At 71.1% G+C, this 49,495-nt stretch carries 39 protein-coding genes and 1 pseudogene; 11 read left to right on the top strand and 29 right to left on the bottom strand.

The genetic code is table 11. From position 1 onward, the window contains the following. Positions 1-184 precede the first annotated feature (184 nt). From EIM47_RS15385 to EIM47_RS15375, 3 genes are read left to right on the top strand one after another with little or no spacing between them, the layout of a single operon-like run. Positions 185-1,045, top strand: a complete 861-nt coding sequence (locus EIM47_RS15385) for a CheR family methyltransferase (RefSeq protein ID WP_125077401.1) — start codon at positions 185-187, stop codon at positions 1,043-1,045. Then, on the top strand, positions 1,042-1,635 hold the full coding sequence (gene cheD, locus EIM47_RS15380; protein WP_026010371.1) for a chemoreceptor glutamine deamidase CheD: 594 nt from the start codon (positions 1,042-1,044) through the stop codon (positions 1,633-1,635). The genes EIM47_RS15385 and cheD overlap by 4 nt, the downstream gene beginning before the upstream one ends. Beyond that, positions 1,635-2,702 (top strand): chemotaxis response regulator protein-glutamate methylesterase, encoded by a 1,068-nt coding sequence (locus EIM47_RS15375; RefSeq protein ID WP_028915802.1) that lies wholly within the window; start codon positions 1,635-1,637, stop codon positions 2,700-2,702. Before cheD ends, EIM47_RS15375 begins: the two co-directional genes overlap by 1 nt. An 8-nt stretch (positions 2,703-2,710) precedes the next feature. On the opposite strand, the gene EIM47_RS15370 is transcribed toward EIM47_RS15375, so the two are convergent. The 4 genes from EIM47_RS15370 to EIM47_RS15355 all read right to left on the bottom strand — a co-directional run bounded on the left by EIM47_RS15370 (position 2,711) and on the right by EIM47_RS15355 (position 10,225). Beyond that, complete coding sequence (locus tag EIM47_RS15370) at positions 2,711-3,622, bottom strand: 5'-nucleotidase (RefSeq protein ID WP_026010372.1); 912 nt, start codon at positions 3,620-3,622, stop codon at positions 2,711-2,713. A gap of 58 nt (positions 3,623-3,680) precedes the next feature. Then, a complete protein-coding gene (locus EIM47_RS15365; protein ID WP_019397929.1) occupies positions 3,681-4,160 on the bottom strand; it encodes a hypothetical protein in 480 nt (159 codons plus the stop codon). A gap of 100 nt (positions 4,161-4,260) precedes the next feature. Next, a complete protein-coding gene (locus EIM47_RS15360; protein WP_019397930.1) occupies positions 4,261-5,034 on the bottom strand; it encodes an NAD kinase in 774 nt (257 codons plus the stop codon). A gap of 148 nt (positions 5,035-5,182) precedes the next feature. Next, a complete protein-coding gene (locus tag EIM47_RS15355; RefSeq protein ID WP_125077400.1) occupies positions 5,183-10,225 on the bottom strand; it encodes an NAD-glutamate dehydrogenase domain-containing protein in 5,043 nt (1,680 codons plus the stop codon). Between the two features lie 122 nt (positions 10,226-10,347). Between EIM47_RS15355 and EIM47_RS15350 the strand changes: the two genes are divergently transcribed. From EIM47_RS15350 to EIM47_RS15340, 3 genes are read left to right on the top strand one after another with little or no spacing between them, the layout of a single operon-like run. Further along, positions 10,348-10,983, top strand: coding sequence for a TetR/AcrR family transcriptional regulator (locus EIM47_RS15350; protein ID WP_028915800.1), 636 nt, complete (start codon positions 10,348-10,350; stop codon positions 10,981-10,983). A gap of 31 nt (positions 10,984-11,014) precedes the next feature. Further along, positions 11,015-12,223: an efflux RND transporter periplasmic adaptor subunit gene (locus EIM47_RS15345; protein WP_019397933.1), complete on the top strand. Its 1,209-nt coding sequence runs from the start codon at positions 11,015-11,017 to the stop codon at positions 12,221-12,223. A 12-nt stretch (positions 12,224-12,235) separates the two neighbouring features. Next, positions 12,236-15,379: a multidrug efflux RND transporter permease subunit gene (locus tag EIM47_RS15340; RefSeq protein WP_019397934.1), complete on the top strand. Its 3,144-nt coding sequence runs from the start codon at positions 12,236-12,238 to the stop codon at positions 15,377-15,379. Between the two features lie 292 nt (positions 15,380-15,671). On the opposite strand, the gene EIM47_RS15335 is transcribed toward EIM47_RS15340, so the two are convergent. Beyond that, a complete protein-coding gene (locus tag EIM47_RS15335) occupies positions 15,672-16,283 on the bottom strand; it encodes a superoxide dismutase (protein WP_019397935.1) in 612 nt (203 codons plus the stop codon). A 203-nt stretch (positions 16,284-16,486) separates the two neighbouring features. Between EIM47_RS15335 and EIM47_RS15330 the strand changes: the two genes are divergently transcribed. Both EIM47_RS15330 and EIM47_RS15325 read left to right on the top strand, forming a co-directional pair. Next, positions 16,487-16,936, top strand: coding sequence for a ribonuclease domain-containing protein (locus EIM47_RS15330; RefSeq protein ID WP_125077399.1), 450 nt, complete (start codon positions 16,487-16,489; stop codon positions 16,934-16,936). Next, positions 16,933-17,373 carry a barstar family protein gene (locus tag EIM47_RS15325; protein WP_019397937.1) on the top strand — a complete coding sequence of 147 codons (441 nt, stop codon included), beginning with the start codon at positions 16,933-16,935 and terminating at the stop codon, positions 17,371-17,373. Before EIM47_RS15330 ends, EIM47_RS15325 begins: the two co-directional genes overlap by 4 nt. Positions 17,374-17,432: 59 nt before the next feature. Here the strand turns inward: EIM47_RS15325 and EIM47_RS15320 are convergent, their stop codons facing one another. Continuing rightward, entirely contained in the window at positions 17,433-19,310 is a 1,878-nt protein-coding gene (locus EIM47_RS15320; protein ID WP_125077398.1) for an ATP-binding cassette domain-containing protein, read from the bottom strand. Positions 19,311-19,347: 37 nt separating this feature from the next. Between EIM47_RS15320 and dbpA the strand changes: the two genes are divergently transcribed. After that, the gene (dbpA, locus tag EIM47_RS15315) at positions 19,348-20,724 is read left to right on the top strand and encodes an ATP-dependent RNA helicase DbpA (RefSeq protein WP_125077397.1); all 1,377 of its coding nucleotides are present in this window, start codon (positions 19,348-19,350) and stop codon (positions 20,722-20,724) included. Positions 20,725-20,832: 108 nt separating this feature from the next. Here the strand turns inward: dbpA and EIM47_RS15310 are convergent, their stop codons facing one another. The 7 genes from EIM47_RS15310 to EIM47_RS15280 all read right to left on the bottom strand — a co-directional run bounded on the left by EIM47_RS15310 (position 20,833) and on the right by EIM47_RS15280 (position 26,696). After that, positions 20,833-21,381: an adenine phosphoribosyltransferase gene (locus EIM47_RS15310; protein ID WP_125077396.1), complete on the bottom strand. Its 549-nt coding sequence runs from the start codon at positions 21,379-21,381 to the stop codon at positions 20,833-20,835. Between the two features lie 45 nt (positions 21,382-21,426). Further along, positions 21,427-22,980, bottom strand: coding sequence for a YdiU family protein (locus EIM47_RS15305; RefSeq protein ID WP_028915584.1), 1,554 nt, complete (start codon positions 22,978-22,980; stop codon positions 21,427-21,429). Between the two features lie 21 nt (positions 22,981-23,001). Further along, positions 23,002-23,685 carry a glutathione S-transferase gene (locus tag EIM47_RS15300; RefSeq protein WP_026010233.1) on the bottom strand — a complete coding sequence of 228 codons (684 nt, stop codon included), beginning with the start codon at positions 23,683-23,685 and terminating at the stop codon, positions 23,002-23,004. Between the two features lie 152 nt (positions 23,686-23,837). After that, entirely contained in the window at positions 23,838-24,047 is a 210-nt protein-coding gene (locus EIM47_RS15295) for a cold-shock protein (RefSeq protein WP_013535118.1), read from the bottom strand. A 220-nt stretch (positions 24,048-24,267) separates the two neighbouring features. Further along, the gene (locus EIM47_RS15290) at positions 24,268-25,281 is read right to left on the bottom strand and encodes an LLM class flavin-dependent oxidoreductase (protein ID WP_019397333.1); all 1,014 of its coding nucleotides are present in this window, start codon (positions 25,279-25,281) and stop codon (positions 24,268-24,270) included. A gap of 2 nt (positions 25,282-25,283) precedes the next feature. Then, positions 25,284-25,793: a DUF1249 domain-containing protein gene (locus EIM47_RS15285; RefSeq protein WP_019397334.1), complete on the bottom strand. Its 510-nt coding sequence runs from the start codon at positions 25,791-25,793 to the stop codon at positions 25,284-25,286. A gap of 81 nt (positions 25,794-25,874) precedes the next feature. Further along, on the bottom strand, positions 25,875-26,696 hold the full coding sequence (locus tag EIM47_RS15280) for a pyruvate, water dikinase regulatory protein (RefSeq protein ID WP_125077395.1): 822 nt from the start codon (positions 26,694-26,696) through the stop codon (positions 25,875-25,877). A 139-nt stretch (positions 26,697-26,835) separates the two neighbouring features. Here EIM47_RS15280 and ppsA point away from each other — a divergent pair, with 139 nt between their 5' ends. Further along, positions 26,836-29,214, top strand: coding sequence for a phosphoenolpyruvate synthase (ppsA, locus tag EIM47_RS15275; RefSeq protein WP_125077394.1), 2,379 nt, complete (start codon positions 26,836-26,838; stop codon positions 29,212-29,214). Between the two features lie 110 nt (positions 29,215-29,324). Here the strand turns inward: ppsA and EIM47_RS15845 are convergent, their stop codons facing one another. The 3 genes from EIM47_RS15845 to orn form a co-directional block, all read right to left on the bottom strand. Then, entirely contained in the window at positions 29,325-33,074 is a 3,750-nt protein-coding gene (locus EIM47_RS15845) for a patatin-like phospholipase family protein (protein WP_205948735.1), read from the bottom strand. A gap of 63 nt (positions 33,075-33,137) precedes the next feature. Further along, entirely contained in the window at positions 33,138-34,034 is an 897-nt protein-coding gene (locus tag EIM47_RS15265) for an SH3 domain-containing protein (protein WP_125077393.1), read from the bottom strand. Positions 34,035-34,353: 319 nt separating this feature from the next. Then, positions 34,354-34,917 carry an oligoribonuclease gene (gene orn, locus EIM47_RS15260; RefSeq protein WP_028915587.1) on the bottom strand — a complete coding sequence of 188 codons (564 nt, stop codon included), beginning with the start codon at positions 34,915-34,917 and terminating at the stop codon, positions 34,354-34,356. Positions 34,918-35,014: 97 nt separating this feature from the next. On the opposite strand from orn, the gene EIM47_RS15255 reads away from it, so the two are divergent. Further along, on the top strand, positions 35,015-35,479 hold the full coding sequence (locus EIM47_RS15255) for a DUF2721 domain-containing protein (RefSeq protein ID WP_125077392.1): 465 nt from the start codon (positions 35,015-35,017) through the stop codon (positions 35,477-35,479). 7 nt (positions 35,480-35,486) lie between these two features. Here the strand turns inward: EIM47_RS15255 and tadA are convergent, their stop codons facing one another. The 13 genes and pseudogenes from tadA to EIM47_RS15195 form a co-directional block, all read right to left on the bottom strand. After that, entirely contained in the window at positions 35,487-35,969 is a 483-nt protein-coding gene (gene tadA, locus EIM47_RS16045) for a tRNA adenosine(34) deaminase TadA (protein WP_028915589.1), read from the bottom strand. Positions 35,970-36,071: 102 nt separating this feature from the next. Further along, a pseudogene (locus EIM47_RS16040) lies at positions 36,072-36,401 on the bottom strand (GNAT family N-acetyltransferase); the annotation flags it as partial. Positions 36,402-36,674: 273 nt separating this feature from the next. Continuing rightward, entirely contained in the window at positions 36,675-37,286 is a 612-nt protein-coding gene (locus tag EIM47_RS15245) for an AprI/Inh family metalloprotease inhibitor (protein WP_125077403.1), read from the bottom strand. 97 nt (positions 37,287-37,383) lie between these two features. Beyond that, entirely contained in the window at positions 37,384-38,061 is a 678-nt protein-coding gene (locus tag EIM47_RS15240; RefSeq protein WP_019397343.1) for a type 1 glutamine amidotransferase domain-containing protein, read from the bottom strand. 59 nt (positions 38,062-38,120) lie between these two features. Then, entirely contained in the window at positions 38,121-39,107 is a 987-nt protein-coding gene (locus EIM47_RS15235) for an aldo/keto reductase (RefSeq protein ID WP_125077390.1), read from the bottom strand. Positions 39,108-39,454: 347 nt separating this feature from the next. After that, positions 39,455-39,796, bottom strand: a complete 342-nt coding sequence (locus EIM47_RS15230; RefSeq protein ID WP_026010237.1) for a zinc ribbon domain-containing protein YjdM — start codon at positions 39,794-39,796, stop codon at positions 39,455-39,457. A gap of 43 nt (positions 39,797-39,839) precedes the next feature. After that, on the bottom strand, positions 39,840-40,748 hold the full coding sequence (locus tag EIM47_RS15225; protein ID WP_240626257.1) for a lipocalin family protein: 909 nt from the start codon (positions 40,746-40,748) through the stop codon (positions 39,840-39,842). A gap of 34 nt (positions 40,749-40,782) precedes the next feature. Then, on the bottom strand, positions 40,783-40,956 hold the full coding sequence (locus tag EIM47_RS15220; protein ID WP_019397347.1) for a DUF1328 domain-containing protein: 174 nt from the start codon (positions 40,954-40,956) through the stop codon (positions 40,783-40,785). Positions 40,957-41,058: 102 nt separating this feature from the next. Beyond that, the gene (locus EIM47_RS15215; RefSeq protein ID WP_125077389.1) at positions 41,059-42,228 is read right to left on the bottom strand and encodes an SDR family oxidoreductase; all 1,170 of its coding nucleotides are present in this window, start codon (positions 42,226-42,228) and stop codon (positions 41,059-41,061) included. Positions 42,229-42,407: 179 nt separating this feature from the next. After that, entirely contained in the window at positions 42,408-45,143 is a 2,736-nt protein-coding gene (locus tag EIM47_RS15210; protein WP_125077388.1) for a TonB-dependent receptor, read from the bottom strand. A 483-nt stretch (positions 45,144-45,626) separates the two neighbouring features. Continuing rightward, a complete protein-coding gene (locus EIM47_RS15205) occupies positions 45,627-46,067 on the bottom strand; it encodes a hypothetical protein (protein WP_164514629.1) in 441 nt (146 codons plus the stop codon). A 75-nt stretch (positions 46,068-46,142) separates the two neighbouring features. Continuing rightward, positions 46,143-46,889, bottom strand: coding sequence for a glycoside hydrolase family 11 protein (locus tag EIM47_RS15200; protein ID WP_240626256.1), 747 nt, complete (start codon positions 46,887-46,889; stop codon positions 46,143-46,145). A 268-nt stretch (positions 46,890-47,157) separates the two neighbouring features. Further along, complete coding sequence (locus tag EIM47_RS15195) at positions 47,158-49,242, bottom strand: alpha-L-arabinofuranosidase (protein ID WP_125077385.1); 2,085 nt, start codon at positions 49,240-49,242, stop codon at positions 47,158-47,160. Positions 49,243-49,495 lie beyond the last annotated feature (253 nt).

The raw sequence follows: 49,495 nt of genomic DNA, 5'->3' as shown, positions 1-49,495 counted from the left end.
CGCCGGCCTGGCCCAGGCCATCGCGGTGTTCAGGCTGGAGGATGCCCACCCCGCCACGCCGGAGGCCGCCTGAACAACCGGGACGAACGTCCGGAAAGCCCCCCGCCCCTGGCGGGGGGCTTCATTCCAGGCGCCCCCGGTCGATAAAGGCAACAGCGGCACAGTGCCGGTTCCCCCGAACGACATGAGCGCCAACCACTTGCCCCATCCCCCCGAGGAACAGCGCGATTTCGTCTTCACCGATCGCGACTTCCAACGCGTCCGCCGCATGATCCACGCCCGTGCCGGCATTGCCCTGGCCCCGGCCAAGCGCGACATGGTCTACGGCCGCCTTTCGCGGCGCCTGCGGGCGCTGGGCCTGGAGCAGTTCGGCACCTACCTGGACATGCTCGAGTCCGACCCGTCCGGGGACGAGTGGCAGTCCTTCACCAATGCCCTGACCACCAACCTCACCGCCTTCTTCCGCGAGCCGCACCACTTCGAGCACCTGCACGGCCAGCTGCAGGCGCTGGCCGCCGCCGGCGGCCCGGTCCGGCTCTGGTCGTGCGCCGCCTCCACCGGCGAGGAGCCCTACTCCATGGCGATCACCGCCTGCGAGGCCTTCGGCAGCATGACCCCGCCGGTGCGCATCCTTGCCACCGACATCGACACCCAGGTACTGGCCACCGCCCAGCGCGGCGTGTACCCGCTCGAGCGCATCGCCAACCTCGACGCCGATACCCGCCGCCGCTACTTCCAGCGCGGCACTGGCCCCAACGAGGGCCGCTGCCGGGTCCACCCGGCCCTGCAGGCGCTGGTCGAGTTCCGCCCCCTGAACCTGCTGGCGCCCCGCTACGACGTTGGTGGCAGCTTCGCCGCGATCTTCTGCCGCAACGTGATGATCTATTTCGACAAGGAGACCCAGCGCGGGGTGCTCTCGCGCCTGGTCGCCCACATGGATGCCGACAGCCTGCTCTATACCGGGCACTCGGAGAACTACCTGCACGCGGCCGACCTGATCCAGCCCTGCGGCCGCACCCTCTACCGCCGCACGGTGCGTGCATGAGCGTCGCCCTGGAATCCGATGGAGTGATGCGCTACCGGGACCCGCAGTTCCAGGTCCCGGCCGCCAAGCTGCTGCCCACCCAGTACCTGGTGGTGGACGACGGCACCGCGCTGGTGACCGTGCTCGGCTCCTGCGTGGCCGCCTGCATCCGCGATCCCCTGCTGAATCTGGGCGGCATGAACCACTTCCTGCTGCCGGACGGCAATACCGGCGACGGCGCCCCGGCGCGCTACGGCAGCTACGCCATGGAAGTGCTGATCAACGAACTGCTCAAGCGCGGCGCCAACCGCAAGCGCCTGGAAGCCAAGGTATTCGGCGGGGCCAACGTGCTCAAGGGCTTCACCAGCAACCCGGTCGGCACCCGCAACGCCGACTTCGTGCTGTCCTACCTGGACGCCGAGCGCATCCCGGTGGTGGCCGAGGACCTGCGCGGCATCCACCCGCGCAAGGTCTGGTTCTTCCCGCAGACCGGCAAGGTCATCGTCAACCGCCTGCCGCACGCGCACGGCGCCGAGGTCGTGGCGGCCGAAACCGCGGTCCGTTCGCGCCTGTCGCGCACCCCGGTCAGCGGCGGCGTGGAGCTGTTCTGATGGCCATCCGCGTACTGGTGGTGGACGATTCGGCGGTCGTGCGCCAGGTCCTGTCCGAACTGCTGGCCGCCGACCCGGAGATCGAGGTCGTCGGCACCGCCGCCGACCCGTACCTGGCGCGCGAGAAGATCAAGCGCCTCAACCCCGACGTCATCACCCTGGACGTCGAGATGCCGCGCATGGACGGACTGGCGTTCCTGGAGAACCTGATGCGGCTGCGGCCGATGCCGGTGGTGATGGTCTCCTCGCTCACCGAGCGCGGCGCCGACGTCACCCTGCAGGCGCTGGCCCTGGGCGCGGTGGACTTCGTCAGCAAGCCGAAACTGGGCGTGGCCCGCGGCCTGGAGGAATACGCCACCGAGATCGCCGCCAAGGTCAAGGGCGCGGCGCGTGCGCGGGTGCAGGCACTGGTGCGCCCGGCACAGCGCCTGGGGCCGGCGGCGCCGGCGCCGGCAGCGATGGCCGCGCGCTTCCGCACCACCGACCGCCTGATCGCGATTGGCGCCTCGGCCGGCGGCACCGAGGCGATCCGCGCGGTGCTGGAGCAGATGCCCCCGGACGCGCCGGCGATCGTGCTCACCCAGCACATCCCCGGCGGCTTCAGCCGCGCCTTCGTCGAGCGCCTGGACCGGCATTCGCCCATGCTGGTGCGCGAGGCCAGCGATGGTGAACTGGTGCTGCCCGGCCACGCCTACCTGCCGCCGGGCGACCACCACCTGCGCATCATCCGCGACGGCGCCCGCTGGCGGTGCCGGATCGACCACGGCCCGCCGGTCAACCGCCACCGCCCGGCGGTGGACGTGCTGTTCCGCTCGGTGGCGCAGAGCGCCGGCCCGAACGCGGTGGGCGCGATCCTCACCGGCATGGGCGACGACGGCGCCCGCGGCCTGCTGGAAATGCGCGAGGCCGGCGCCCCGACCCTGGTCCAGGACGAGGCCACCAGCGTGGTCTGGGGCATGCCCGGCGCCGCGGTGAAGCTCGGAGCGGCGGATGAGATCCTGCCGCTGGAGCGCATCCCCGCGCGCCTGCTGGAACTGGCCGGCAGCCACGCCCACGCCGGCGCCTGAGCCGGAGGCTAGCCTTCGACGTTGGCCACGCCGTGCGGCACGTGGCCGGCGGCCACGTGCATGCGGGCGCTGTCGATGTTGTGGCGCGAGTCGTCGAAGAAGATGTCGGCGCCGAACGCGGCCAGGAACGGCCCCTTGTCGCGCCCGCCCAGGAACAGCGCCTCGTCCAGGCGCACGCCCCACTCGCGCAGGGTGCGGATCACCCGCTCGTGCGCCGGCGCCGAGCGCGCGGTGACCAGCGCGGTGCGGATCGGCGCGTCCTCGCCCGGCGGGAACGCCGCCTGCAGCTCGTGCAACGCCGCCAGGAAGCCGCGGAACGGGCCGCCGGACAGCGGCTCGCGCGCGCGTTGCCGCTCGTGCAGGCCGAACGCCTCCACGCCCTGCTCGCGCGAGATGCGCTCGCTCTCGTCGCCGAAGATCACCGCGTCGCCGTCGAAGGCGATGCGCAGCTGGTCGCGCGAGGCGTTGGCCGCGCGTGCCGGCAGGATGGTCGCCGCGGCCACCCCGTGCTCCAGCGAGCGCCGCACCGACTCCGGGTTGGCCGACAGGAACAGGTTGGTGCCGAACGGCGCCACGTACGGCCAGGTCGGCTCGCCGGCGGTGAACACCGCGCGCACGATGCCCAGGCCGTAGTGCTGGATCGAGTTGAAGATCCGCAGCCCGGTGTCGGCGGAGTTGCGCGACAGCAGGATCACTTCCACCTGCGGCGCTCCCTCCGGCAGGCGCCGGTTGAGCGCCAGCAGCTTGCGCACCACCGGGAAGGCCACGCCCGGCTCGAGGATCTCGTCCTCCAGCCGGCGCTGGTATTCGGCGTAGGCCTCCAGGCCCTCGCGCTCGAACAGCGCGTGGCCCTCCTCCAGGTCGAACAGTGCCCGCGAGGTCACCGCCACGGTGAGTACGCGCGGGGCGTTGTCCTGGATATGGCGCTCGGGCAGGGTCATGCCCGGATTATGGCATCGCCGCGCCAACGCCGCCGGCTCAGGGCATGGCGCCGACCCGGAACTGCACCGGCGGGCCGCGCCAGCCATCGGCCGTGACCGCACGCAGCTCCAGCAGCAGGCGCAACGGCTGCTGCTCGGCCGGCGGGCCGTCGACCCAGGTCAGCTGGTGCTCGGTGCGGCGGCCGCGGATCGACGACGCCACCACCGGGCCCTGCGGCACCAGGCCTTCCGGCGCCTCGCCGCGCACGACCCGGTACTCGAAGCCGATGTCCTCCAGGTCGTAGTCGCCACGCGGCCAGCGCAGCTTCACGGTGAGGAAGCCGAGCTGGTCGCACACCGCGCCGCCGCCCAGGCCGCGGGTGAAGGAGACTTCCTCCACTTCCGGCGCCGGCAGGTCGGCGGTGTCCACCAGGCTGCTCCTGGCGACGTGGAACGGCTTGAGGTTGGTGTCGAATGCACAGGCTGCCAGCGCCTGCACCGGCAGCGCGCAAAGCAAGATCAGATACTGCAACTTCACGGGACCCCTCCCCTTCCGTTGAAGTTTCTCCGTCCTGGTTGTCATTCCCCGGCGGTGGCGCTCCCTCGGCCACCGCCACCGCGCGAACGCGGATCTGTCGTCATACCACGAATTGTTCGCTCAGGATACGTTCCTCCAGGTTGTGCTCCGGATCGAACAGCAGCGTCACGGTCCGGTCGCGCGACTCGCGGATCACCACCTCGACCACGTCGCGGGTCTCGTGCGAATCGGCGGTCACGCTCACCGGGCGCTTGTACGGATCGAGCACCTCGAACCGCACCTCGGTCTCGGCCTTGAGGATGGCGCCGCGCCAGCGCCGCGGGCGGAACGCCGCGATCGGCGTCAGTGCGATGGTCTGCGAGCCCAGCGGCAGGATCGGACCGTGCGCGGAGAAATTGTACGCAGTGCTGCCGGCGGGAGTGGCCACCATCACGCCGTCGCAGATCAGCTCGTCCAGCCGCTGCTGGCCGTTGAGGTCGATGCGGATGTGCGCCGCCTGCCGCGTCTGCCGCAGCAGCGAGACCTCGTTGTACGCCAGCGAGCCGACCGTGCTGCCGGATTCGGTCTGCGCCACCATCTCCAGCGGACGCAGGATCGCCGGCTCGGCCGCCGCCAGGCGCTCGAGCAGGCCCTCGGCGCGGTAGTGGTTCATCAGGAACCCGACCGTGCCCAGCTTCATCCCGTACACCGGCTTGCCCAGGCCGCCGTGGCGGTGGAGCGTCTGCAGCATGAAGCCATCGCCCCCCAGCGAGCAGATCACGTCGGCTTCCTGCACCGGGCAGGTGCCGTGCCGCTCGACCAGCGCGGCCAGCGCCTCCTGGGCGCCGGGCGCGGCGCTGGCGAGGAAGGCAATGCGGGGGTTGGGGGGGATCATCGGTAGCTCCGTCCGTTGGCCATCCATGCCAGGGGAGGATAACCGGCCTGCGCCTCCGCTGCGCCCGCGGTTGCCGCGGAAAGCAAACCGCGCAAGCTCCGCGGCGGGCGGCGACGCGAGGCCGCGCGCCCGCCACGGGCCGGGTGGCTCAGCCGGCGGCGGCCAGCTGGCCCAGCTTCTGCACGGCCACCGACAGGGTCGGATAGTCCAGCGTCTTCTGCGTCGACAGCTCCTCGAGCATGCCCAGGGTGAAGCGCAGCGAGGCGTCGTCGCGCTCCAGCCACTGCCGCACCTTGCCATCCGGATCGGACGCCGGCTGGGCCACGGCCTGGCCGGCGAGCACCCGGTGGTGCGCCGCCAGCGCATCGCGCATCACGCCGCGGGCCACCGCGTGCCAGCGCCCGTCCACGGCCAGGGCGTCGATCTGCTCGAACAGCCACGGCAGGCGCAGCGCCTCGCCCAGGCGGAAGTGCACGCGCGACACCTCCACCGGCTTGAGCCTGCGCTCGGCGGCCAGCTCGATGATGTCGAACGCCGGCTCCAGGTACGGCAGCTCGGCCAGCTGCTGCGCCAGCGCCGGGGGCATGCCCTTGTCCTTCCACTCCTGCAGCGCGGCCTCGTAGGCCGGGCGCTGCGAGGCCGGCAGCACCCCGGAGGCGGAGCGGATGTCGTTGAACGCGTCGTGGTAGCGCGCCACCGCCGCGGCGATGCTCGGCATCGGGCCGGGACGGTTGAGCAGCCAGCGCACGAACGAGCGCTGCAGGTTCCAGATCACCTGCAGGGCGTCGATCTGCGCGGCCTCCGGCAGCTTGCCGTCGAGCGCGTCGATCTGGTTCCACAGGCTGCGCGCGTCCAGCACCTCGCGGCTGATGGTGTAGGCCTTGGCCACGTCGGCCGCGCTGCGGCCGGTGTCCTCCTGCATGCGCAGCAGGAACGTCGCGCCCATCCGGTTGATGGTCTGGTTGGTCACCGCGGTGGCGATGATCTCGCGCTTCAGGCGGTGCTTCTCCATCAGCGGCGCGTACTTCTTCTGCAGCGGCTCGGGGAAGTAGCGCTGCAGCTCCTTGGACAGGTACGGGTCCTCGGGGATGTCCGAGTCCAGCATCTGCTGGAACGCGACCAGCTTGGCGTAGGACAGCAGCACCGCCAGCTCCGGGCGGGTCATGCCCTGGCCGCGGGCCTTGCGCGCCGCCAGCTCCGCGTCCGAGGGCAGGAACTCGATCTGGCGGTCGAGCAGGCCCTGCGCCTCGAGGGTGCGGATGAAGTGCTGCTTGGAGCCCAGGCGCCTGGCGCTCATCCGCTCCATCAGGCTGATGGCCTGGTTCTGGCGGTAGTTGTCGAACAGCACCAGGCGCGCGACCTCGTCGGTCATCGACGCCAGCAGCTTGTTGCGCGCAGCCATGGTCAGCGAGCCGTCGCGCACCGCGGCGTTGAGCAGGATCTTGATGTTCACCTCGTGGTCGGAGGTGTCCACGCCGGCGGAGTTGTCGATGAAGTCGGTGTTCAACAGCACGCCGTTCTGCGCCGCCTCGATGCGGCCCAGCTGGGTCATGCCCAGGTTGCCGCCCTCGCCCACCACCTTGCAGCGCAGCTCGTTGCCGTTGACGCGGATGGCGTTGTTGGCGCGGTCGCCGACGTCGGAGTGCTGCTCGCTGGAGGCCTTGACGTAGGTGCCGATGCCGCCGTTCCACAGCAGGTCCACCGGCGCGCGCAGGATCGCCTGCATCAGCTCCGCCGGCGACAGCGAGCGTACGTCGTCGGCCAGGCCCAGCGCGGCGCGCACCTGCGGGCTGATCTGGATCGATTTGGCGCTGCGCGGGTACACGCCGCCGCCCTTGCTGATCAGCTTGGCGTCGTAGTCGGCCCAGCTGGAGCGCGGCAGCTTGAACAGGCGCTCGCGCTCGGCGAAGGAGCGCGCCGGATCCGGGTCCGGGTCCAGGAAGATGTGGCGGTGGTCGAACGCGGCGACCAGGCGGATGTGCCGGGACAGCAGCATGCCGTTGCCGAACACGTCACCGGACATGTCGCCGATGCCGACGCAGGTGAAGTCCTCGCCCTGGCAATCACGGCCCAGGGCGCGGAAGTGGCGCTTGACCGACTCCCAGGCGCCGCGCGCGGTGATGCCCATGCCCTTGTGGTCGTAGCCGGCCGAGCCGCCGGAGGCGAACGCGTCGCCCAGCCAGAAGCCGTGGGCGATGGCCAGGCCATTGGCGATGTCGGAGAAGGTCGCCGTGCCCTTGTCGGCGGCCACCACCAGGTACGGGTCGTCCTGGTCGTGGCGGACCACGTCGCGCGGCGGCACGATCCTGCCGTCGACGATGTTGTCGGTGATGTCCAGCAGGCCCTGGATGAACAGCTTGTAGCAGGCCACGCCCTCGGCGAACCAGGCGTCGCGGTCGACCGCCGGGTCGGGCAGGCGCTTGGCGTAGAAGCCGCCCTTGGCGCCGACCGGCACGATCACCGTGTTCTTGACCATCTGCGCCTTGACCAGGCCCAGGACCTCGGTGCGGAAGTCCTCGCGGCGGTCGGACCAGCGCAGACCGCCGCGCGCCACCGGGCCGAAGCGCAGGTGCACGCCTTCCACGCGCGGGCCGTACACGAAGATCTCGCGGTACGGGCGCGGCTTGGGCAGCTCGGGGATCAGCGCCGGGTCGAACTTGAAGCTGATGGTCTCGGCCGGCTGGCCGTCGGCGTTGCGCTGGTAGTAGCTGGTGCGCAGGGTGGCGTCGATGACGTCGATGAAGCTGCGCAGGATGCGGTCGTCATCGAGGCTGTCGACGCGATCCAGCAGCCTCAGCAGCGCCTCGCGCACCGCCGCCGCGCGCGCGGCACGGTCGCCGGCGAACGCATCCACCACCTCCTGCAGCACGCGCACCGTGGCCTCGTCGCCGCGCGCCAGCGGGCGCAGGCCGTCGGCCAGGCGCTGCTGCGCGGCGCGCAGCTGGGCCGGGGTCGGGTTGCCCGGCTCGAAGCGGGCCTGGAACAGCTCCACCAGCAGGCGCGCCAGCAGCGGGTAGCGGCCCAGGGTCTGCTCGACCGAGCCCTGCGAGAACGGCACGCCGGTCTGCAGCAGGTACTTCCAGTAGCCGCGCAGCAGCGCGACCTGGCGCCAGTCGAGCCCGGCCGCCAGCACCAGGCGGTTGAAGCCGTCGTTCTCGGCGCGGCCGGACCAGATCGCGGCGAAGGCCTGCTCGAACTCGCGCGCCAGCGCGCCGGCCTGGGCGGCGTCGGCCTGGGCCTCGACCTCGAAGTCCTGGATGTAGATCGGCTGGCTGCCGCCGCCGGGCAGGCAGGCCTGCAGCCGGTACGGGTGCTCGGAGATGACCCGCAGGCCCATGTTCTCCATCAGCGGCAGCACGTCCGACAGCGGGATGTCGTCGTGCTGCCGGTACAGCTTCAGGCGCAGGCCGGCACCGCCCTCGCGCGGGGCCGAGTGCAGGCTCAGTCGCAGGTCCTCCGGGCCGGCGAGCGCGGCCAGCTGTTCGACGTCGTTGGCCGCCAGCTCGGGCGAGACGTCCTCGATGTAGCCGGCCGGCAGGGCGCGGCCGTAGCTGGCCGCCAGGCGCAGGCCCTCGACCTCGCCGTGGCGGGCGATCAGCAGCTCGCGCAGGTCGTCCTGCCAGTTGCGCAGCAGGTGCGCCAGGCGGCGCTCCAGTTCGGCGATGTCCAGGTCCACCACCTCGCCGGCCTTGGGCCGCACGATCAGGTGCAGCTGGGCCAGCGGCGACTCGCCCAGGACCACGCTGGAATCCACGTGCTCGCCGTGCAGCGCCTCGCGCAGCATGGCCTCGATGCGCAGGCGCACGTCGGTGTTGAAGCGCTCGCGCGGGATGTACACCAGCGCGGAGAAGAAGCGGCCGTAGCGGTCGCGGCGCAGGAACAGGCGGCTGCGCACCCGCTCCTGCAGGCTCAGCACGCCGGTGGCGGTGCGGAACAGCTCCTCCGGGCTGGCCTGGAACAGCTCCTCGCGCGGCAGGGTCTCGAGGATGTGGCGCAGGGCCTTGCCGCTGTGGCTGTTCGGCGCCAGGCCGGACTTGCGCATCACGTACTCGTGGCGCTCGCGCACCAGCGGGATCTCCCACGGGCGGCGGTTGTAGGCGCTGGAGGTGTACAGGCCGAGGAAACGCTGCTCGCCGACGATGCGGCCGCCGGCGTCGAACTCCAGCACGCCGATGTAGTCCATGTAGCCCTTGCGGTGCAGGCGCGAGCGGGCGTTGGTCTTGGTCAGGATCAGCGGCTCGACCGCGGCGCCGGACTCGCTGAGGCCGTGCGCGGCCAGGGTGCGCACCGGGCGCGGCGCGGAGCTGTCGCGGCCGCGCATCAGGCCCAGTCCGGTGCCCTCCACCGGGGCCAGCACGTCCTCGCCGCCCTGGCGCAGCACGCGGTACTCGCGGTAGCCGAACAGGATGAAGTGGTCGTTGGCGGCCCAGCGCAGGAACTCCTGCGCCTCGCGGCGGTTGGCGTCGTCCACCGGCATGCGCCGGGTGGCCAGGTCGTCGGCCAGGGTCTGCATGCGGTCGCGCATCAGGCCCCAGTCGGCCACCACCGCGCGCACTTCGGCCAGCACCTGGGCCACGCGCTGCTCGATCGCGCCCATGGCTTCCGGCGGCTGGCGGTCGATCTCCAGCAGCATCAGCGACTCGGGCTTGCCCTCGCCCACCTTGACCAGCTTGCCGGCGCGGTCGCGCTCGATCCGCACCAGCGGATGGCCCAGCACGTGCACCGACACGCCCATGTCGGCCAGGGCCATGCTCACCGAGTCGACCAGGAACGGCATGTCGTCGTTGACGATCTGCAGCACGGTGTACGGCGATTCCCAGCCATTGGCCTTCCGGGTCGGGTTGAACACCCGCACGTTGGCGGTGCCCGGCTTGCGCTTGCGCGCGAACTCGAGCATGTCGGCGCCGATCGCGGCCCAGCCCTGCGGGTCGTGCTGTGGGAACTCGTCCTCCTCCATGCGGCGGTAGAACGCCGCCAGGAACTCGCGCAGTTCTGCCTGGCGCGCGGCCGGCACCAGCTTGCGCGAGGCGGCGAACACCGGTTCCAGCGAGAACGCGGGCGCCTGGGCCGCTGCCGTGGCGGCGGGCTGCGCCGGCTTGGTGGCCTTGGCGGCCTTCGCGGGCGCGGCAACGGACTTGCGGTTCGGGGATTTGGCAGGTTTGGCAGCCTTGGACGAAGGCTTGGGTGTCATGGCGGATGCGCCGTGGTTGAAAGGTGGCGCGATTGTATCCCTTGCAACCGACAAAGCCGTGACGCACAGCGGCAAAAACGGCGCTTTTCATTTAATGAACTGGACGGTATAGTCCACTCCGCATGCACGCCGCCACACCATCCGCCGCCGCCGGAGGCCCGCCCGACGACGCCCGCCACCAGCGGGTGCGCGATGCCGTGCGCGCCCTGGTGGCCGAACACGGCGTGAACGTGAGCATGGACGCGATCGCCGCGCGCGCCGGCTGCTCCAAGCAGACCCTGTACGCGCGCTACGGTTCCAAGCAGGCGCTGATGCACCAGGTGGCGCGCGAGGGCATGGCCGCGACCGGCCTGCCGCAGGCGCCCACCGCCGCCACCCTGCGCCGGGCCTTGCTCGACTTCGCCGAGGCCCACCTGGCCCACCTCTCCGAGCCGCGCACCCTGGGCACCGCCCGGCTGGTGACCGCCCAGGCCCAGGAGTTCCCGGAGGAAGTCGCCGCCATGTACCAGAACTACGCCGGGGCCCTGCTCGACCGCCTCGGCGGCTGGCTGCAGCAGGCCATGCGCCGGGGATTGCTGAGACATGACGATCCGCACTGCGCGGCCGAGCTGTTGCTGGGCATGATCGTCGGCCTGGATTTCGACCGGCAGCGCCATCTCGTGCCCCACCGCGACACCCCCGAGGCGCGCGCCCAGTGGGCCGCGTTCGCCGTCGACAGTTTCCTGCGCGCCTTCGCGCCGCCCCCATTCCGAACCTGAAACACTCCACCCCATACTCCGGAGCCATCCAATGACGATGTACCGCCCCCTGCTCCTGGCCTGCAGCCTGCTGGCCCTGGCCGCATGCTCGCAAGAACAGGCCGTCGCGCCGCCACCGCCCGAGGTCGGCGTGATCGAGGTCCAGCCGCAGACCGTGCCGCTGCAGCGCGAGCTGGTCGGCCGCCTGTCGCCGTACCGCTCCGCCGACGTGCGCGCGCGCGTGCCCGGCGTGCTGCTCAAGCGCCTCTACCAGGAAGGCAGCGACGTCAAGGAAGGCCAGGCCCTGTTCCAGATCGACCCGGCGCCGCTGCAGGCGCAGCTGGGCGTGGCCCGCGGCGAGCTGGCCCGTGCCGAGGCCAGCTACGCCAATGCCCACGCCAGCGCCGAGCGCGCCCGCCAGCTGGCCCCGCAGAACTTCGTCTCGCAGAACGACCTGGACAACGCCATCGCCGCCGAGCGCAGCGCCGCCGCCGCGGTCGAGGCCGCCCGCGCCGCCGTGCGCACCGCCGAGATCAACCTCGGCTACGCCCGCGTGACCTCGCCGATCCCCGGCCGCGCCGGCAAGCAGCAGGTGACCGAGGGCGCCCTGGTCGGCCAGGGCGAGGCCACCCTGCTGACCACCGTGGACCAGCTGGACCCGCTGTACGCCAACTTCTCGATCAGCTCGACCGAGCTGGAGCGCCTGCGCACCTCGGCCAACGTGTCGCTGGCCGGCGCCGGCAAGTCGACCGTGCAGGTGCTGCTGCCGGGCGGCCGCACCTACGACCAGGCCGGCACCCTGGACTTCTCCGACACCACGGTCGACCCGGCCACCGGCGCGGTGTCGCTGCGCGCGGTCATTCCCAACCCGGACAAGACCCTGCTGCCGGGCAGCTTCGTGACCCTCAAGGCCAACCTGGGCCAGGTCGCCGGCGTGTTCATGGTGCCGCAGGCCGCGGTGCTGCGCGACGCCAACGGCGCCTACGTGATGACCGCCAACGACGAGGGCGCGGTCTCGCGCAAGAACGTCGAGGCCAGCGTCGCCGAGGGCGGCAACTGGCTGGTCACCTCCGGCCTGGAGGCCGGCGACAAGGTGATCGTGTCCGGCGTGCAGAAGGTGCGCGAGGGCGCCACCGTGAAGGCCACCCCGTGGCAGCCGGGCCAGGACGCCGCCGGCAACGGCCAGCCGGCGCCGGCGCAGGCCCCCGCCGGCGAAGCCGCGGCCGACGACGCGGCCGCCGAAGCGCAGCCGGCCGAGTAAGGACTTCCCCCAATGCCCAAGTTCTTCATCAACCACCCGGTCTTCGCCTGGGTCGTTGCGATCCTGATCTCGCTCGCGGGCGTGATCTCGATCCTCGGCCTCGGCGTGGAGTCCTACCCCAACATCGCCCCGCCGCAGGTGACGGTCAGCGCGACCTACCCCGGCGCCAGCGCCGAGACGGTGGAGAAGGCGGTCACCCAGGTGATCGAGCAGCAGCTGACCGGCATCGACCACCTGCTGTACTTCAGTTCCTCCTCCAGCGCCACCGGCCGCGCCAGCATCACCCTGACCTTCGAGACCGGCACCGACCCCGACATCGCCCAGGTCCAGGTGCAGAACAAGGTCTCCCTGGCGACCCCGCGCCTGCCCAGCGAGGTGACCCAGCAGGGCGTGGTCGTGGCCAAGGCCAACGCCGGCTTCCTGATGGTGGTCGGCCTGGTCTCCGACAACCCGGCGGTCGACCGCAACGCGCTGAACGACCTCAACGGCTCGCGCGTGATCGACCAGATCTCGCGCATCCCCGGTGTCGGCAGCGTGCAGCAGTTCGGCGCCGAGTACGCGATGAACATCTGGCTCGACCCGGAGAAGCTGCAGGGCTACGGCCTGTCGGCGACCCAGGTGCTGGCCGCCGTGCGCGCCCAGAACGTGCAGTTCGCGGCCGGCTCGGTCGGCTCCGACCCTGCGCCCGAGGGCCAGGCGTTCACCGCCACGGTCTCGGCCGAGAGCCGCTTCAGCTCGCCGGAGCAGTTCGAGGAGATCATCCTGCGCGCCGACGCCGACGGCACCACCGTGCGCCTGAAGGACGTGGCGCGCGTGGCCTTCGGCCCGGGCGCCTACGGCTTCGACACCCGCTACAACGGCAAGCCGATCGGCGCCTTCGCGATCCAGCTGCTGCCCGGCGCCAACGCCCTCAACGTGGCCGACGCGGTGCGCGCGAAGATGGACGAGCTGCAGGCCACCTTCCCGGCCGGCGTCACCTGGATCTCGCCGTACGACTCCACCACCTTCGTCAAGATCTCGATCAAGGAGGTCGTCAAGACCCTGTTCGAGGCGGTGGTGCTGGTGTTCCTGGTGATGCTGATCTTCCTGCAGAACATCCGCGCCACCATCATCCCGACCCTGGTCATCCCGGTGGCCCTGCTGGGCACCTTCGTCGGCCTGTCGGTGATCGGCTTCACCATCAACCAGCTGACCCTGTTCGCCCTGGTGCTGTCGATCGGCATCGTGGTCGACGACGCCATCGTGGTGATCGAGAACGTCGAGCGCATCATGACCGAGGAGGGGCTGCCGCCCCACGAGGCCACGGTCAAGGCGATGGGCCAGATCACCGGCGCGGTGGTGGCCATCACCGTGGTCCTGGCCGCGGTGTTCGTGCCCTCGGCGCTGCAGGGCGGCGCGGCCGGCGAGATCTACAAGCAGTTCGCGCTGACCATCGCCATCGCCATGGGCTTCTCCGCGTTCCTGGCGCTGGGCTTCACCCCGGCGCTGTGCGCGACCTTCCTCAAGCCCAGCCACCACGCCAACTCCAACTGGGTGTTCCGCACCTTCAACAAGTACTACGAGCGGATCAGCAAGACCTACGTCGGCCACATCGGCAGCGCGGTCAAGCACGCCCCGCGCTGGATGATCCTGTTCGTGGTGCTGGCGGTGCTGTGCGGCTTCAGCCTCTCGCGCATGCCCGGCAGCTTCCTGCCCGAGGAGGACCAGGGCTATGCGCTGGCCATCGTCCAGCTGCCGCCGGGCGCCAGCCTGCAGCGCACCCAGGGCGTGTTCCAGCAGATGCGCGAGCGCCTGGAAGGGCTCGAGGGCTTCGAGAGCATGCTGCAGGTGGCCGGCTTCAGCTTCATCGGCCAGGGCGAGAACGTGGGCATGGGCTTCATCAAGCTCAAGCCCTGGGACGAGCGCAAGCTGACCGCGCCGGAGTTCATCCAGCAGGCCAACGGCGCCCTGTTCGGGATCAAGGAGGCCACCATCTTCGTGGTCAACCTGCCGACCGTGCAGGGCCTGGGCCAGTTCGGCGGCTTCGACATGTGGCTGCAGGACCGCACCGGCCAGGGCCAGGCCGCGCTCACCCAGGCACGCAACATGCTGCTGGGCGCCGCCTCGCAGAACCCCGGCCTGATGGGCGTGCGCCCGAACGGCCTGGAGGACGCCCCGCAGCTGCAGCTGAAGGTCGACCGCGTGCAGGCGCAGGCCATGGGCCTGCAGGTCGGCGACATCTACAACGCCATCAGCCTGATGCTGGCGCCGGTGTACGCCAACGACTTCTTCTACGAAGGCCGCATCAAGCGCGTGAACCTGCGCGCCGACGCCCCGTACCGCACCGGCGCCGAGTCGCTGGCCCACTACTACACGCCCAACGCCGAGGGCGGGATGATCCCGCTGTCGACCGTGGTCGATGCCAAGTGGGCCACCAACCCGCCGTCGCTGAACCGCTACAACGGCTACGCCGCGGTCAACATCGTCGGCTCGCCGGCCCCGGGCCACAGCTCGGGCGAGGCCATGGCGATCATGGAAGGCATCGTCAACAACGACCTGCCGCCGGGCTTCGGCTTCGACTGGTCCGGCATGTCCTACCAGGAGATCCTGGCCGGCAACACCGCGACCCTGCTGCTGGTGCTGTCGATCGTGGTGGTGTTCCTGTGCCTGGCCGCGCTGTACGAGAGCTGGTCGATCCCGGTGGCGGTGCTGCTGGTCGTCCCGCTGGGCGTGCTGGGCGCGGTGCTGCTGAGCCTGGCCCGCGGCCTGCCCAACGACATCTTCTTCAAGATCGGCCTGATTACGATCATTGGTCTTGCGGCCAAGAACGCGATCCTGATCGTGGAGTTCGCGGTGGAACAGCGTGCGGCCGGCAAGACCCTGCGCGACGCCACCGTGGAGGCGGCCCGCCTGCGCTTCCGCCCGATCCTGATGACCTCGTTCGCGTTCATCATGGGCGTGGTGCCGATGGCCCTGTCCACCGGCGCCGGCGCCAACGCCCGCCACGCCATCGGCACCGGCGTGATCGGCGGCATGCTGTTCGCCACCTTCCTCGGCCTGCTGATGATCCCGGTGTTCTTCGTGGTCGTCCGCCGCGTGCTTGGCGACAAGCTCGACGAGCCGTCGAAGGAATACCTGGAGAAGCAGCAGCGCGAAGGCACCGCGATCACGCAGTAAGCCGTCGCCGCAAGCGCCAGCCTGGAAGCCCCGGCCCCTGCCGGGGCTTCTTTTTGCGCGTAGCCCGGACAAGGCTGAAGGCCGCATCCGGGGTAGCCACTACCTTGGGATGCCCCCGCGTATGCGCACGCGCAAGGTCGAAGCGCGTGGCGGAGCCGCCGCGAGCCCTGGCGTTGCAGCGGCGCGGTGCGTCCCGCTTGCCCGGGCTACGCGCCCGATCGGGAGATGAGCCAAAGAAAAACGCCCCGGCATGGCCGGGGCGTTCTCGCGGGACCGAAGGAAGCCGGGAGGCTTACTTGATCGCCTCCTGGTAGCGGCGCTCGACCTCGTCCCAGTTGACCACGTTGTAGAACGCGCCGATGTAGTCCGGGCGGCGGTTCTGGTACTTCAGGTAGTAGGCGTGCTCCCACACGTCCAGGCCCAGGATCGGGGTGTTGCCGTCCATCAGCGGGCTGTCCTGGTTGGCCGAGGATTCGACCACCAGCTTCTTGTCCGGGGTGACGCTCAGCCAGGCCCAGCCGCTGCCGAAACGGGTCAGCGCCGCCTTGGTGAAGGCTTCCTTGAACTTCTCGAAGCCGCCCAGCTCCTTCTCGATGGCCTCGCCCACCTTGCCCTTGGGCTGGCCGCCGCCATTGGGCGACATCACCGTCCAGAACAGGCTGTGGTTGGCATGGCCGCCGCCGTTGTTGCGCACCACGCCCTGCAGGTTCTCCGGCAGCGACTTGGTCTTCTTCACCAGCTCCTCGACCGGCAGGTCGGCGTACTCGGTGCCTTCCAGCGCGGCGTTGACGTTGTTGATGTACGTCTGGTGGTGCTTGGTGTGGTGGATCTTCATCGTCTCCGTATCGATGTGCGGCTCCAGCGCATCGTAGGCATACGGCAGCTCGGGAAGGGTGTAGGCCATGTTGGTCTCCTTGATGGCGTGCCCGGAAAGTCGGGCGGCCCCGACAGTGTAGGGATGCCGGCGCGGGCAACCAAGGTCCGCGGAGTGAAAAGCCGGCGTTCCGCCGGTGGAAAACGCCGCGACCGCGGCATTGCGTGAAGCGCGCGCGAACGAAGCGTGCAGGCCGCGCCCATCCCGCGCGTGCCAACCGCATACTGGCAGGCATGTCCGCTTCGCGCCGCGCCCCCCTGACCCGCACCCTGCCCCTGCTGGCGGCGGCCCTGCTGCTGGCCGGGCTGGCCTGGCTGCAGCGCCCCGGACCGGAGCAGCTCGTGCCTCCCCCTGCGCCAGCAGCCGCCTCCGCGCAGGCCGTGCCAACCACGCTGCCGGCGTTCCTGCCGGCGGAAGCCGGCCCGGTGGTCGCGTCCATCCGGCAGGGCGGCCCGTTCCCGCACCGCCAGGACGGCAGCGTGTTCGCCAACCGCGAAGGCCGGTTGCCGCCGCGCCCGCGCGGCCACTACCGCGAGTACACCGTGCCGACGCCCGGCGTGCCGCACCGTGGCGCACGCCGCATCGTCACCGGCGGCGATCCGCCAACCGAGTGGTACTACAGCGCCGACCACTACGGCAGCTTCCGCGCCTTCCAGGTGCCCATGGCGGAGGCACGGCCATGACCCACTCCGGATTCGACCTCGGCCTGGACGATGCCACCCGCGCCGGCGTCTACGAGGTTGCCGCCGCCGACCTGGCGGCGCTGGCCGCGGCCGCGCGCGATGCCGGCCTGCTGGTGCGGCGGATCGATCTGGAGGGCTGCCGCGACAAGGCCGCGCTGCTGCTGCGCATCGCCACCACGCTGGACTTCCCGGCCGGCTGGGGCCGCAACTGGGATGGCCTGCTGGATGCGCTGCGCGACCTGTCCTGGGCGCCCGCTCCGGGCTACCTGCTGGCGATCGACGGCTTCGCCGGGCTGCAGGGCACCCGCCCGCAGGACCTGCAGACCCTGGTCGAGGTACTGGACGATGCAGTGCGCTGGTGGGCCGAGGCCGGGGTGCCGTTCTGGGCGTTCCTGGCGCCGGACAGCACGCCGCGCAATACCGGCCGCGCGAAGTAGCCCGCCCCGGGCCCGTCGCGCGCCGGCAGCGGCCGGGTGCATGCGATGCGCGGCCGGGCTCAGCCGTCCAGTTCGGCCCAGCGGGCGTAGGCGGCGTCCAGCTCGGCCTGGGCATCGGCCATGCGCTTGCCATGCGCGGCGACCACGCCCGGATCCTGCTGGTAGAAGGCCGGGTCGGACATGGCCGCGGCCAGTTCCGCCAGCTCAGCTTCCAGCGCCTCGATCCGGCCCGGCAGCTGCTCCAGCTCGCGCGCATCCTTGTAGCTGAGCTTGCGCTTGCCGGCCGGCGCCGGCGCCGCGGGCGCGGCGGCCGGGGCCGGCGCGGGCCTGGCCGCGGCGGGCTTCGGCGCCGGCGGTGCCGGGCGCTGGCGCAGCCAGTCGCTGTAGCCGCCCACGTACTCGCCCACCCGCCCCTCGCCTTCCATCACCAACGTAGAGGTCACGACGTTGTCGAGGAAGTCGCGGTCGTGGCTGACCAGCAGCAGGGTGCCGTTGTAGTCGGCCAGCAGGTCTTCCAGCAGCTCCAGGGTTTCCACGTCCAGGTCGTTGGTCGGCTCGTCCATCACCAGCAGGTTGGATGGCTGCGCGAACAGGCGCGCCAGCAGCAGGCGGTTGCGCTCGCCGCCGGACAGGCGGGTGATTGGCGCACGCGCGCGCTCGGGCGTGAACAGGAAGTCCTGCAGGTAGGCCAGCACGTGCTTGCGCGAGCCGTTGATCTCGACGAAGTCGCGGCCGCCGGCCACGTTCTCCATCGCGTTCCAGTCCTCGCGCAGGGTCGCGCGGTACTGGTCGAAGTAGGCCACCTGCAGGTTGGTGCCCAGTTTCACCTCGCCGGCCTGCGGCTGCTGTTCGCCCAGCAGCAGCTTCAGCAGGGTCGTCTTGCCACTGCCGTTGGGGCCGATGAGGCCGATGCGGTCGCCGCGCAGCACGGTGGTGGAGAAGCCGCGCACCATCACCTGCCCGCCGTGGGCGAAATGCAGGTCCCTGGCCTCGATGACCTTCTTGCCGGAGGACTCGCCCTGGGCAGCCTCCATGCGCACGTTGCCGGACAGTTCGCGGCGCTGGGCGCGTTCCACGCGCATGGCCTTGAGCCGGCGCACGCGGCCTTCGTCGCGGGTGCGGCGGGCCTTGGTGCCCTGGCGGATCCAGGCTTCCTCCTGCGCCAGCAGCTTGTCGAAGCGCGCGTTCTCCTGCGCCTCGGCGTTGAGCCGCTCCTCGCGGCGGCGCTCGTAGTTGGCCCAGTCGCCCGGCCAGCTGGTGACCTGGCCGCGGTCGATCTCGACGATGCGGGTGGCCAGGGCGCGCAGGAAGCGGCGGTCGTGGGTGACGAACACCACGCTGCCGCTCCACTCCTTCAGGAAGCCCTCCAGCCAGTCGATCGCCTCGATGTCCAGGTGGTTGGTCGGCTCGTCCAGCAGCAGCACGTCCGGCGCGGAAACCAGCGAGCGCGCCAGCAGCACGCGGCGCTTCATGCCACCGGACAGGCGCGCGAACACCGCATCGCCATCCAGCTCCAGGCGGCTGAGCACCTCGGCCACGCGCCGGTCCAGGGCCCAGCCGTCGGCCGCGTCGATCTTCGCCTGCACCCGCGACAGCTGCGCCGCGTCGAATTCCGCGGCATGGCTGATCTGGTGGAACTGCGCCAGCCAGGTGCCCAGCTCGCCCAGGCCGCCGGCGACCACGTCGAACACGCTGCCCTCGGTGCCGCCGGGCACCTCCTGCTCCAGGCGCGCCACACGCACGCCTGCCTGGACCCGCACCTGGCCATCGTCCGGCTGCAGTTCGCCGGCGATGAGCTTGAGCAGGGTGGATTTGCCGGCGCCGTTGCGGCCGATCAGGGCGATGCGTTCGCCCGGCTCGATCGACAGGTCGGCATGTTCCAGCAACAACGGGCCGCCGACGCTGTAGTCGACTTTCTGCAGGGTGATCAAATGCATCCGCGCATTGTACGGGCCACACCTGCGAGAATGGCGCATGACCGACTTTGCCGCGCTGCCGCTCTCCCCCGCCCTGCGTCCCGGACTGGACGCGCTGGGCTATACCGCCGCCACGCCGATCCAGGCGCAGTCACTGCCGCCGATCCTGGAAGGCCGCGACCTGCTGGCGCAGGCGCCCACCGGCAGCGGCAAGACCGCCGCCTTCGGCCTGGGCTTGCTGCAGCGGCTGGATCCGGGCCAATCGCGCTGCCAGGCGCTGGTGCTGTGCCCGACCCGCGAGCTGGCCGACCAGGTCGGCCGCCAGCTGCGCCGCCTGGCCACCGGCATCCCCAACCTCAAGCTGAGCGTGCTCACCGGCGGCGTGGCGCTGGAGCCGCAGATCGCCTCGCTGCAGGCGCACGACCCGCAGGTCGTGGTCGGCACGCCGGGCCGGGTGCAGGAGCTGGCCCGCAAGCGCGTGCTGCACCTGGGCGTGGTCCGCACCCTGGTGCTGGACGAGGCCGACCGCATGCTGGACATGGGCTTCGAGGAGCCGGTGCGCGAGATCGCCAACCGCTGCCACGGCCAGCGCCAGACCCTGCTGTTCTCGGCCACCTTCCCCGATGCGATCCGCGAACTCGCCCGCCAGCTGCTGCGCGATCCGGTGGAGGTCTCGGTGGACGGCGGTGAATCGGCGCCGGACATCGAGCAGCGCTTCTTCGACGTGGACCCGCAGTTCCGGCAGAAGGCCGTGGCCGGCCTGCTGCTGCGCCATCGCCCCGAATCGGCGGTGGTGTTCTGCAATACCCGCAAGGACGTGGACGAGGTCGCCGGCTCGCTGCGCCAGTTCGGCTTTTCCGCCCTGGCCCTGCATGGCGACATGGAGCAGCGCGACCGCGACGAAGTGCTGCTGCAGCTGGCCAACCGCAGCTGCAACGTGCTGGTCGCCAGTGACGTGGCCGCGCGCGGCCTGGACGTGGAGGACCTGGCCGCGGTGGTGAACTACGAGCTGCCCACCGACGTGGACGCCTACCGCCACCGCATTGGCCGCACCGGCCGTGCCGGCCGCCGTGGCCTGGCCCTGAGCCTGGTCGCCGGCCGCGAGAACGCGCGCGCGGAGATGATCGCCGCCGCCCAGGACAGCCCGCCGCCGCGCGAGAACGCGCCGCTGGCCACCGGCCGCCCCGCCCAGCCGGCACGGGCACCGATGACCACCCTGCGCATCGACGGCGGCAAGACCGACAAGCTGCGCCCCGGCGACATCCTCGGCGCCCTGACCGGCGAGGCCGGCCTGCCCGGATCGGCCATCGGCAAGATCGTGATTGCGGCCACCCGCTCCTACGTGGCCATCGCCAACGCACAGGCGGAACGCGCCCTGCAGCGGCTGGAAGCCGGCAGGATCAAGGGCCGCCGCTTCCGCGTACGCAGGCTCTGACCCTGCCTACCGGGGCGCGCGTCGCGCCCCCGGATGCGCCGCGTTGTCCGGACTACGCGCCCCGCGAAGCACCAACCACGAATCCCGAATCCCGAACCCGATCCCGCCTCAGTGCCTCAGCAAGGCCACCAGCGGCGCGTCGATTTCCCAGCGGGCACGGCCACCGAGGGCCACCAGCTCCATCAGCACCCCCGCCCCGACCACCCGGGCCTGCTGCTGTGCCAGCAGCCGGGCCGCCGCGGCCAGGGTGCCGCCGGTGGCCAGCACGTCGTCCACCAGCAGCACGCGGGTGCCCGGCGCGACCGCGCCGCCCTGCAGCTGCAGCCGGTCGCTGCCGTATTCCAGCGCGTACTGTTCCTCGACCACCGGCCCGGGCAGCTTGCCCGGCTTGCGCAGCGGCAGAAAGCCGGCACCCAGCAGCGGCGCCAGCGCGGCGCCGAGGATGAAGCCGCGCGCCTCGATCCCGGCCACCAGGTCGATCGCCACGCCGCGCCATGGCGCGGCCAGGTCGTCGAGCATCGCGGCCAGGCCGTCGGCATCGGCCAGCAGCGGGCAGATGTCGCGGAACACGATGCCCGGCGAGGGAAAGTCCGGGATCTCGCGGACCAGCGAGGCCCAGGCCGGCTGGGTGGCGGGTTCGGCGATTGTTGCGGACATCGGGGAAGCTCTCCGGACGGACGGGATGCGCAAACGGTAACGCCGTCAGGAGCTGCAGGACAGCATCGAGCAGCCGGCGCGATGGCGCGCCCATTCGGGGCGCAGGCCGGCGTAGTGCTCCCGTCCAGGCTGGTCCTCGTACGGGCGGCGCATCACCTCCAGCAGCGTCGCCACCGACGCCAGGTCGCCGGCCTCGGCACGGTCGATGGCCTCCTGCGCCAGCCAGTTGCGCAACACGTAGCGCGGATTGGCCAGGCGCATGCGTTCGCGCCGCCGTGGTGGCGCCAGCGGGTCGTCGGCCAGGCGCGCGGCGTAGCGTGCCAGCCACTCCTGCAACGCCGGCGACACCGCCGCGGCCGCGACGGCGTCGTAGGACACCGCCGCGAAGTCCGCCGGCCTGGCCGTGGCCGGATCCACCTCCCCAAGCTGGCGGAAGAACGTGGTGAGGTCGAACTGCCCGGCCTGCAGCACCCGGCACAGGTCCTCGAACAGGGCCACGTCACCGGCGCCGGCGCGGGCCAGGCCCAGCTTGCCGGCCACCATTTCCCGCTCGGCCCGGGCCCAGGCGTCCAGGTAGCGCTGCAGCCCGGCCTCCAGCGGCGCGGCCCCGCCGAACAGCGGCGCCAGCGCCTGCGCCAGCCGGGTGAGGTTCCAGTACGCCACCTGCGGCTGGGCGCCATAGCGGTAGCGGCGGCCGTGGGCGTCGGTGGTGTTGGGCGTCCAGTCCGGGTCGTAGTCCTCCAGCCAGCCATAGGGACCGTAGTCGATGGTCAGGCCGAGGATGGACATGTTGTCGGTGTTCATCACCCCGTGGACGAAGCCCACCCGCATCCAGCCGGCCACCATCCACGCGGTGCGCTCGCACACCTGCGCGAACCATTCCGCGTCGCCGGCCGGGCCCAGTCCATGCAGGTCCGGAAAGTGGTGGCGCTGGACATGGTCCGCCAGCCGCCGCAGCAGCGCGGTATCGCCGCGCGAGGCCGGCAGTTGCCAGCTGCCAAAGCGCAGGAAGCTGGGCGCCATCCGGCACACCACGGCACCGGGCTCCGGGCGCGGATGGCCGTCGTAGAACATGTCGCGCACCACCTCCTCGCCGGTGCCGACCAGGCTGAGCGCGCGCGTGGTGGGGATGCCCAGGTGGTGCATGGCCTCGCTGCACAGGAACTCGCGGATCGAGGAGCGCAGCACCGCGCGGCCGTCGCCGAAACGCGAGTACGGCGTGCGCCCCGCGCCCTTGAGCTGCAGTTCCCAGCGCCCGCCGTCCGGCCCGATCGCCTCGCCCAGCGAAATCGCGCGGCCATCGCCCAGCTGCCCGGCCCAGCTGCCGAACTGGTGGCCGCCGTAGTTGGCCGCCCACGGCTGCATGCCTTCCAGCAGCGCATTGCCGCCGAACACGCGGGCGAAGTCCGGGTGCTCGGCGTCGGCGGCGTCCAGCCCGGCCAGGGCCGCGGCCTCGGGCGACCAGGCCAGCAGCCGCGGCGCGGCCACCGGGGTGGGATCCACCCGCGACCAGGCCGCGAAGACCTCGCGCACGCGCGGCCCGGCCTCGGGGTCGCCGGGCAGTTCGCGCAGGAAGCTGTTGTCGAATCCGATCCGCATGGGTCGCCGCCGGCGGGCGGATCAGCCGGTGGCGACCGCGAACGGGCCGCCCTGCTCCAGCGCCCGCTGGTAGGCCGGGCGCGCGTGGATGCGCTCGAGGAAGCCGCGCAGGTTCGGGTGGCCGTCCAGCCCGGCGCGCGCCGCCGCGGCCTCGATCGGGAAGCTCATCTGGATGTCGGCCGCGGTGAAGCGCTCGCCCGCGAACCAGCCGCCGCCGTCCAGCGCCTGCTCCATCCAGTCCAGGTGCAGCTTCACCTGCGGCGAGACAAAGCCGGCCAGGGTGCGGTCGACGATGGCGCGGGCGATGGGCCGGGCGAAGAACGGCATCGGCGCGTTGCGGATCCGGCGCAGCACCAGCGACAGCAGCATCGGCGGCATGGCCGAGCCCTCGGCGTAGTGCATCCAGTAGCGGTACAGCAGGCGCTCCTCGGCCAGCGCCGGTTCCGGCGGCGGCGATAGCGCATAGCCGGTGTCGTAGCGCTCGACCAGGTATTCCAGGATCGCACCGGATTCGGCCAGCGCCTGGCCGCCATCCACCAGCACCGGGGCCTTGCCCAGCGGGTGCACGGCGCGCAGCTCCGGCGGCGCCAGCAGGGTCTTCGGGTCGCGCCTGTGGTGCACCACGTGGTACGGCAGCTCCAGTTCCTCCAGCAGCCACAGCACGCGCTGGGAACGGGAATTTTCCAGGTGATGGACGGTCAGCATCGGCAACTCCTGTTCGACTGCGCCCATCCTCGCACGGCCGGCGTTTGCCATCCGTTGCGCCGCGCGCCGGGCCCGGAAACGGAAAACGCCGGAGGCTTGCGCCCCCGGCGTTCCGGTCTGCGATCCCGGCGCGAGCCGGGAAGGCCAATCAGTTACAGCGCCTGGACCTGGTCGGCCTGCAGGCCCTTCTGGCCCTGCACGACGATGAAGGAGACCTTCTGGCCTTCCTGCAGCGACTTGAAGCCCGAGCCCTGGATCGAACGGAAATGCACGAACAGGTCGGCACCGCTCTCCGGGGTGATGAAGCCGAAGCCCTTGGCGTCGTTGAACCACTTGACGGTACCGGTCTGACGATCGGACATGTTTGCTAACTCCTCAACGGAAAAATGGGAAAACCCGGTCGCGGGACATCCGCGGCGGGTACTGGGTTGCAGGTGTTAGGCAAAGCGGAACGATGTAGCGCGATCGTCGGATCGACTGCATCAGGCCACGATTCACGGTGACCCATGCAAACACAGTGAGGGCACGATACCCGTATTCGTCCGGAATAGCGAGCGCCGTCCGTCGGCGCCGTTCAGGTGGTCAACCGGCGGCCGCCAGGCCCCAGGCCTCGGCCGCGATCCGGTAGGACTCCAGCCGGGCCTGGTGGTCGTGCAGGTTGGCCACCACGATCAGCTCGTCCGGGCGGTGGCGCTGGACGAAGCGCGCCAGGCCCTCGGCCACGGTGTCGCGGCTGCCGACCACGCTGCAGGCCAGCGCCCGCTCCACCCCGGCCTTCTCCTGCGGGTTCCAGTAGGCCTCGATGTCGTCCACCGGCGGCGGGATCAGTCCCGGGCGGCCGCGGCGCAGGTTCACGAAGGCCTGCTGCGGGGTGGTGAACAGCCGCCGCGCCTCGGCGTCGGTGGCCGCGGCCACCACGTTCACCGCCAGCATCACGTGCGGCTCGGCGCAGTGCTTCGAGGGCCGGAAGTGCCGGTGGTAGACCAGCAGGGCTTCCTCCAGCGCATCCGGGGCGAAGTGCGAGGCGAACGCGTACGGCAGGCCCAGCGCCGCGGCCAGCTGCGCGCCGAACAGGCTGGAACCCAGGATCCACACCGGCACCCCGAGCCCGGCGCCGGGCACGGCTTGCACCGCCTGGCCCGGCTGCACCGGCTCGAAATAGCGCAGCAGCTCCTGCACGTCCTGCGGGAACTGCTCGGCGGAGTCGAAATAGCGGCGCAGCGCCCGCGCGGTGGCGTGGTCGGTGCCCGGCGCGCGGCCCACGCCCAGGTCGATCCGGCCCGGATGCAGCGCGGCCAGGGTGCCGAACTGCTCGGCCACCTGCAGCGGCGAATGGTTGGGCAGCATGATCCCGCCAGCGCCAACCCGGATCTTCGAGGTATGCGCGGCCACGTGCGCGATCAGCACCGCGGTGGCGGCGCTGGCGATGCCGGGCATGTTGTGGTGCTCGGCCAGCCAGAACCGGCGGTAGCCCAGGGCCTCGGCATGGCGGGCCAGGTCGACGCTGTTGGCCAGCGCGGCGGAGACGTCCGAGCCCTCGCACACCGGTGCCAGGTCCAGCACCGACAGCGGCACGGAACGCGGATCGAAGCCCATGGTCAGTCCCGCGCCACGGCCGCCAGCGGTGCCCGCGGCGCGGCCAGCGGCGGCGCCGGGCGCAGCGTGGCCACGCCGTGGCCCTGCTCGGCCAGGTACTGCAGCCACTTGCCCAGGAAGGTGTTCATGCGCAAGCGGTGGCCCACCACTTCGGCCGGCGGCGGGTACATGCCGATCACGTCCTGCCAGCGCCGGCCGACGTAGCAGTGGGTGGTCTCGACCTGGCGGGCGTCGTTGTACAGGCGCAGGTAGGCAGAGGGGTCCGGCTCGCCGGTCACCGGGTCGCACAGGTCGTAGGTCAGGCGCAGCTCGACCGTGTAGCGGTGGCGCTCGAGCACGTCCAGGCGCACGTCCAGGCCGTCGCCCAGCGAGGACACGTAGCTGCCGCACGCCAGCCCGGCCGGCGCGAACAGCCGGGTCAGGCGGGCGTGGTTCTCCGCGTACAGCCCCATCAGCCAGCCGAAGCGGCCGATCCTGGGGATACGCGCGACGATGGGGAGTGCCTGCTGCATGCGCCCGATGCTACACGGCAAGGCGCGCGCGCGGCAGCATTGAAAAGCCCGCCGCCGGCCCCCATGCGTACGGGCCGCCGTTCAGAACATCTCCCGCTGCAGGCCGAAGGTGGCCAGCACCTTGCTGGAGATCTCCTCGATCGAGGTGTGCGTGGTGCTGAGGGTCGGGATGCGCTCGCGCGCGAACATCGCCTCGGCCGCCTGCACCTCGCGCCTGCAGGTCTCCAGCCGCGAATAGGACGAATCCGGCCTGCGCTCCTGGCGGATCTGCTGCAGCCGGTCCGGATCGATGGTCAGTCCGAACAGCTTGCGCCGGTACGGACGCAGCCGCTCCGGCAACCTGTCGTTGTCCAGGTCGCTGTCGGTCAGCGGGTAGTTGGCGGCCTTCACGCCGTAATGCAGCGCCAGGTACACGCAGGTCGGGGTCTTGCCCGCGCGCGACACGCCCACCAGCACCACGTCGGCGTCGGCATAGTCCAGCGCGACGCCGTCATCATGCGCCAGGGCGTAATTCATCGCCTCGATGCGGCGGTGGTAGCTGTCGAAGTCGACGATGCCGTGCGCGCGCCCCACCCTCGCCTGCCGGGGCTGGTTGAGCTCGCGCTCCAGCGGCTCGATGAACGGCGCGAACACGTCCAGCATCAACGCCCCGCTTTCGGCCAGGAGCATGCTCAGTTGGGTATCGACGCAGGAATTGACCACGATCGGCCGCACGCCGTAGCGCTCGCCGGCCGAGCGGATGCGCGCGGCCGCCTCGCGCGCCTTGTCGAGGTCGTCGACGAAGGCGATGCGGTCGGTCACGAACTGGAATCCGCTGAACTGGGTCAGCAGGCTGTGGCCGATGGTTTCCGCCGTGATACCGGTACCATCGGAAACGTAGAAAACAGGGCGGATCGCGCTCATGCCTGTGACGTCTCCGGTTTCGTGTTGAATGACATGATCAACATTGATATGCCGCAAATCGCAGGGGCATCATAACCACCCCACATACCTCGGGACACGGCCATTGCCCGGCCGGGCGTGGCTCCACGGAGCATCGCACTTGAACCAGAACATCCTGTGGTTGCATGAGCTTCGTCTTGCCGACCTGGCACGCGTCGGCGGCAAGAATTCCTCCCTCGGCGAGATGATCGGGCACTTGTCCGGCCTCGGCGTCTCGGTGCCGGGTGGCTTCGCCACCACGGCCGAAGCGTTCAAGGACTTCATCGCGCACAACGACCTGCACCAGCGCATCTACGACCGGCTCGCGCAGCTGGACGTCGAGGACGTCAACGCGCTTACCGCGGCCGGGCGCGAGATCCGCCAGTGGGTGATCGAGGCCCCGCTGCAGCCGGCGCTGGATGCCGATATCCGCACCGCCTACGCGAAGCTGTGCAGCGAGAACGGCGGCGACGACGTGGCGGTGGCCGTGCGCTCTTCCGCCACCGCCGAGGACCTGCCCGATGCCTCGTTCGCCGGCCAGCAGGAGACCTTCCTCAACGTGACCGGCGCCGACGATGTCGTGCACAAGGTCAAGGAAGTGTTCGCCTCGCTGTACAACGACCGCGCGATCGCCTACCGCGTGCACCACGGCTTCAAGCACGAGGACGTGTTCCTGTCGGCGGGCGTGCAGCTGATGGTGCGCTCGGACGTGGGTGCCTCCGGCGTGCTGTTCACCCTGGACACCGAGTCCGGCTTCCGCGACGTGGTGTTCGTCACCGCCAGCTACGGCCTGGGCGAGATGGTCGTGCAGGGCGCGGTGAACCCGGACGAGTTCTACGTCTACAAGCCCACGCTGAAGCAGGGCAGGCCGGCGATCCTGCGCCGCTCGCTCGGCAGCAAGGCGATCCGCATGGTGTATTCGGACCAGCCCGGCGAGCGCGTGCGCACCGAGGACACGCCGGCCGAGCTGCGCAACCGCTTCTCGCTCTCCGACGAGGACGTGCACGAGCTGGCGCGCCAGGCCCTGACCATCGAGCAGCACTACGGCCGCCCGATGGACATCGAATGGGCCAAGGACGGCGTGTCCGGCAAGCTGTTCATCGTGCAGGCGCGTCCGGAGACGGTGAAGTCGCGTGGCCACGCCACCCAGATCGAGCGCTTCGCGCTGGAGAAGCGCGGCGAGGTGATCGCCGAGGGCCGCGCCATCGGCCAGAAGATCGGCGCCGGCGTGGCGCGCGTGGTGCGCTCGCTGGAGGACATGGACCGCGTGCAGCCGGGCGACGTCCTGGTCGCGGACATGACCGACCCGGACTGGGAGCCGGTGATGAAGCGCGCCAGCGCCATCGTCACCAACCGCGGCGGCCGCACCTGCCACGCGGCGATCATCGCCCGCGAGCTGGGCGTGCCGGCGGTGGTCGGCACCGGCAACGCGCTGGACCTGATCAAGGACGGCCAGGAAGTGACCGTCAGCTGCGCCGAGGGCGATACCGGCTACATCTATGCCGGCCGCCTGCCGTTCGAGCGCACCACCACCGACCTGGGCAACATGCCGCCGGCGCCGCTGAAGATCATGATGAACGTCGCCAATCCCGAGCGTGCGTTCGACTTCGGCCAGCTGCCCAACGCCGGCATCGGCCTGGCGCGCCTGGAGATGATCATCGCCAGCCACATCGGCGTGCACCCCAAGGCGCTGCTGGAGTACGACCGCCAGGACGCGGACACCAAGCGCCGGATCGACGAGCGCGTCGCCGGCTACGCCGACCCGGTCAGCTTCTACGTCGACCGCCTCGCCGAGGGCATCGCCACCCTCACCGCGTCGGTCGCGCCCAACCCGGTGATCGTGCGCCTGTCGGACTTCAAGTCCAACGAGTACGCCAACCTGATCGGCGGCCAGCGCTACGAGCCTGAGGAAGAGAACCCGATGATCGGCTTCCGCGGCGCCAGCCGCTACGTCGATCCGTCCTTCGCCGACGCCTTCGCCCTGGAATGCAAGGCGGTGCTGCGCGTGCGCAACGAGATGGGCCTGGAGAACCTCTGGGTGATGATCCCGTTCGTGCGCACGCTCGAGGAAGGCCGCAAGGTGGTCGAGGTGCTGGCGAAGAACGGCCTGCGCCAGGGCGAGAACGGCCTGAAGATCATCATGATGTGCGAGGTGCCGTCCAACGCCCTGCTGGCGGACGAGTTCCTCGAGATCTTCGATGGCTTCTCGATCGGCTCCAACGACCTGACCCAGCTGTCGCTGGGCCTGGACCGCGACTCCTCGATCGTCGCCCACCTGTTCGACGAGCGGAACCCGGCGGTCAAGAAGCTGCTGTCGATGGCGATCAAGGCCGCGCGCGCCAAGGGCAAGTACGTGGGCATCTGCGGCCAGGGTCCCTCCGACCACCCGGACCTGGCCGAGTGGCTGATGCAGGAAGGCATCGAGTCGGTGTCGCTCAACCCCGACACCGTGGTCGATACCTGGCTGCGCCTGGCCAGGCTCAAGGGCGGCGCCGCCTGAGCCGCTGCGGTCCGCGCGAGCGGACCGTCCGCGCGCCACCGAAGGCCATGCCGGTGCGCCGGCATGGCCTTCCTGTTTGTGCCCTTTCCCGCCCTGGCAGAACAGCGGCGCTAAGGCACGGCTTCGCAACGCGCCGGACCGGGCGTGCCCGCATCCGCGGCGCAGGGCGGCAACCATAGTTCGATCACGCGGCGGTTGCTGCGGATGGACGCGGCCAGCTCGCGCACCTGCACCTCCAGGCCAGGCTCCCGCGCCGCCAGCGCCGCGGCAATCCCGCGGGCACACTCGCGGTCGCCCTCGTTGCCGCGGCGGTGGACCAGCAGGGTCGGCCGCGGCCAGGGCGCGGGCGGATTGCGGCCATGGCGCTGCGCGGTGGCGACCACGTTCTCGATGCCGGGCACGCGCACCGTATTCCCCAGCGCCGGGGCGATATCGGAGTCGCCCTTGAGCAGGCCGGCGATCCAGGCACGGCTGGCCTCGTCGTGTACCTGCACGTACAGGGTCATGGGCGACGCTTCCGTCCCGCATGCCGCGAGCGCGGGGACCCGCGCGGACGCCGGCGGTGCCGGAGCCGGCGCTTCGACCGGAAGCGGCGCCGGCACCGACGCCGGCTCCTCCGTGCCCGGTTCCGGCACCGACGCCGGCCCCCTGCCCCCGCCGGGACCGGACTGCAGCGCAGTCGGCCCGTCGATGCCGGGCGCCTCCGGGTCCGCCGCGGCCTCCGGGTAGGTCGAGGCGGTACTGCCGCCGGCAGCCACGGCCGGTTCCGGCATGGCCATCGTGCCTGCATCCGCGGGCCGTTGCCGGTTGCACGCGGGCAAGCGTGCCAGCAGGGGATTCCTGCAGGGCTCCTGCTGCGGCGCGGGCATCCAGTACGGGTCGTCCTGGTCGGGGTGCGTGCCGCAGACGTCGTCGCATACCCAGTGGCGTGCCGGATCGCAGCTGTTCCCGGCGGGATCCGCGGGGACCTGGCATAGCGCCGCAAGCCCCGCGAGGCGGCTGGCCGCATGGCGGCGCACCCGCGCCGATACCCCACCGTAGCGCACTGCGTCGGCCAGCAGGCGCACGGCGCCGCGCTCGTCCGCGCCGGGCGGCTTGTCCGGACTCGCCTCGCGGATGGCATCCACGCGGTCCAGCACCGCCTCCACCGCCTGCTCGCGTGCGCTGCGTTCCTGCTGCCACTGCTGCAATGCCTGCGCCATCGGTAGCAGCAGCGTGCCCAGCACGCCGACGCCGACGGTGGCCCCGATCGCTGCGGCCCTGGTTTCCGGGCGCCAGAACGGCACCGGCGCCTTCTGCGGCTCGGGCTTGGGCGGCCGCCGCAGCGGTTCCAGCACATTCCCCGGCCTTGGCGCCGGCATGTTCCAGCCGTGCACCTTCTCCAGCCACTCCGCCCGCAGCGCCCGTCCCATGTCCTCGCCCAGGCGGTGGTAGCTCTCCCACTGCGCCTCGTCGAAGAACTGGTCGGAGGTCGGCTGCTGCGGGAACAGCGGATGGCGGCGGGCATAGGCCAGCACGTCGGCGTCCAGCGACACGTGCAGAGCCGGCTTGACCACCAGCAGGGTGCCGAGCCGCCGCCGCGCCGGGTTGCTGCGGTTGTAGCAGATCCGCGCCAGCAGCACGCCGCGCGCGGTGTAGTTCTTGGCCAGGTCCTCCGGTGCCAGCACCGCCAGGTGCTCGCTGGCGACCGCGCCCATCGCGGCGGCGTCCTCCGGCGTGCAGAACTCGATGTCGCAGTCGAAGTCGATGCGCGCCTTGCGCACCAGGTTCTCCAGGTCGTCGTACTCGTAGCGCGGGTCGGCGCCGCAGTCGGACAGCACGATGAAGTCCAGCTGGCGCTGCAGCAGCGCGTGCACGCCGGTGTTCTCGAAGTGCCCGCCGTCGGACAGGTACCACCAGTCCTGGCACGGCCCGGCGAAGGACGCCAGCGCCTCGCTGGCCAGCAGGCCGAACTTGGTCGTGCCCAGCCAGCGCCCGGCGCGCCGCAGCAGGCCGTCGCGCGCCGGCTCCTCCTGCGCGGCGCCCTCCTGGCGCGGACGCAGCCAGAACCCCAGGCGCGCCCCCACCATGAACAGCAGGACCGCCCAGCCCCGCGAGGTGTAGGAGCCCGCGCCCGGCGAGGCCGCCGCGCCGGAAATGGCGATCCAGCGCCCCAGGGTGCCCGGGTCGCGCATCTGCGCCAGCGGCAGGAAGCGGTCCCTGCCCAGCTCCATGCCGCGCGCGCTGATGGTGGCGGCCAGGCCCTTGCGGTCGGCGTTGTACATGCCGCTGGCCGCCTCGCGGGTCTGGTTCAGGCACACCCCGACCAGGTGCAGTGGGCCGCCGTTTTCCTCGGGACGGTGGCTGGACAGGTCGGTGTCGTCGCCCGGGACCACCGTGGTCACCGACCAGGCGTCGGGCGATTCCCGTTCGCCATCCAGGCGCGGGCCGAAGCGCTGCACGTTGCCCAGCGCCAGGTAGGCGCGCACCAGGCGCGCGCGGTAGAAGCCGTGCAGGGAGCTGGAATTGACCCAGTCGCGGTTGCGCTGGGTCAGCAGCACCCAGGCCAGCGCCAGCGCGCCCAGCACCGCTGCGCGCGCCCAGAACGGCAGGTAGGCCAGCACGCCGTCCTCGCCCCGCAACGGGGCGATGAACACCACCCACTGGACCAGCAGCACCCAGGCGCACACCACCAGCGCGCCGACCAGCAGGCCCAGCAGGTTCAGCAGCTTCGGCGTCCAGCGCGCATGCGGGCCATCCGAGGAGCGGGCCATGCGCTGCAGCGGTTCGCTCAACGCGCGCAGCAGCACCAGCAGGCTGCCCAGGGTCAGGCCGCCCTCCAGCCAGCGGTCGCCCTGTTCCAGCAGCTTGGCCACCTGCCAGGTAAGCACGTCGACCACGCCCAGCCCGGCCAGCCCCAGCGCCAGCGCATTGGCGCGGCGCAAGGCCTCGGTCAGGCGGTTGCGTTGCTGCGCCAGGCGGGTGTTGGGGCGTTCGTCCGAGCGCCCGGACAGGCGCAGGTACAGCCCGGCATGCCGGGCCAGGGTGCCGGCGGCGAACAGGCACAGGAAGAACGCCGCCGACGGCGCCGCCCAGGGCGGCTGCAGCCAGGCCAGGTCGCGCCCGGGCAGCAGCCACAGGCCCGCCAGCAGCAGCGCCAGCACCACCACGTCGGCCGCGCGCGGCGGCAGGATGGCCAGCAGCGGCGTCCCCGGCTCGTTGGCCTTCCGTGGCAGGTCGCGCAGGGTCCAGTACGGCACCAGGGTGCTGGAGGCCAGCAGCATCCACGCCGCCGCCGCGAGCACGAACCACGCCGACGCCCATGGTTGCCACTGCGCGGACAGCACCAGGTCCAGGTCGTTGTGCAGGGCGTGCGGCAGCACCACCAGCACGCCCAGCAGCACCGCCAGCACCGCCATCTCCGCGTGCACCGCCAGCGCGCTGCGCAGGTAGGTGGCCACTGCCGCGCCGACGTCGCGCGCGCCGCGCGGGGTCAGGTAGCGGCCGTTGCGGCGCAGCCATTCCAGCAGCACCGAATCGCTGCGGGCGAAGGCGTTCTCGGCCTCGACCACGCCGATCTTCTGCACCACCCGGGTGAACGCGGCACCCACGTAGCCGCCGCCGGATACCGTGGACAGGTAGTCGAAGCGCTTCAGCAGGCCGTTCTGCGCCAGGCCGCGCAGCAGGCCCAGGCAGAAGGTCGCGCTGCGGATGCCGCCGCCGGACAGCGCCAGGCCGATGCGCGGCGCGCCGGGGTCGATGCCGGCGCGGGCGCGGCGCCGCTCCACCAGCCGCGCCTCCTCCCCGGCCAGGGCCGCGCGGTCCTGCAGCCCGGCCCCCTGTCCCAGCGTGCCGTCCATGTGTCCGGCGGCACGTTCCATCGGCGTGGATGCCTGCTCCCTATCCATATCCCCTCCCTGGCGGCGCTGGGCACGCCCGCCGTCTCAGTCATGGATCCAGAACGAAGTGCTCCTGAACGTGGCCGAGGTCCACCAGCGCGGCGTCCCGAACTGGAAGTTCTCGCGTCCGGCATTGCTCTGCAGCGGCGCGTGGACCCGCCCGTTCCTGCGGTCGGCCTGCCGCGTACCCTTCTCCGGCACCACCGGGCAGATATGGCCGGGGCTCTCGCTGTTGGCGTTCTTCCCCGAGACCAGGCAGACCGCGCCGGCATTGGCCGCCGCCTGCAGTGCGTCCAGGTCGAACTCCCGGCGCCAGCCGAACTGCGGCCCGAACTCCGGCAGCCAGTCGTGCAGGCTGTTGGCGTTGAGCTCGCGCACGGTCTGGTCGTACACCACCGCCACGCTCCTGCCGGAGTTGAGCGCGCTGATCGCGGTCGCCGTCCACCACACCCGCGGCAGGTAGGCGCCGGCCAGGAAGCAGTAGTCGTAGCTGTAGATGTTGCAGAAGGTGCTGCTGCCCTTGCGCAGGTAGCGCGCGCTCCTGTCCACCCGCAGCCAGTGCACGATCTCCAGCAGCTGCGCGGCGCGCGCGGCCGGCGTGCCGGCATCGCGCCGCGGCGCGCCGGCCTCGTTGAGCGCGAAGGCGCGGCCGCCGTCGCGGCCGCGGGTGACCGGCTGGCTGGTCTGCAGGTGCACCTCCACCAGCTTCTTCGCCACCGCCTCCGGGGGCGCCTTTTCCGGTCCGGCCACCAGGTAGGCGGAGGAGACATAGCCCTCGACCGGGGTGCCGTCCAGCCGGGTGCGGATCTTCCACCAGGGCGCCGCCGCCTTCTCCAGCAGGTCCACCTCGTGCCCGCGCGGCAACAGGCCGATGCGGTTGGTCGAAACCACCCTGGGCGAGGACCGCAGGTTCAATTCCGACGCACGTACGACGTACTTCATGCTGCCTCCATGGAGGACAACGGGACATCGGCATGTGGCGAGGCGGCGGGGTCGTGGTGGGCGGGCCCCGGCGGTTGTCGCGCGTCGGCCATGCACCCGCCACGGCGGGTCGTCCGGCGCTGTATCCGGGCCGGTGCGCAGGGCTAGGGGCCGTGGCCCGGGCCGGGAAACGGGCGGAGTTTGCGCCTCGGCCGGCGCCGGCGCCAGTCCCCCCGGCGCGGCGGCGGGAGCGCCGGCGGCGCCTGCCGCGGGCGGCTGGCCGGTCCGTGCCGGCGGACCAGGCGCGGCAACGGAGTCGGGGCGGGCCGGCCCCTGACGCTCAGGCCGCCGGCAGCCCGGCGAACTTGCCCAGGAACTGGCGGTAGTGGCGCAGCTCGGCGATCGAATCGTGCACGTCGCTCAGCGCGGTATGCGCGGCCTGCTTGCCGACCCCGGCCAGCACCTCCGGGCACCAGCGGCGGGCCAGCTCCTTGAGCGTGCTCACGTCCAGGTTGCGGTAGTGGAAGTACTGCTCCAGCCGCGGCATCAGCCGGTGCAGGAAGCGGCGGTCCTGGCAGATCGAGTTGCCGCACATCGGCGAGGCCTTGGCCGGTACCCACTCGTTGAGGAAGGCCACGGTGCGGGCCTCGGCCTGGGCCAGGGTCACGTCGCTGTCCAGCACCCGCTGCCACAGGCCGGAACGGCTGTGCTGGTTGCGGTTCCACTCGTCCATCGCCTGCAGGGTCTCCAGCGGATGGGCGATGGCCAGCTCGGGGCCCTCGGCCAGCACGTTGAGCTGGGCGTCGGTGACGACGGTGGCGATCTCGAGGATGGAATCGCGGTCGGTGTCCAGGCCGGTCATCTCCAGGTCGATCCAGATCAGGCGGTCCATTCCTGCGGCCATGGCCATGCGTTTGCGGAACTCCAACGGTGATGGGGCCGCGCTTGCGGGCGCGGCGGGGGCTGGCATGATACCGCAGGTCCCCATCCACGCCCGGTCGATGCAAGAGTCGAGCACCCATGCCATCTTGGCCGCGATGCTGGCGCCGGCCTTCTTCCTGACAGCCACCGCCTCGCTGCTGCTGTCGGCCAACAACCGCCTGGCCCGGATCATCGACCGCGCGCGGACCCTGCTGCGGGAACTGCCGGAAGTGCGCGACGAGCGCGAGCGGCAGCTGTACGAGAAGCGCATCGCCCTGCAGCGCCTGCGTAGCCTGCTGATGCTGCGCGCCGGGCAGCTGCTGTACATCGCCATCAGCTGCTTCGTCGGCACCAGCCTGGCGGTGGCCGTGGACAACTTCGTCGGGCACCGCCTGGGCTCGCTGCCGATCTGGCTGGCTTCGGCCGGGGTGCTGTCGATGTTTGCCGCCAGCTTCCTGCTGGCGCGCGAGTCCACCCTGGCGGTGACCGCGATCAACGAGGAAATGGACCACCGCCCCACCCGGCCGCTGCCGCCGTGGGGCTGAACCGGGCTCAGACCGGCGGCTTGCCGCGCTTGGCCCGGAAGTAGTTGGTCAGGCGCCGCCCGGCCTCCTCGCCCAGCACCCCGCCCTGCACCAGCACGCGGTGGTTGTGGCGCGGGTCGCCGATGACGTCGAACACACTGCCGCAGGCGCCGGTCTTGGGATCGGCCGCGCCGTAGACCACTCGCGCGACGCGGGCATGGACCAGGGCCATGGCGCACATCGCGCAGGGTTCCAGCGTCACGTACAGGGTGGCGCCGACCAGGCGGTGGTTGGCCAACGCCCGGCCGGCCTGGCGCAGGGCCATGATCTCGGCATGCGCGCTGGGATCGTGGTCGGCGATGTTGCGGTTCCAGCCCTCGCCGATCACCTCGCCTCCGGCCGAGACCACCACCGCGCCCACCGGGATCTCGTCGTATTCCTTCTCCGCGCGCTCGGCCAGGGCCAGGGCCTGGCGCATGTACCGCTCGTCGGCGGCCGGGTCGACCGGCAACGTCCGCGCCGGCTCGCGCGCGTCCAGCAGCTTCCACAGGATCCGGGTCGCGCCCAGCCCGCCCAGCGGCTTGTAGGCGTACTCGGGGATGTCGCCGGCGGTGTGGTAGCCCAGGCGGCGGTAGAACGCGGTGGCGCCCTCGATCAGCGAGGCATCCAGGGTAAGCAGGCGGCGGCCGCGCTCGCGCGCTGCCTGTTCCAGCGCCTGCACCAGGGCCGCACCGACGCCGCGGCCGCGGGCCGCCGGCGCGGTCATCACCTTGGTCAGCTCGCCGCGGTGCGGCTGGCTGGGCGCCTGCACCAGGGCCAGCGAACCGGTGGCCAGCAGCTGGCCGTCCTGCCAGGCGCACAGCACCACGCGCTCGCCGCGCGCGACCGCCTCCAGCGCGCCGCGCCAGAACGCACGCGCCTCGTCCAGCGGCAGCGGGTGCATGAAGCCGACCGAGCCGTTGTTGGCGACGGTCTCCACCAGCAGCGCGGACAGGGCCTCGATGTCGGCCGGCGAGGCCGGACCGATGCGTGCCGCCGATGCCGGCGCCTCCCCAGGGGCCGCGGACGCCGGGACCGCGGATATCTGTTCTGCCACTGCGCGCTTTCCGCAAAACACCAGGGACGCATTCTACGCCTGACCCGCGCCGCGGCAGGCCTGCCGGCCGGGGTAGGCGAACCTTGCCTGGCCGGCGACCATCGCCGGCGGGCGCCGCGACTACTGCGCCGGGTTGAGCATCAGCCCGTACCGCCGATTGCCGTCGCGCGGCAGGTAGAACTCGCGCTCGCCGCTGCGCGGCAGGCGCACGATGGCCTTGCGCGTGGCATCCACCAGTACCAGCGACTGGTCGCGGCCGTCGATCAGCCAGGCAAACGCCTCGCCTTCCAGGCCCAGTGAGGCGAGGCAGGCCGGATCCGCCTCCAGCGCATGCCCGCCGAGGTTGGGCGTGGCCTGCAGCGTGACCGGGCAGACGCTGCCGCCCTCGGTGTCCTCCCACAGGTCCCAGGCGCCGGCCAGGGCGCGTCCGCGATGCCGTCGTCTTCCGTGGCCTTTCCGTGCGCGGGAGCCGTGGCCGGCACCGGGGATGCCGGCTGGCTGCAGCCGGCCAGCAGGAGTAGCACCGCCAGCAGGAAGGTCGACAGGCAGATGCGCCCGGCCATCACCGCACCGCGCCCGTGGCAGCGTGGAACAGGTGGTCGCAGGGATCGACCCGGCCGGGCGCCGGCTCCGGCACCGTCCTGCCGGCCGGCAAAGGCGAACGCGGCCGGCGGGTCGCGCAGGGCCGGCGATCGCACGTGGCAGTCCAGACGCATGGCATCCCCCGGGCATCGGAATGGAGTCCCAGCCGCGGCGAAGGACGCGCGGGCAGTCTACCCGGGCGGCACGCGCGGCGCCGGGCGGCATTGGTGGAGGTGCGCTTGCCGGGTCAGCGCAGCAGGGCCAGCAGCGCCTCGGCCGCCGGCGCCGAGGAGGCCGGGTTCTGCCCGGTCACCAGCAGGCCGTCGCTGACCACGTGGGGCTGGAAGTCGGCCCCCTTGGAGTACTCGCCGCCGTTGTCGCGCAGCATGGCCTCCACCGAGAACGGCACCACCCCGGTCAGACCCACCGCGGCTTCCTCGCTATCGCTGAAGCCGGTGACCTTGCGCCCCTGCACCAACGGCGCGCCGTCGGCACCGCGCACCCGCCGCAGCGCGGCCGGGCCATGGCAGACCGCGCCCAGCGGCTTGCCGGCTTCGGCCGCGCGCGCGGCCAGGGCGATCGAGCGTGGATCCTCGGCCAGGTCCCACAGCGGGCCGTGGCCGCCTGGATAGAACAGCGCGTCGAAGTCGTCCATCGACACCTCGGCCAGCGGCCGGGTGTTGGCAAGCGCCGCCATCGCCGCGGCATCGCCCTGGAAGCGCCGGGTATCGTCGGTCTGCGACTCCGGCGCATCGCTGCGCGGGTCCAGCGGAGGCTGCCCGCCGCGGGGCGAGGCCAGCACCACCTCGGCCCCGGCATCGCGGAAGCGCCAGTACGGGGCGGCCAGTTCCTCCAGCCAGAAGCCGGTCTTCTCGCCGGTCTCGCCCAGGCGATCGTGGGACGTCAGTACCACCAGGATCTTCATGTGCCTGCTCCTGTCGGAAAGTCCAACGGTTGCGCCCGCCTGCGCCCCGGCGCCGGGGGTCACCAGCGCTGGTGCACGTGCGGCTTGATGTCCTGCTCGTAGATCCGCACGACCTCGGCCATGACCTCCGCCGGCAGCGCCGGCAGCCCGGCCGCGGCGATGTTGGCCAGCGCCTGCTCCGGGTTCTTGGCGCCGGGGATGACCACGCTCACCGCCTCGTGCATCAGGATCCAGCGCAGCGCGAACTGGGCCATGGTGGCGCCGGCCGGCACCAGCGGACGCAGTTTCTCCACTGCCGCCAGGCCGACCTCGTAGGGCACGCCGGAGAAAGTCTCGCCGACGTCGAAGGCCTCGCCGTTGCGGTTGAAGTTGCGGTGGTCGCTTTCCTCGAAGCGGGTATCGGCGCGGAACTTGCCGCTGAGCATGCCGCTGGCCAGCGGCACTCGCGCGATCACCGCCACGCCGCGGCGCAGGGCCTCCTGGAAGAACAGCCCGGCCGGGCGCAGGCGGAACATGTTGAAGATGATCTGCACGCTGGCGACGTTCGGGTACTCGATCGCCTTGAGCGCTTCCTCCACCCGCTCCACGCTCACGCCGTAGCGGGCGATCGCACCGCGCTCCACCAGCCGCTCCAGGTGCTCGAAGATCTCCGGATGGTAGTAGGCGTCGGTCGGCGGGCAGTGCAGCTGCAGCAGGTCGAGGGTTTCCATCTCCAGGTTGCGGCGGCTGCGGTCCACCCACTCCTGCAGGTTCTGCGCGGTGTAGCCGGCCACTTCCTGCCTGGGCAGGCGGCGCCCGGCCTTGGTCGCCACGAACGGGCGCTTGCCGCCGCGCTCCTTGAGCACGCGCGCGATCAGGCGCTCGGAGTGGCCGTCGCCGTAGACGTCGGCGGTGTCGATGAAATCCAGGCCGGCATCCAGCGCCGCGTGCAGCGCGGCGATCGAATCGCGGTCGTCGACCGTGCCCCAGGCCGCGCCGATGGCCCAGGCGCCAAAGCCGATCTCGCCGACGGTGTGGCCGCTACGGCCGAAAGGTCTGGAACGCATGCGTGACTCCTGCGGACGGGCCACGCTGGCGGGCAGCGTGGCCGGAAAAGGATTGCGGCGCGGTGGCGCCGGACGAACGCCGAATCATAGCGGACACGCGCGGAGGGGCATGCAGGCGATGGCCGGGCGCCGGCGTTCGGCTACGCCGCGATCGGGGAGCTGCGTCGGCGCCTGGCCCTCCCCCCTACCCCATCCCGCCGGGAAGGGAACGGTGCTCCAGACGACGACGCAGCGCGTGGCAAAGCGCCAGGCCTCGCGGGCGCCATGGCACTGCAGCGGCGCTGCGCTGCACTTGCCCGGGCCACACGCCCCGCCCAATCACCAATCACCAATGATCGGCGATTCGCTCAGGCCTTGCGCAGGAACTGGGTCTTGAGCACCAGGCCCTTGATCTTGTCCGAGTTGCCTTCGATGTGCTCCGCATCGCCCTCGACCAGGCGGATGTTGCGGATCACCGTGCCCTGCTTGAGCGGGATCGAGGAGCCCTTGACCTTCAGGTCCTTGATCACGACCACGGTGTCGCCGGCAGCCAGCGGGTTGCCATTGCTGTCGCGCACGACCAGCCCGGCTTCCGCCTCGGCGCCCTCCTCCTCGGTCCACTCGTGGGCGCAGTCCGGGCAGATCCAGAGCGCGCCGTCGGCGTAGGTGTTGTCCAGTCCGCACTGCGGACAGGAAGGAATGGCAGCCATTGCATCCTCGTTGCAGGAAAAAAACGGCCGCCATTGTAACGGGCTAGCGCGGCTCCCCCGGCGCCGGCATCGCCGCCGGACGCGCACAGCCCGGCACTTCCTCCGCGCCATCCACCGCCAGCGCCGCGCGCAGCGGGTACCACGCCCCGGACATCCTGTCCTGGCACTGCCCGGTGGCCACACGCAACACGACCGTGCCTTGGGCATCGCGCGCCACGATCGCCTGCACGCCCGGCACCAGCGCGTCGGTGCGGCTGGCCAGCTGCAGGCGGCGCGGCTGCGGCAGGTCCGGACCGGTCAGCACCAGCCCCGTGCCATCCACCCGCGCCTGCCAGAACGGCTCGTTGGTCGAGGCCACCAGCGCGTGCGGCACGCTGCGTGCCTCGCTGCCGGGTGCGCCGGCGTCGAACACCAGTTCCGCGACCGGATAACCCAGTTCCTGCGCCTTGCCGACCAGCGAGGCCAGCAGCAGGCGGTCCACCCGCGGCTGCCGCGACAGGATCCACAGGCGGTCCCGGTCCGGCGCGCCGACCAGGGCCCACTGGTATTCCGGGTCCACCGCCAGCACCCAGCGGCGGGTCCAGCCGAACGGCACCCAGGCGCGCCAGCGCGGGGCCACGGCACGGACCTGCAGCGAGCCGGGCGCGCCGGGCACCGGCACCACCTCGGCGTCCTCGCCGATGCGGCGCCCGTCCTCGTCCAGGCAGGACTGATGGGCGTCGAAGCCCTCGCCTGCGCCGGCCCGGTACTCCACCCGCGCCTCGCGCACGCACTTGCGCTGGAAGTCCACCGGCAACCACGCCGCCAGGTGCCAGGGGCCCGCGAAACGTTGCAGGTCCAGCACTGGCAGCGGCAGGTGCCCGGCCACGCCTAGGTCGCGGGCGGGCAGCACGGACGGGAGCAGCAGTAGCAGCAGCAAGGCCGCGCGGGCGAGGTTCCGGGATCTCCTCATGTCGGCGCCGACATTACCAGCACGCGACACCAGATCAAGTCACCTTGCGGAAGATGGTCAGGCCCAGCACGAACAGCACCACCGCGATCAGCAGCGCGGCGACGAACAGGAACTTGGCGATGCCGATCGACACCCCGGCCACGCCACCCAGCCCCAATGCCCCGGCAATCAGTCCGATTACCAGGAAGATGATGGCCCACTTGATCATGCCCTGCTCCGTCCGTTAGGTGACCCGGACCTTACGCAGCGCGGCGTGGCACGGCCGTGAACAACGGCCCTGCCACGCCGCTGGCGTGGTGGCGTGCCCGGCTCACCCGGCGCGGGCGTGCCAGGCACGCAGCAGCTCGGCCTCGCGCTGTCGGTCGATGCCGGCGCGCGGCTTGGCCTGGCGTTCGGCCGGCAGGCTGCGGTACCAGGCCAGCAGGTCGGCCACGGTGTTGGCCAGCGGGCGGAAGGTCAGCCCGGCGGCCACCGCGCGCGCGTTGCTGACCTGGCCATAGCCGGCGTACGGGCCGCGGTTGCGCGGCACCCAGATCGGCAGCTCCACGCCCTGCGCCTCGAGGAACTCCGGGTCCACGTGGGTCAGCTGCAGCGGGGTCGAGGTCACCGCCTGGCAGCCGTGCAGCATCGCGTCCATGGTCAGCGGGTAGCCGGGGCCGACCGCGTTGAAGGTGCCGGTGGTGCCGTTCTCGGCCAGGCGGATCATCCACTCGCCCAGGTCGCGGCCGTCGATCACCTGGATCGGGTCCTGGCCGTCGCCCGGCACCAGCATTTCCCCGCCGTCGGCCACGCGCAGGGGCCAGTAGGTGAAGCGGTCGGTTTCGTCGCGCGGGCCGACGATATAGCCCGGGCGCACGATGGTGGTGCGCTCGCCGAACTGCTTCCAGGCCTCGGCCTCGCTGAGCGCCTTCAGCGGGCCGTACAGGTTCTCCATGTCGGCCAGCAGGGTCTGCCGCGTCTCGGCCATGGCATCGCGGCCGCGGTACTGCGCCAGCGGCGCGTCCTCGTCGATGCCGGGGCGGCTGCCGTCGGCGTAGACCGAGATGGTGGAGATGAACAGGTAATGCCCGATCTTGCCGCGCAGCGCCTTGCCCGCATCGCGCACCCACGACGGCAGGCTGGTCGGGTTGTCGATGCACACGTCCCAGCGCCGCCCGCGCAGCGCCGACAGGTCGCCGGTCTCGCGGTCGCCGTGCAGCTGCTCGACCTCCCCCGGCCACTCCGGCGAGGGTCGCTTGCCGCGGTTGAACAGGGTCACCTTGTGCCCGCGGGCCAGCGCGTAGCGCACCTGGAACGGGCCGGTGAAGCCGGTGCCGCCAAGGATCAGGATGTTGAGCGGGCGCTTGGCCTTCTCCACCTGCGGCAGGTCGGTGGCGGCGGCGGCCGGCGCGCCGCCGCCTGCGGCCAGGGCCGGCAGGGCGGCGGCGGAGGCGGCGGCAAGCGCGCCCAGCCTCAGCAGGTCGCGGCGGGTGGTTTCCATGGGGCTCTCCGTGCGTGGTGAAAACGACTGGATACCACCCTGCCCGCGCGGCTGCCCATGCGGGAAGTTGGCATGACCTCCGGCCCATCCCCGCGGCAAGGCGGGCGCCACCGGACGGCAAAAAAATGGCCCGCCGGTGAGGGCGGGCCAAGGTACTACAGGGAGGTGTCCGTTCGCGCTTAGAACTTGTAGCTCGCGCCCACCAGCCAGGTGCGGCCCCACTCGACGGTCTCGAGCGGACGGTCCTTGGTGCCGGCGTAGGTGCGGTAACGCGAGTTGTTGAGGTTGCTGCCCTGCAGGTACAGGCTCAGGCCCTGCAGCGAACTGCCCTGGGCGAAGCTGTAGGCCACCTGGGCGTCGATCACGTCCTCGCCCTCGACGTAACGCAGGGTGCGGACGCCGTCGAAGTTGCCGATCTCGCCGATGAAGTCCGAACGCTTGCGCTGGTTGACGCGGATCTCGAAGCCGTTGTTCTCGTAGTACGCGGTGAAGTTGTACACGCGCTTGGACAGGCCCGGCAGCATGATCGGATCGCTGCCCACGCTGCTGGCGCTTTCCGGATCCAGGATCTGGATGTCGCTGTCGTTGTAGCTGGCGCTGGCCACCACGCCGAAGCCGCGCAGGGCGTCGGAGAACAGGTCCAGCGGCAGCGACGCGGTCAGCTCGGCACCACGCAGGCTGCCACCCTGGCCGTTGAACGGCGCGCTGTAGTTGCCGGTGTTCTGCACCGGGATGTCGATGGTGTCACCGTTGACCGCCAGCCACTGCTCGACCTGGTTGGTGAAGTCGTAGCCGTCGCGGGTCTGGGTGTAGATGTAGCTGCGCAGGTCCTTGTAGAACACCGCAGCGGCCACGTAGGCACGGTTGCCGAAGTACTTCTCCCAGGACAGGTCGATGGCGTTGGCCACCCACGGATCCAGGTTCGGGTTGCCGCCGCTGGCGCCCGGACGGCCGGTGCTGGTGTCCACGCCGAACTCCATCGAGGCGCGCAGCTGGTCGACGCGCGGACGCGCGACCTGGCGGGCCATGGCGAAGCGCAGGGTGTTCTCCGCCGGCAGCTCGAAGGACAGGTTCAGGCTCGGCAGGAAGTCGGTGTAGCTCTTGCCGTCGGCGATCGGGATCACCTGGCTGCCGACCGGCTGGCTCTCGTCCCAGTAGTTGGAGCTGGAGAACTGGTCGACGTGCTGGGCCTGGATGCCGACGTTACCGCGCACCGGGATCTCGCCGATCATCGCGTTGATGTTGGCGCGGAACCAGGTGGTGGTGATCTCTTCCTCGACCGCCCACTGCTTGGGCACCAGGTAGGACTCGGCGGTGGTCGGGTTGAACTCCATGTAGCGGGCCACGGCGGCCGGCACGTTCCAGGCCGGGATCAGGCCGGCGCCGGCGAAGCCCAGGTTGACCGGGGCGTACTGCAGGTCGGCGGCGATGCTGGTCTCGCCCTGCGCACCGAGGTTGATGTTGCCCTCGGCCTGGGTCTTGCGCTTGCGGCGGTCGGCGAAGTTGGCACCGATGTCGAAGTCCGACAGCCAGTTGCCCATGCTCTCCGGCGCGTTGAAGTTGGCGGTCAGGCGGAAGCTGCGCAGCTCGTCGTCCACGTGCGGGACCTTGCCGTAGCCGGAGCCGTAGATGGTGTTGGTCAGGTACAGCTGGGACGGGTCGGAGTAGTCCATGCCCGGGGTCAGCTGCGGGAAGCCGTTGCCGGAGAAGTCCAGCGCCACCGAGTCAAGCTGCGGGGCCGGCAGGCGCTGCAGGTTGTTCTCCAGGTTCAGCTCGTCGCGCTCGGCCTTGGACCAGCTGACGTCGGCCATCAGGCGCCAGCTGTCGAACGACAGCTCGTTCTTCCAGCCGAGTGCCTTGATGTTGTCCTCGCGGTGGTTGTACATGCCGCGCACCAGCGGGTACACGTTGCGCGCCACGCCGCCGGTGAAGGTGCCATTGCCGTTGACCTTGGCGTTGTCGACCTGCAGGCGGTCGTAGCCGCCGTTGTAGTCGCCCAGGTGGATTTCCAGCTGGTTGGCGGTGTCGTACTCCTCGGCGTCGGTGTAGAACGCGTCGAGGGTGCTGGTCCAGGTGTTGTTCGGACGGTACTGGATGGTCGCCATCAGGCCGTCGCGCTTGGCATTGCCGGTGCGGCGCAGGGCCTTGATGCCGCCGGAGTACCAGGTGCCGGCCTCGACGCCCGGGCGCCAGCCGTCGCCGACCTGCTCCCACGGCTCGTACAGGCCGACCTGGTTCTCCTGCTTGGCCATGTCCGAGTGCGAGTAGCCCAGGGCGATGCCCAGGGTGCCGTCGGCGAACTTGTCCACGAAGCTGGCGTTGAAGCGGTTGCCGTACGGGTCCACGCCGGCGGCTTCGCCCAGCGAGTTCTTCTGGTAGCGGCCGCTGACCGAGATCACGCGGTCGCCGTAGCTCAGCGGACGCACGGTCTGCATGTCGATGGTGCCCGACAGGCCCTGGCCGATCAGGCCGGAGTCCGGGGTCTTGTAGACGGTGACGCCGTTGATCAGCTCGGACGGGTACTGGTCGAACTCGACGCTGCGGTTGTCGCCGGTGCTGACCAGCTCGCGGCCGTTGAGCAGGGTGGTGGCGAAGTCCGGGGACAGGCCGCGCACGCTGATGACCTGGGCGCGACCGGCGACGCGCTGCGCCGCCAGGCCCGGCAGGCGCGCGATCGACTCGGCGATGCTCACGTCCGGCAGCTTGCCGATGTCCTCGGCCGAGACCGCCTCGACGATGGAGGTGGAGTCGCGCTTGACCGAGATCGCGCTCTCGATGCCGCGACGGATGCCGGTGACGGTGACCGTATCGAGGTTGGTGGCGTCGCCGCTGTTGTCCTGGGCGTTCACGCCGGCCGCGCTCAGCGCGATGGCAGACGCCAGCGCCGCGCTAAGCATGTTGCGCTTGTGATGCATGTCCCCTCTCCAAGGAAGTGGTGTGCGATGGCCGGGTACGTCGCCTTGCGATCGCCCGGTCCTTTAAGCGCCCGGGACCTGCCCGGAGCGTGCGGCAATGGTAGTGGCCGGTCACACTTGCGGAAGCCTTGTGCATACGTATTCATGGCCCCGCGCAGGCGTTTTTTGCCCTTCCTGCGGTGCCCGCGGAAAAGACAGCGCTGGACATTCCCGCCACGACATGCCAGCGCGATGCCGCCGCACATCGACGCAGGCAAGCGCCGGGCACTGCCCGCGTTCGCAAACCGCTTCCGCATAGTCAGGGCAGGCGAAGCGCGCCGCGCCGCTACAGTGCCCAGCACGCTGGCGGCGCCCGACGCGTCGCCACGCGGCGCGACATTGCCGCCGGATCCGACCTTCGCAGCCCGGGTAGGCGAAGCGCACTCGTGAGCAACGCACCCGCCACGCCTGGCTGCCCTGGCCTGGGCGACACCGCCCGCCGGCTCACCCGCCCCGGCAGCGCTGCCAGCCCCTGTCCCGGGCCATGACCTGCTCCCAGCCATCCTCCAGCCGGCGCATGGCCTGCCCGCCAGCGCAGGCATACCCGAGCTGGCGGGCCTCGGCGCTCCCCAGCGGCGGCAGTTCGATCACGCTGCCCGAAGGCGCCGGCCGCCCCTGGAGCCTTGCGTCCATCTGCACCAGCGAGCGCTCGATCCCCTCGCAGAAGGCCACCATGCGCGGATGTGGGTGGCTCCGGAACTGCTCGCAGTTCATGGGCGTCGTATCACGCGCCATCACGTTGGGTGGCTGCCGCGGCACGTACGCCGGCGGCCTGTATTCCCCGCGAGGCCCCTGCGCACGCAGGGTCTGCGCCTGCGCGCACACCGCGGCCAGCAGCGACAGTGCAAGCGCCAGCCAAGGCGCCAGTCCCGTTCCCCGCATCATCTCCCCCTGCGACAACGCCCTTGTCCCCGATCCGGCCCCTGCTTTCGCAGCCTGGCCGGATCGGGCACTCCTTCCTTACGGAGCCTCCTCCCACACCCGCCCCGACACGGTGCCGCCCTTTTCCACCATGAAGACCTCCACCGCGAAGACCTGGTACGTGGGATCGTCGCTGGCGTCGAAGTTGTCCATGTCCGGCAGCTTCCAGCCATTGCGCTCCCAGGCGGCGACGTGGTCGGCAAAGATGATCTTGTGGTCCTGGCCCAGCGGCAGCTGCTCCTTGGGCCTGCTCCAGTACTGGTAGAACGTGGCGGTGTTGTTGATCGAGGGCTTCTCGCGGCGCACGGTGCGGATGGTGGTGTATTCCACGCCGTTGCTGGTGAAGCTCACGCCCTCCTCGCCCCCCTGCCCCGGCGTGCGGACGCCGCGCTGGACCACGTAGTACTCCACCAGGTGGGCCGGATCGCTCGGGTCCATGTCCTTGTTGTAGCCCCAGCCATACAGGGTGACGTAGCTGGCGCCGGAGTCCTCGTTGAGGTGGTAGCCGATCACGCGGTTGCGGTCGCCACGTTCCCAGCCCGGGCCGCCGACGTAGTTGTAGTCGCCGCCCACCCAGTCGATCCTGAAGTTGCCCTGCTCGTCCAGCTTGAACGAGGCTTCGCCGCCGTCCTTCCAGTGGGTGAAGAACAGGTCGCCGACGTGGCCGGTGGCATGGCTCTGGGTGAGCAGGGCCTCGCCCTCGAAACGCCGGGTGTAGGCCTTGAACTTGGAGATCGGCGGCTTGGCCTGCCCGGCGGCGGCCTGCCCGGCCTGCGGCTGTGCCACCTCGGCCGCAGCATCGGGCGCCGGGGGAGAATCGCAGCCGGCGAGGCCCAGGATCAGGGCGGAAGCCAGGAGGGCTTGGGTGAGGCGAGAGGTCATGAGCTACCGGTAGACATGGGACGAGGGGGCAGCATGGCCTGCCCGTGCCGTTTAGCCAAGTGCAGGTGTCATGGGGAAATGCGGGGCAATGCGCGGCGGGACGTGCTTCTTGCGGTTGATGCTTTCCACGCGGCGCGTGCCCGGCTAACCAGCCGGACACGCCCTGCCGCGGTCAGGCCCGCTCGAAGTGATAGATCTCCACGCTTGCCGGGGCGATGGTCAGGGAGCCGGCCGAGGCGTCGAACGTGGACTCCCTGGCACCGACCTGCTCCGGCTCCCCGAGCGGATTCTTCGCGTCCGGGCCGGGGCCGCTGAACTTCCAGCAGCGCCCCGCCGCCTTGGGCCTGAAGCCCTGCAGCGCGAGCGAGAAGCTGTGCGGCGCTTCGGTGCCGTTGACCACGGCCACGGCCAGGGTCCGGCCATCGGCGGTCAGCGCTGCGGACACGTCCAGCGGATACGTGTCGCCGCCAGTATTGACGCTGGGCTGGTCGCCGCCGACCGGGTACTTCGGCGCGGGCGTGGGCGAGTTGCCGTTGACCACCACCGGCACGGTGCCAAAGCGCTCCTGGTAGAACTGGAACATCCGCCCCTTGATGCTGATCTGCGAGCGCGTGCGGTCGAAGTTCATCCACGCGGTGGCCATGGTGTAGCCGGCCATCGCGATGAAGTCGGTGTGGCGGAAGAACTCGTGGAACGCGGCGGCAATCGCCAGGGCGCCCTTGAGGTCGTCCTCGAAGTGGAAGGCCCATTCGTCGAAGAACACCTTGACGCTGCCCTTCTCCAGCTCCGGGAAGTGCTTCTTGTACTGCTCCCAGGCATCCACCATGGTGCGGATGCGGTCGGGCATCTGGTGCACCCACTCGTTGAGCGTCTGGGTCACATCCACCAGCTTGCCGGTGGCCAGGTCGAAGCGCTTGCCAGCCGGCGGATAGGCGTGGGTGCCCAGTGCGTCGAACCTGCCCCAGCTGTCCTTGAACATGCCGTAGGCCCAGTCGCGGTCGGAGCCGACATGCACCTGCGGCTGGCCTTCGATGAAGATGCCCTGGCCGGTGGTCATCTCGTCGACGAAACCACCGGGAGCCACGATGTAGATGTCCGGGTCCACCTTGCGCATGGCGTCCACGAACATGTTGTGCTTGACCGTGTACTGGTCACGGGCCATGTGCCCGTACTGCCAGTGGCCGTACATCTCGTTGCCCACCGCCCAGTACTTCACGCGATAAGGCTCGGCGCGACCATTGGCCGCCCGCTTCGCGCCCCACTCGGTGTCGGCGCTGCCGTTGACGTACTCGACCAGCTGGGCGCCGGAGCGCGGATCGCCGAAGCCGGTGTTCACGCACCAGAATGGCTCGCATCCGATCAGCTCGCACAGCTGCAGTAGCTCATCCACGCCCACGTCGTTGGGCTGCACCGCGTTCCACACCGGGTCCAGGACGGGCGGGCGCCGGTCGGGGTCGCCAATGGTGTTCTCCCAGTCGTACGCGGAGATGAAGTTGCCGCCCGGCATCCGCAGGATGTGGCAGTTCATCTGCTTCATCAGCGCCACGGTGTCGGCGCGGAACCCGCGCACGTTGTCCGCCGGCATCAGCGACACCGCCCCCACGCCGAAGCGGCCACGGCCCTGGCCAACGATCTCCAGGCGCGCGTCGGTGGTGTCCGCGCCAGGCTCGAAACGGAAGCGTTGGGTCTGCCACTGCGACGACGCCCGCACCCGGGTGGAAAGCGTCTTGCCGCCATCCCGGACCAGCCTGACGGCGACCGTCACGCCCGGGTCGGCCCACAGGACGATGCGGCCGTCGTAAGGCGTACCGGATTTCAGGGCCAGGCCGTGCTGCACCATCCCCCGCTCCTGCGAGCCGTCGACGGTGACGACCGGGCTGTGCTCGCCCACGTACGGGCGTTCGGTATCCAGCGCGATGGCGGAGACCGGCCCGATGGCGACCCACTTCTCCATGAAGCCCATCGCGCCGCGGCGATCATCCGGCTTGCGGGCGCGCTCGGCCAGGACGCCGTAATAGAACTTGCGGTCGTCGAGCGTCTCGCTCCACAGGCTGTGGTTGATCAGGTTGCCGATATGCTCGATGAAACCGCCGTAGATCATCGGCGAAATGGGCGGACGCGTGGCCCCGGTATCGATCGTGGCCCGGATGCCACCGGAGGCCGCGAACACCGGCGGAAGCCAAGCCGCCGCGCCCAGCGCCGCCGAGCCCAGCAACAGGTTGCGCCGCGTCAGGTCCACCTTGTGTTGATGCTCCATCAGTCCTCACCTCCCCATGGTCCGTTCGGGTTGCTGCGGGCACCGCGCCAGGCTGCCGCCGTGCCGCGGCCAGGGGCATCGCCCCGCGCCGGCATAGCATAGCCACGGCCGTGCGGCCGCTACCCGACCACAGCAATGCGAATAACGCGCTGAAACATACCAATCCCGACATGGCAGGACGCACCGCGGTACTGCGTCCTGTCCGTTCAACGTGCCGATGGACTGCACAGCCGTCAGGCTGGCGAAGCTCCAC

Source organism: Pseudoxanthomonas sp. SGT-18, from assembly GCF_003931645.1.
Taxonomy (GTDB): Bacteria; Pseudomonadota; Gammaproteobacteria; order Xanthomonadales; family Xanthomonadaceae; genus Pseudoxanthomonas.
The sequence above is the reverse complement of the archived record's forward strand: the minus strand, read 5'-3'. Positions and strand labels throughout refer to the sequence as shown.

What these genes read in the sequence shown, in the direction of transcription:
- EIM47_RS15385 (WP_125077401.1), top strand. Translation starts at nt 185, where the DNA reads ATGAGCGCCAACCACTTGCCCCATCCCCCCGAGGAACAGCGCGATTTC.
- cheD (WP_026010371.1), top strand. Translation starts at nt 1,042, where the DNA reads ATGAGCGTCGCCCTGGAATCCGATGGAGTGATGCGCTACCGGGACCCG.
- EIM47_RS15375 (WP_028915802.1), top strand. Translation starts at nt 1,635, where the DNA reads ATGGCCATCCGCGTACTGGTGGTGGACGATTCGGCGGTCGTGCGCCAG.
- EIM47_RS15360 (WP_019397930.1), bottom strand. Translation starts at nt 5,034, where the DNA reads ATGATCCCCCCCAACCCCCGCATTGCCTTCCTCGCCAGCGCCGCGCCC.
- EIM47_RS15355 (WP_125077400.1), bottom strand. Translation starts at nt 10,225, where the DNA reads ATGACACCCAAGCCTTCGTCCAAGGCTGCCAAACCTGCCAAATCCCCG.
- EIM47_RS15350 (WP_028915800.1), top strand. Translation starts at nt 10,348, where the DNA reads ATGCACGCCGCCACACCATCCGCCGCCGCCGGAGGCCCGCCCGACGAC.
- EIM47_RS15345 (WP_019397933.1), top strand. Translation starts at nt 11,015, where the DNA reads ATGACGATGTACCGCCCCCTGCTCCTGGCCTGCAGCCTGCTGGCCCTG.
- EIM47_RS15340 (WP_019397934.1), top strand. Translation starts at nt 12,236, where the DNA reads ATGCCCAAGTTCTTCATCAACCACCCGGTCTTCGCCTGGGTCGTTGCG.
- EIM47_RS15335 (WP_019397935.1), bottom strand. Translation starts at nt 16,283, where the DNA reads ATGGCCTACACCCTTCCCGAGCTGCCGTATGCCTACGATGCGCTGGAG.
- EIM47_RS15330 (WP_125077399.1), top strand. Translation starts at nt 16,487, where the DNA reads ATGTCCGCTTCGCGCCGCGCCCCCCTGACCCGCACCCTGCCCCTGCTG.
- EIM47_RS15325 (WP_019397937.1), top strand. Translation starts at nt 16,933, where the DNA reads ATGACCCACTCCGGATTCGACCTCGGCCTGGACGATGCCACCCGCGCC.
- EIM47_RS15320 (WP_125077398.1), bottom strand. Translation starts at nt 19,310, where the DNA reads ATGCATTTGATCACCCTGCAGAAAGTCGACTACAGCGTCGGCGGCCCG.
- dbpA (WP_125077397.1), top strand. Translation starts at nt 19,348, where the DNA reads ATGACCGACTTTGCCGCGCTGCCGCTCTCCCCCGCCCTGCGTCCCGGA.
- EIM47_RS15310 (WP_125077396.1), bottom strand. Translation starts at nt 21,381, where the DNA reads ATGTCCGCAACAATCGCCGAACCCGCCACCCAGCCGGCCTGGGCCTCG.
- EIM47_RS15305 (WP_028915584.1), bottom strand. Translation starts at nt 22,980, where the DNA reads ATGCGGATCGGATTCGACAACAGCTTCCTGCGCGAACTGCCCGGCGAC.
- EIM47_RS15300 (WP_026010233.1), bottom strand. Translation starts at nt 23,685, where the DNA reads ATGCTGACCGTCCATCACCTGGAAAATTCCCGTTCCCAGCGCGTGCTG.
- EIM47_RS15295 (WP_013535118.1), bottom strand. Translation starts at nt 24,047, where the DNA reads ATGTCCGATCGTCAGACCGGTACCGTCAAGTGGTTCAACGACGCCAAG.
- EIM47_RS15290 (WP_019397333.1), bottom strand. Translation starts at nt 25,281, where the DNA reads ATGGGCTTCGATCCGCGTTCCGTGCCGCTGTCGGTGCTGGACCTGGCA.
- EIM47_RS15285 (WP_019397334.1), bottom strand. Translation starts at nt 25,793, where the DNA reads ATGCAGCAGGCACTCCCCATCGTCGCGCGTATCCCCAGGATCGGCCGC.
- EIM47_RS15280 (WP_125077395.1), bottom strand. Translation starts at nt 26,696, where the DNA reads ATGAGCGCGATCCGCCCTGTTTTCTACGTTTCCGATGGTACCGGTATC.
- EIM47_RS15845 (WP_205948735.1), bottom strand. Translation starts at nt 33,074, where the DNA reads ATGGAACGTGCCGCCGGACACATGGACGGCACGCTGGGACAGGGGGCC.
- EIM47_RS15265 (WP_125077393.1), bottom strand. Translation starts at nt 34,034, where the DNA reads ATGAAGTACGTCGTACGTGCGTCGGAATTGAACCTGCGGTCCTCGCCC.
- orn (WP_028915587.1), bottom strand. Translation starts at nt 34,917, where the DNA reads ATGGCCGCAGGAATGGACCGCCTGATCTGGATCGACCTGGAGATGACC.
- EIM47_RS15255 (WP_125077392.1), top strand. Translation starts at nt 35,015, where the DNA reads ATGCAAGAGTCGAGCACCCATGCCATCTTGGCCGCGATGCTGGCGCCG.
- EIM47_RS15245 (WP_125077403.1), bottom strand. Translation starts at nt 37,286, where the DNA reads ATGCCCGGGGGATGCCATGCGTCTGGACTGCCACGTGCGATCGCCGGC.
- EIM47_RS15240 (WP_019397343.1), bottom strand. Translation starts at nt 38,061, where the DNA reads ATGAAGATCCTGGTGGTACTGACGTCCCACGATCGCCTGGGCGAGACC.
- EIM47_RS15235 (WP_125077390.1), bottom strand. Translation starts at nt 39,107, where the DNA reads ATGCGTTCCAGACCTTTCGGCCGTAGCGGCCACACCGTCGGCGAGATC.
- EIM47_RS15230 (WP_026010237.1), bottom strand. Translation starts at nt 39,796, where the DNA reads ATGGCTGCCATTCCTTCCTGTCCGCAGTGCGGACTGGACAACACCTAC.
- EIM47_RS15225 (WP_240626257.1), bottom strand. Translation starts at nt 40,748, where the DNA reads ATGAGGAGATCCCGGAACCTCGCCCGCGCGGCCTTGCTGCTGCTACTG.
- EIM47_RS15220 (WP_019397347.1), bottom strand. Translation starts at nt 40,956, where the DNA reads ATGATCAAGTGGGCCATCATCTTCCTGGTAATCGGACTGATTGCCGGG.
- EIM47_RS15215 (WP_125077389.1), bottom strand. Translation starts at nt 42,228, where the DNA reads ATGGAAACCACCCGCCGCGACCTGCTGAGGCTGGGCGCGCTTGCCGCC.
- EIM47_RS15210 (WP_125077388.1), bottom strand. Translation starts at nt 45,143, where the DNA reads ATGCATCACAAGCGCAACATGCTTAGCGCGGCGCTGGCGTCTGCCATC.
- EIM47_RS15205 (WP_164514629.1), bottom strand. Translation starts at nt 46,067, where the DNA reads ATGATGCGGGGAACGGGACTGGCGCCTTGGCTGGCGCTTGCACTGTCG.
- EIM47_RS15195 (WP_125077385.1), bottom strand. Translation starts at nt 49,242, where the DNA reads ATGGAGCATCAACACAAGGTGGACCTGACGCGGCGCAACCTGTTGCTG.